48 protein-coding genes and 2 pseudogenes (1 of these 50 running past the window's edge) are annotated in these 57671 nt (G+C 58.3%); 16 read left to right on the top strand and 34 right to left on the bottom strand.

Features of this window, described 5'->3' with window-relative positions; genetic code table 11:
- The 4 genes in view from ACXAIC_RS06970 to ACXAIC_RS06955 are tightly spaced (at most 4 nt apart) and all read left to right on the top strand, a layout consistent with a single transcriptional unit that may run on beyond the window.
- On the top strand, nt 1–492 hold the 3' portion of the coding sequence (locus ACXAIC_RS06970) for an FAD-dependent oxidoreductase (protein ID WP_475175075.1). 486 nt of this gene lie to the left of the window's left edge; the window shows 492 of its 978 coding nt (coding positions 487–978); its start codon lies beyond the left edge, outside the window; its stop codon occupies nt 490–492.
- Complete coding sequence (gene thiS / locus ACXAIC_RS06965; protein ID WP_475175073.1) at nt 476–673, top strand: sulfur carrier protein ThiS; 198 nt, start codon at nt 476–478, stop codon at nt 671–673. Before ACXAIC_RS06970 ends, thiS begins: the two co-directional genes overlap by 17 nt.
- Before the next feature lie 4 nt (nt 674–677).
- Nucleotides 678–1451: a thiazole synthase gene (locus ACXAIC_RS06960; protein ID WP_475175071.1), complete on the top strand. Its 774-nt coding sequence runs from the start codon at nt 678–680 to the stop codon at nt 1449–1451.
- A complete protein-coding gene (locus ACXAIC_RS06955; RefSeq protein WP_475175069.1) occupies nt 1448–2053 on the top strand; it encodes a thiamine phosphate synthase in 606 nt (201 codons plus the stop codon). Before ACXAIC_RS06960 ends, ACXAIC_RS06955 begins: the two co-directional genes overlap by 4 nt.
- 26 nt (nt 2054–2079) lie before the next feature.
- Here ACXAIC_RS06955 and ACXAIC_RS06950 read toward each other — a convergent pair whose 3' ends face one another.
- Entirely contained in the window at nt 2080–2958 is an 879-nt protein-coding gene (locus tag ACXAIC_RS06950; protein ID WP_475175068.1) for a LysR family transcriptional regulator, read from the bottom strand.
- 215 nt (nt 2959–3173) lie between these two features.
- Between ACXAIC_RS06950 and ACXAIC_RS06945 the strand changes: the two genes are divergently transcribed.
- On the top strand, nt 3174–4673 hold the full coding sequence (locus ACXAIC_RS06945) for a CoA-acylating methylmalonate-semialdehyde dehydrogenase (protein ID WP_475175067.1): 1500 nt from the start codon (nt 3174–3176) through the stop codon (nt 4671–4673).
- A 52-nt stretch (nt 4674–4725) separates the two neighbouring features.
- Here ACXAIC_RS06945 and ACXAIC_RS06940 read toward each other — a convergent pair whose 3' ends face one another.
- The gene (locus ACXAIC_RS06940) at nt 4726–5043 is read right to left on the bottom strand and encodes a hypothetical protein (protein WP_475175064.1); all 318 of its coding nucleotides are present in this window, start codon (nt 5041–5043) and stop codon (nt 4726–4728) included.
- Between the two features lie 281 nt (nt 5044–5324).
- On the opposite strand from ACXAIC_RS06940, the gene cydD reads away from it, so the two are divergent.
- From cydD to cydX, 5 genes are all read left to right on the top strand, one after another.
- The gene (gene cydD / locus ACXAIC_RS06935) at nt 5325–7103 is read left to right on the top strand and encodes a thiol reductant ABC exporter subunit CydD (RefSeq protein ID WP_475175062.1); all 1779 of its coding nucleotides are present in this window, start codon (nt 5325–5327) and stop codon (nt 7101–7103) included.
- The gene (locus ACXAIC_RS06930; RefSeq protein ID WP_475175061.1) at nt 7100–8818 is read left to right on the top strand and encodes an amino acid ABC transporter ATP-binding/permease protein; all 1719 of its coding nucleotides are present in this window, start codon (nt 7100–7102) and stop codon (nt 8816–8818) included. The genes cydD and ACXAIC_RS06930 overlap by 4 nt, the downstream gene beginning before the upstream one ends.
- A gap of 235 nt (nt 8819–9053) precedes the next feature.
- Complete coding sequence (locus ACXAIC_RS06925; RefSeq protein ID WP_475175059.1) at nt 9054–10658, top strand: cytochrome ubiquinol oxidase subunit I; 1605 nt, start codon at nt 9054–9056, stop codon at nt 10656–10658.
- Nucleotides 10659–10664: 6 nt separating this feature from the next.
- Nucleotides 10665–11822 carry a cytochrome d ubiquinol oxidase subunit II gene (cydB, locus tag ACXAIC_RS06920; protein ID WP_475175058.1) on the top strand — a complete coding sequence of 386 codons (1158 nt, stop codon included), beginning with the start codon at nt 10665–10667 and terminating at the stop codon, nt 11820–11822.
- 13 nt (nt 11823–11835) lie between these two features.
- A complete protein-coding gene (gene cydX, locus ACXAIC_RS06915) occupies nt 11836–11958 on the top strand; it encodes a cytochrome bd-I oxidase subunit CydX (RefSeq protein WP_475175056.1) in 123 nt (40 codons plus the stop codon).
- Between the two features lie 262 nt (nt 11959–12220).
- Here cydX and ACXAIC_RS06910 read toward each other — a convergent pair whose 3' ends face one another.
- Nucleotides 12221–12763: a redoxin family protein gene (locus ACXAIC_RS06910; RefSeq protein ID WP_475175055.1), complete on the bottom strand. Its 543-nt coding sequence runs from the start codon at nt 12761–12763 to the stop codon at nt 12221–12223.
- 557 nt (nt 12764–13320) lie between these two features.
- Here ACXAIC_RS06910 and ACXAIC_RS06905 point away from each other — a divergent pair.
- From ACXAIC_RS06905 to ACXAIC_RS06890, 4 genes are all read left to right on the top strand, one after another.
- On the top strand, nt 13321–13758 hold the full coding sequence (locus tag ACXAIC_RS06905; protein WP_475175054.1) for a TRAP transporter small permease subunit: 438 nt from the start codon (nt 13321–13323) through the stop codon (nt 13756–13758).
- On the top strand, nt 13755–15320 hold the full coding sequence (locus ACXAIC_RS06900) for a TRAP transporter large permease (protein WP_475175053.1): 1566 nt from the start codon (nt 13755–13757) through the stop codon (nt 15318–15320). Before ACXAIC_RS06905 ends, ACXAIC_RS06900 begins: the two co-directional genes overlap by 4 nt.
- A 37-nt stretch (nt 15321–15357) precedes the next feature.
- Nucleotides 15358–16422 (top strand): TRAP transporter substrate-binding protein, encoded by a 1065-nt coding sequence (locus tag ACXAIC_RS06895; protein ID WP_475175051.1) that lies wholly within the window; start codon nt 15358–15360, stop codon nt 16420–16422.
- A gap of 1193 nt (nt 16423–17615) precedes the next feature.
- Nucleotides 17616–18431 (top strand): M15 family metallopeptidase, encoded by an 816-nt coding sequence (locus ACXAIC_RS06890; protein ID WP_475175050.1) that lies wholly within the window; start codon nt 17616–17618, stop codon nt 18429–18431.
- Between the two features lie 83 nt (nt 18432–18514).
- Here the strand turns inward: ACXAIC_RS06890 and ACXAIC_RS06885 are convergent, their stop codons facing one another.
- The 31 genes and pseudogenes from ACXAIC_RS06885 to ACXAIC_RS06735 all read right to left on the bottom strand — a co-directional run bounded on the left by ACXAIC_RS06885 (nt 18515) and on the right by ACXAIC_RS06735 (nt 55073).
- Complete coding sequence (locus ACXAIC_RS06885) at nt 18515–19543, bottom strand: hypothetical protein (RefSeq protein ID WP_475175049.1); 1029 nt, start codon at nt 19541–19543, stop codon at nt 18515–18517.
- Nucleotides 19544–19548: 5 nt separating this feature from the next.
- Entirely contained in the window at nt 19549–20265 is a 717-nt protein-coding gene (locus tag ACXAIC_RS06880) for a PP2C family protein-serine/threonine phosphatase (protein WP_475175047.1), read from the bottom strand.
- Complete coding sequence (gene tagF, locus ACXAIC_RS06875; protein WP_475175046.1) at nt 20262–20975, bottom strand: type VI secretion system-associated protein TagF; 714 nt, start codon at nt 20973–20975, stop codon at nt 20262–20264. Before tagF ends, ACXAIC_RS06880 begins: the two co-directional genes overlap by 4 nt.
- Nucleotides 20972–24568, bottom strand: a complete 3597-nt coding sequence (tssM, locus tag ACXAIC_RS06870; protein ID WP_475175045.1) for a type VI secretion system membrane subunit TssM — start codon at nt 24566–24568, stop codon at nt 20972–20974. The genes tagF and tssM overlap by 4 nt, the downstream gene beginning before the upstream one ends.
- 2 nt (nt 24569–24570) lie before the next feature.
- Entirely contained in the window at nt 24571–26007 is a 1437-nt protein-coding gene (gene tssL / locus ACXAIC_RS06865; RefSeq protein WP_475175043.1) for a type VI secretion system protein TssL, long form, read from the bottom strand.
- Between the two features lie 25 nt (nt 26008–26032).
- Nucleotides 26033–27364: a type VI secretion system baseplate subunit TssK gene (gene tssK, locus ACXAIC_RS06860; RefSeq protein WP_475175042.1), complete on the bottom strand. Its 1332-nt coding sequence runs from the start codon at nt 27362–27364 to the stop codon at nt 26033–26035.
- Nucleotides 27365–27394: 30 nt separating this feature from the next.
- The gene (tssJ, locus tag ACXAIC_RS06855; RefSeq protein ID WP_475175041.1) at nt 27395–27832 is read right to left on the bottom strand and encodes a type VI secretion system lipoprotein TssJ; all 438 of its coding nucleotides are present in this window, start codon (nt 27830–27832) and stop codon (nt 27395–27397) included.
- 11 nt (nt 27833–27843) lie between these two features.
- Nucleotides 27844–29499, bottom strand: a complete 1656-nt coding sequence (gene tagH, locus ACXAIC_RS06850; protein ID WP_475175039.1) for a type VI secretion system-associated FHA domain protein TagH — start codon at nt 29497–29499, stop codon at nt 27844–27846.
- Between the two features lie 16 nt (nt 29500–29515).
- Nucleotides 29516–29806 (bottom strand): PAAR domain-containing protein, encoded by a 291-nt coding sequence (locus ACXAIC_RS06845; protein WP_475175038.1) that lies wholly within the window; start codon nt 29804–29806, stop codon nt 29516–29518.
- The gene (locus ACXAIC_RS06840; RefSeq protein ID WP_475175037.1) at nt 29803–30444 is read right to left on the bottom strand and encodes a DUF6931 family protein; all 642 of its coding nucleotides are present in this window, start codon (nt 30442–30444) and stop codon (nt 29803–29805) included. Before ACXAIC_RS06840 ends, ACXAIC_RS06845 begins: the two co-directional genes overlap by 4 nt.
- Before the next feature lie 10 nt (nt 30445–30454).
- Nucleotides 30455–32581: a type VI secretion system Vgr family protein gene (locus ACXAIC_RS06835; RefSeq protein ID WP_475175035.1), complete on the bottom strand. Its 2127-nt coding sequence runs from the start codon at nt 32579–32581 to the stop codon at nt 30455–30457.
- 25 nt (nt 32582–32606) lie between these two features.
- On the bottom strand, nt 32607–32903 hold the full coding sequence (locus ACXAIC_RS06830) for a hypothetical protein (protein ID WP_475175034.1): 297 nt from the start codon (nt 32901–32903) through the stop codon (nt 32607–32609).
- A complete protein-coding gene (gene tssB / locus ACXAIC_RS06825) occupies nt 32900–36223 on the bottom strand; it encodes a type VI secretion system contractile sheath small subunit (protein WP_475175033.1) in 3324 nt (1107 codons plus the stop codon). The genes ACXAIC_RS06830 and tssB (ACXAIC_RS06825) overlap by 4 nt, the downstream gene beginning before the upstream one ends.
- 138 nt (nt 36224–36361) lie before the next feature.
- Complete coding sequence (gene tssH / locus ACXAIC_RS06820; RefSeq protein WP_475175031.1) at nt 36362–39058, bottom strand: type VI secretion system ATPase TssH; 2697 nt, start codon at nt 39056–39058, stop codon at nt 36362–36364.
- 18 nt (nt 39059–39076) lie between these two features.
- The gene (gene tssG / locus ACXAIC_RS06815; protein WP_475175030.1) at nt 39077–40099 is read right to left on the bottom strand and encodes a type VI secretion system baseplate subunit TssG; all 1023 of its coding nucleotides are present in this window, start codon (nt 40097–40099) and stop codon (nt 39077–39079) included.
- Complete coding sequence (tssF, locus tag ACXAIC_RS06810; protein WP_475175029.1) at nt 40063–41937, bottom strand: type VI secretion system baseplate subunit TssF; 1875 nt, start codon at nt 41935–41937, stop codon at nt 40063–40065. The genes tssG and tssF overlap by 37 nt, the downstream gene beginning before the upstream one ends.
- Before the next feature lie 10 nt (nt 41938–41947).
- On the bottom strand, nt 41948–42439 hold the full coding sequence (tssE, locus tag ACXAIC_RS06805; protein WP_475175027.1) for a type VI secretion system baseplate subunit TssE: 492 nt from the start codon (nt 42437–42439) through the stop codon (nt 41948–41950).
- Nucleotides 42432–43250, bottom strand: coding sequence for a type VI secretion system accessory protein TagJ (locus ACXAIC_RS06800; protein WP_475175026.1), 819 nt, complete (start codon nt 43248–43250; stop codon nt 42432–42434). Before ACXAIC_RS06800 ends, tssE begins: the two co-directional genes overlap by 8 nt.
- A gap of 99 nt (nt 43251–43349) precedes the next feature.
- The gene (locus ACXAIC_RS06795; protein WP_475175025.1) at nt 43350–43892 is read right to left on the bottom strand and encodes an Hcp family type VI secretion system effector; all 543 of its coding nucleotides are present in this window, start codon (nt 43890–43892) and stop codon (nt 43350–43352) included.
- Nucleotides 43893–43962: 70 nt separating this feature from the next.
- Complete coding sequence (gene tssC, locus ACXAIC_RS06790) at nt 43963–45465, bottom strand: type VI secretion system contractile sheath large subunit (RefSeq protein WP_475175023.1); 1503 nt, start codon at nt 45463–45465, stop codon at nt 43963–43965.
- 3 nt (nt 45466–45468) lie between these two features.
- Nucleotides 45469–45984, bottom strand: coding sequence for a type VI secretion system contractile sheath small subunit (gene tssB / locus ACXAIC_RS06785; RefSeq protein ID WP_475175022.1), 516 nt, complete (start codon nt 45982–45984; stop codon nt 45469–45471).
- 65 nt (nt 45985–46049) lie between these two features.
- Nucleotides 46050–47090, bottom strand: a complete 1041-nt coding sequence (gene tssA, locus ACXAIC_RS06780) for a type VI secretion system protein TssA (RefSeq protein WP_475175021.1) — start codon at nt 47088–47090, stop codon at nt 46050–46052.
- Nucleotides 47091–47130: 40 nt separating this feature from the next.
- Nucleotides 47131–48492, bottom strand: a complete 1362-nt coding sequence (locus ACXAIC_RS06775) for a serine/threonine protein kinase (RefSeq protein ID WP_475175020.1) — start codon at nt 48490–48492, stop codon at nt 47131–47133.
- Nucleotides 48485–49357 carry a Tll0287-like domain-containing protein gene (locus tag ACXAIC_RS06770; protein WP_475175018.1) on the bottom strand — a complete coding sequence of 291 codons (873 nt, stop codon included), beginning with the start codon at nt 49355–49357 and terminating at the stop codon, nt 48485–48487. The genes ACXAIC_RS06775 and ACXAIC_RS06770 overlap by 8 nt, the downstream gene beginning before the upstream one ends.
- 61 nt (nt 49358–49418) lie before the next feature.
- Nucleotides 49419–50414 (bottom strand): peptidoglycan-binding domain-containing protein, encoded by a 996-nt coding sequence (locus ACXAIC_RS06765; RefSeq protein WP_475175017.1) that lies wholly within the window; start codon nt 50412–50414, stop codon nt 49419–49421.
- Between the two features lie 136 nt (nt 50415–50550).
- Nucleotides 50551–51711 carry a S8 family peptidase gene (locus ACXAIC_RS06760; protein ID WP_475175016.1) on the bottom strand — a complete coding sequence of 387 codons (1161 nt, stop codon included), beginning with the start codon at nt 51709–51711 and terminating at the stop codon, nt 50551–50553.
- A gap of 59 nt (nt 51712–51770) precedes the next feature.
- Nucleotides 51771–52427: a hypothetical protein gene (locus ACXAIC_RS06755; protein ID WP_475175015.1), complete on the bottom strand. Its 657-nt coding sequence runs from the start codon at nt 52425–52427 to the stop codon at nt 51771–51773.
- The gene (locus ACXAIC_RS06750; RefSeq protein ID WP_475175013.1) at nt 52420–52953 is read right to left on the bottom strand and encodes an RNA polymerase sigma factor; all 534 of its coding nucleotides are present in this window, start codon (nt 52951–52953) and stop codon (nt 52420–52422) included. The genes ACXAIC_RS06755 and ACXAIC_RS06750 overlap by 8 nt, the downstream gene beginning before the upstream one ends.
- Before the next feature lie 406 nt (nt 52954–53359).
- Nucleotides 53360–54025: a hypothetical protein gene (locus tag ACXAIC_RS06745; protein WP_475175012.1), complete on the bottom strand. Its 666-nt coding sequence runs from the start codon at nt 54023–54025 to the stop codon at nt 53360–53362.
- A gap of 297 nt (nt 54026–54322) precedes the next feature.
- A pseudogene (locus ACXAIC_RS06740) lies at nt 54323–54880 on the bottom strand (IS3 family transposase); the annotation flags it as partial.
- On the bottom strand, nt 54810–55073 hold the full coding sequence (locus ACXAIC_RS06735; protein WP_475175010.1) for a transposase: 264 nt from the start codon (nt 55071–55073) through the stop codon (nt 54810–54812). The pseudogene ACXAIC_RS06740 and the gene ACXAIC_RS06735, both read right to left, overlap by 71 nt.
- Before the next feature lie 60 nt (nt 55074–55133).
- Between ACXAIC_RS06735 and ACXAIC_RS06730 the strand changes: the two are divergent.
- Both ACXAIC_RS06730 and ACXAIC_RS06725 read left to right on the top strand, forming a co-directional pair.
- Nucleotides 55134–55346, top strand: a pseudogene (locus ACXAIC_RS06730) (transposase domain-containing protein); the annotation flags it as partial.
- Nucleotides 55347–55528: 182 nt separating this feature from the next.
- Nucleotides 55529–57671 (top strand): regulator of G-protein signaling domain-containing protein (locus tag ACXAIC_RS06725; RefSeq protein ID WP_475175007.1); only part of this gene is annotated, 2143 nt, incomplete at its 3' end.

Genomic DNA, 57671 nt, shown 5'->3' with positions numbered 1-57671 from the left:
GACTTCTCTGCCGGAATGGGCTTGAGCGTCGAGTGCACGGGCATGGCGGCGCCAGACCCCGCGCTGCGTGCGGTGCGCGGGGAAATGCTGATACTGCATGCGCCTGAAGTCACGTTCTCCCGCCCGGTCCGCTTTCTGCATCCGCGCATCCCTGTCTATGTGGTGCCGAGGGAGAACGGGCATTTCATGGTCGGGGCAACGATGATTGAAAGCGATGACCATGGCCCGGTCTCCGTGCGCTCAGCCATGGAACTGCTTAACGCTGCCTACAGCCTTCATCCGGGTTTTGCCGAGGCCAAGATCGTTGAGACCGGGGCCGGCCTGCGCCCGGCCTATGCTGACAATCTGCCGCGCCTTGTCTTTAGCGGCAATAGCGTCTCCCTGAATGGGTTTTACCGGCACGGTTTTTTGCTTGCCCCCCATTTTGCCGTTTCGGCGGCAGACAGGATCCTTTCCCTTTTGCAGGAGACCTCCCTTGAAGCTCATCATTAACGGCGAAGCGCAGGACCGGGCCAGTGCAACACTGGCCGCCCTGCTTGAGGAACTGGCCTATGACCATGACTTTCTGGCCACTGCCAGAAACGGGGACCTTGTGGCCGCCGAAGAACGGGCCGGCTGTGTTCTCCAGGACGGGGACCGGATCGAGATCCTGTCGCCGATGCAGGGAGGGTAAGCCTATGCTGACCTTTTATGGCGAAACGGTCGGGTCGCGCTTTCTGCTCGGCACAGCGCAATATCCGTCCCCGCAGATCCTGGCGGAGGCTGTTTCGGCCTCAGGCGCGCAGATCCTGACCGTCTCCTTGCGCAGGGAAACGGCTGGCAGCGGCTCCGGCGGGCGGTTCTGGGCCATGATCCGGGAGCTGAAAGTCAAGATTCTACCCAACACCGCCGGGTGCCACTCGGTTCAGGAGGCGGTCACCACCGCCCGAATGGCTCGGGACCTGTTCCAGACCGACTGGATCAAGCTGGAAGTCATCGGCCACCACGACAGTCTCCAGCCCGATGTCTTCGCGCTGGTGGAGGCGGCCCGTATATTAAGCGGGGACGGCTTCAAGGTGTTTCCCTATACAACCGACGATGTGGTGGTCGGGGAACGGCTTTTGGAGGCGGGGTGCGAGGTCTTGATGCCCTGGTGCGCGCCAATCGGGTCGGCCAAAGGACCGGTCAATCCGGATGCCTTGCGCGCGTATCGCAGCCATTTCAGCGGCATTCCACTGGTGGTGGATGCCGGGCTTGGCCGTCCGTCCCATGCTGCGCAGGTTCTGGAACTCGGGTTTGATGCGGTGCTGTTGAACACGGCCGTTGCCAGGGCCGGGGATCCCGTTGCCATGGCGCGGGCCTTTTCGCTGGCGATTGAGGCTGGCCGGAGCGCTTATCAAGCCCACCCCTTGGAGCCGCGCGATGTTGCGGTTCCCTCGACCCCGGTTCTTGGAATGGCGGTATTTGAATGAAACTCGATCCCTTCTATCTCATCGTTGACAGTTCCGCTTGGATAGAGCGGCTGATCCCGCTTGGTGTCAAACTGGTGCAGCTGCGCATCAAGGACATGTCCGAGGAGGAGCTTCGGGTCGAAATCGCGGCCTCCAGGACGGTTTGCGAAAAGCATGGCTGCCAGCTGGTGGTCAATGACTATTGGCAGCTGGCCATCGAGGAAGGCTGTGACTTTGTCCATCTCGGCCAGGAGGATCTGGCGGAGGCCGATGCCCGTGCAATCCGCAAGGCGGGCCTGAAGCTGGGCGTATCGACTCATGACGGGGATGAGCTGGCAACGGCCCTGTCCGCCAATCCCGACTATGTCGCGCTCGGTCCTGTCTATCCGACCATTTTGAAGACGATGAAATGGGCGCCGCAAGGTGTCGAGAAGATCGGTCGCTGGAAGCAGGAAATCGGTGGTCTTCCGCTGGTGGCCATTGGCGGGCTCAATCCGGAGCGGCTGCCGGGCGTCTTTGAAAACGGGGCAGACATCGCGGCGGTGGTCACTGACATCACCCGTAGCGCCGATCCGGAAGCGCGGACGCTGGAATGGATCGCGGCAACGCAGCGCTGGCGCTAGAAGCTGAGCAAGGCGGCTGCAGCCGGTCAGAAGATTGATTTATCGCGGGCGACAAGGTCGCGCAAAAACTCCTGAACCGCAGCCACGTGGCGCAGCGGTCGGGAGCTTTCATGGGTGACCATCCAATAGGCCCGCCGCAGTTTGACCTCCGGCAGAACAGGTATAAGACTTCTGTCTCCACGCGCGATAAAGTCGTGCAGGATGCCGATCCCGGCGCCGCCGCGGACGGCTTCTGTCTGGCCAAGCGCGGAGGCGATTTCAAACCGAGCCGTCCAGTCCTTGAAGAACTCGGTGCCGTAGTTCAACTGCGGGGAATACAGCAGATCTTCCACGTAGCCGATCAGATCGTGTCCGCCGAGATCGCTGGCGGTATCCGGTGCGCCATGTTGCGCCAGATACTGTTTTGACGCGTAGAGACCGAGCGCATAATCCACGAGCTTGCCGGCGACCAGCCGTCCGGTTTCCGGACGATCAATGGTCACGGCGATGTCGGCCTCCCTGCGGGAGAGGGAAAAGGACCGGGAGACTGGCACCAGCTGCACGGTCAGGCCAGGATGCTTTTCGGTAAGCTCTCCGAGCCTTGGCGCCAGATAGGCAACGCCGAACCCGTCCGGTGCGCCGATGCGCACAGTGCCGGAAATCTCGGGCGTGTCGCCGCCCAGATCCGCTTCGGCGGCAAGCGCTTCGGCCTCCATCCGCTCAGCACGGTCAAAAAAACGGCTGCCCGTCTCGGTCAAAAGACAACCCGAGGTGGACCGGTCGAACAGCCGGGCCCCCAGGCTTTCCTCCAAAGCGGTGAGACGCCGTGCAACGGTGGCATGATTCAGGCCAAGGCGTTTTCCCGCTGCAAGAATCTGCCCTGTGCGGGCAATGGTCAGGAATATGCGAATATCGTCCCAGTTCATATCGTGTGCGATTCTCCTGGCCTATTGATCGGCCCTTACGGCCGTGTCCGTCACAGCCCATACGTGATCAAGTGAAGATTACTATAAAAAATGCACAACAGATCCGAGAATCTGGATCTTGTATATGACAAAAATAAAAGCGAAAAAGACAGGAACACATGTACGGGCCATGTGCCTTTTGGCAAAGAAGCCCGGTTTCAAGGGAGATCTGGAACATGCAGACAATTGGTCATTTCATTGATGGCAAGCGCGTGGACGGCACGTCCGGCCGCTTCGCGGACGTCTATAACCCGGCAACCGGCGAAATCCAGGCGCAGGTCGCCCTGGCCAGCCAGGACGAAATGGACAAGGCGATTGCCAGCGCCGCAGCCGCGCAGCCGGCCTGGGCCGCGACCAATCCGCAGCGCCGCGCCCGCGTGATGATGAAATTCGTTGACCTCCTGAACCGGGACATGGACAAGCTGGCAGAAGCGCTGTCGCGCGAACATGGCAAGACCCTGCCGGATGCGAAGGGCGACGTGATCCGCGGCCTTGAGGTTGCCGAATTCTGCATTGGCGCACCGCATCTTCTCAAAGGCGAGTTCACCGAGGGCGCTGGCCCGGGCATTGACATGTATTCCATGCGCCAGCCGCTGGGGGTGGTTGCGGGTATTACGCCGTTCAACTTTCCGGCGATGATCCCCATGTGGAAATTTTGCCCGGCCATTGCCTGCGGCAACGCCTTCATTCTGAAGCCTTCCGAACGCGATCCGTCCGTGCCGATCATGCTGGCCGAGCTGATGATTGAGGCAGGCCTTCCTGCCGGTGTTCTGAACGTCGTCAATGGCGACAAGAGCTCCGTGGATGCGATCTGTGACGATGACACGATCCAGGCCGTGGGCTTTGTCGGTTCCACGCCGATTGCGCAATATGTCTATGCAAGGGCAACGGCCAACGGCAAGCGGGCCCAGTGCTTCGGCGGCGCCAAGAACCACATGATCATCATGCCGGACGCGGATCTGGATCAAGCCGCAGACGCCCTGATCGGCGCAGGCTATGGCGCTGCCGGTGAACGCTGCATGGCTGTCTCCGTGGCCGTGCCGGTGGGAGAATCCACTGCAAACGCCCTGATCGAGAAGCTGGCGCCGAAAGTCGAAGCCCTGAAGATCGGGCCGTATACCGCTGGCAATGATGTCGATTTCGGCCCACTCGTCACCAAGGAAGCGCTGACCCGCGTTAAGGGATTGGTCGACCAGGGTGTCAAGGAAGGTGCCAAGCTGGTCGTTGATGGCCGCAATTTCTCCATGCAGGGCTATGAAAATGGCTACTTCATGGGCGGCTGCCTGTTCGACAATGTCACCAGAGACATGGACATCTACAAGACCGAGATCTTCGGACCTGTGCTGTCCGTTGTCCGCGCTGAAACCTACGAGGAAGCTCTGGAACTGCCGCTCAGCCACGAATATGGCAACGGCACGGCCATCTTCACCCGCGATGGCGACACGGCCCGCGACTTTGCGTCCCGGATCAATATCGGCATGGTTGGCATCAATGTGCCGATCCCCGTGCCGCTCGCCTACCACACTTTTGGCGGTTGGAAAAAGTCCGGCTTTGGCGATCTGAACCAGCATGGCCCGGATGGGATCAAGTTCTACACCCGCACCAAGACCGTGACGTCCCGCTGGCCGTCCGGCCTGAAGGATGGGGCGGAATTCGTCATTCCGACCATGAAATAACCGGCCCTGAGCAGGACTATGAACGGGCGGCCAAAGGGCCGCCTGTTTTGATTCAGGCCGCAAGGGCTCGGGCTGTTACGCTCCGGTCCGGGCGATAATGGGACAGGGAAATGATCCCGTCGATTTGCGCCAGCAGGGCTGCAAACACAGGATCTTTGAGGACTTTCTCAGAGGCCGCCTTGGCCGAGGCCAGATCCTTCCACAGGACCAAATCGGCAAGCAATCCTTCATCTTCCAGCGCTTCATAGGCCGTCCAGGACAGGAACCCGTCATACTGGCACACAAGGTCCTGCGCCGCACGCCGGGCTTTGCGGGCATCTTCAGGGTCTTTGATCTTGAAAACGACGAGCTCAAGGCAATGATCCGTCATCTCTGTCTCCATTTTTGAAATATGCGTTTTATTGCGGATAGACAATGGCACACTCCTCCTGACAGCATCCTGTCAGCACTCTTGATGTGGTCAGGGGTCATGTGGACGGCATGGCTGCCTGCGGCTTTTACGCGCGCGTTCTGGTGCGAGGATTGGCAAGGCTGTATGTCGTGTCTGCGCGGTCTAGGTCCGTGCCGGACGCGTTTGCTGCGGATCTTGCAAAATAAATGGACGGAAGATGCGGGACAACCGTATCCCTCTTCAAGCATGGTGGGGAAGGCTTGAACACTGACACGCAGACAGAAGGTTTCATCGGGACGCCGGACAGGGCTGAGGCGTGGGCGCTCGGCCGGGCCGGGCGTTTGCTGGCCCTGGCTGACCTTATCTGGATTGTGCAGGCCGGTTTGATTGCCTGGGCGCTTGGGCATGTCTTGTCCGGCCTTGCCGGGCCCTCTGACGGCGGCGGCCCTCAGGCGGTCTTGATGCCGTTGCTGGCATGCACCGCCGGTATCGTGCTGACCGCCCTTTTGCGGGTCGCCCTGCAGATGCGCGGGCTGGCGCAGGCCCGCAAAGTGGCAGGGGATATCCAGACCCGGACCCGTCAGGCGCTTTTGACGGCGGCGGTTGCCCGCTCTCCCGCCGATTCGTTCCCGTCGTCCGGTGCGTTCTCCGCCCATGTGACGGATCAGATCGATCTTTTGGGTCCTTATTACCGAACTTATATTCCGCAACTGACGCGCCTCAAGACCGTGCCACTCGCAATTGTGCTGGTGACGGCCTGCTTCAGCTGGCTGGCGGCCCTGATCCTGCTTGTGACCGGACCCGTCATTCCCGTGTTCATGGCGCTGATCGGCAGCCGGGCGAAAGCGGCAAGCGAAGGCCAGCAAGAGGAACTGACCCGGTTGAGCGGCGTGCTTCTGGACCGGATCAAGGGTCTTGAGACCCTGACCCTGTTCGGAGCCGTGGACTTCACCAGATCAGAGATCGCAAGTGCAGGAGAGCGGTTCCGCCTTGGCACCATGCGGGTGCTGAAGGTGGCGTTTCTGTCCTCGACCGTTCTGGAACTGTTTTCCGCGCTCGGCATTGCCTTTGCGGCCGTCTATATCGGCTTTTCGCTCTTGGGCGACATCAGGACCGGCACCTGGGGCGGGCCTCTTGGATATTCAGCAGGTCTTTTCATGCTTTTACTGGCGCCGGAGTTTTTTGCGCCCTTGCGGGCTTTTTCCGCCGCCTATCACGATCGGGCAGCGGGCCTGGCCGCCTGCCAGAAACTGTCAGAACTGGCGGTTGAGCTTGGCGGCATCCAGACCGTTGCCGGAGACGCTACCGCAGCCCCCGTTTCTTCCGGGCAGCCGCTACAGGTCTTCAGGTCCGGCCGGGCGCCGCGTCTGGCCTTTGAAAACATGTCCTTGGCCCATGGAGATCAAACGGTGTTCCGCAATTTTCACCTTCAGATCGCATCCGGCGAAACCGTGTTTTTGACCGGCAGAAGCGGCAGCGGCAAGACCACTCTGATTGACTGTGTGCTTGGCTTCCGCAAGCCGCAACAGGGCAGAGTGCTGGTTGAGGGCATGGACGCAGGCGCGCTCTCAAAGGGGCTGCGGCAAAAGGTGATGTGGCTTGGGCAGGCCCCGCAGCTCTTCCATGGCAGTTTGAAGGCCAATCTTCTCAAAGCCGCCGTCGATCCGGAAACAGTCTCCGAGGCGGACCTCTGGCAGGCCTTGCACCTTGCCGGGGCGCAGTCCCTGGTGGAAGGCCTGCCGAACGGTCTGGCGACCCGGCTCGGGGAGAACGGGTTTGGCCTGTCGGTCGGCGAAATCCGACGGATCGCTCTTGCCCGTGCGGCGTTGCGCCAGGACGCTCTGATCCTTCTGGCCGATGAACCGACCGCAGGTCTTGATGCGCAGACGGCGGCAGATGTGATTGCCGGGCTGAAGATCCTGGCCAAGGGCCGCACAGCACTGATTGCAACCCACAATCCGGCTGTTCTGGATCTGCCCGGACGGGTGCTGGATCTGGACAGTCTGGACGGGACCGCCGCCCGGGAGGCCGCGTCATGAAAGCGATCTGGTATTTGATCCGAAGCCAGCAGCGGTTCGACCGGTTTTATTTCTGGATCGGCCTTCTGGTGGCGCTGGTGCCTGCAGCAGCCGGGCTGCTGCTTCTGGGCGTTTCCGGCTGGTTCATCACTGCTGCGGCCATAGCCGGTCTGACCGGAACCTTTTTGAATATTTTTGCGCCGAGTGCGGTCATCCGGGCCTTGGCCATTTTCCGCACTGCCGGGCGCTACGGCGAGCGGATGCTGACCCATGACGCCACTTTCCGCTTTCTGGGGGATCTCAGAAACAGGCTCTTTGCCAGACAGGCTGCGAAACTGCGCCACGGCCAGCGCTCTGCTCTGGCGCTCAACCGGCTGACCGCAGACATTGCGGCTCTGGACACGGTCTATTTGCGTCTCGTCGTGCCCCTGTGCCTGTGCGCCGTTGTGGCCTGCGGTCTGCTGCTGATCTGGTCAACGGTCTCGCTTGTGGTACTTGGCATCGGCTGTGTCTGCCTGAGCGCCTGGGCGCTTCTGGCAGCGCGGTCGGTTACGGCCGCAGACCGCAACAGCGCAAGACGGGCCGAAGCCGCGTCCGATGCCATGCGCCTGCGCGCCGCCGACCTTGCCAGCGCGCGCATGGATCTGGCGATCTACGGCGGGCTGGACGCGGAAGGCGAGCGGGTCCTGGCAGCGGGCAACCGTCTGCGGGACGCGCAAGACCGTCTGGAGCTGCGGGCTACCCGGCTCACCGGGGTGTCAAATCTGATTGGGCAGCTCTTTCTGGCCTTGATGCTGTGCGTGTGTGCCTATGGCGCAGCCAGCGGGACACTCGGCTTGCCCCAGGCGGTGGGGCTGGTGCTGGTTGTCATTGCTTTGCCGGAACTGATTTCCATGACCTTGCCGGGGCTGGCGAATCTGCCGCGTACGGTGCTGGCGGCCCAGAGGGCTTATGCCGGTGGAGCGCTTGCGGACCGGCCGGCTCTTGCGCCGCGAACCGCCTCCGGGCAGGCGCTCCAGCTTGACGCCTTCGCGCGATCCCAAACGGCCGCAGCCGCCACTGACGCCCTGACGTTCGATCATGTGTCCTTTGCCTATCCGGGCGCGGGTCGGCCTGTTCTGGACGATCTGTCGTTTCAGATCCGGCCCGGAGAGCTCGTGGCCCTGTCCGGGCGCAGCGGCTGTGGCAAAAGCACGGTCGCAGCACTGGCGGCGCGGATGCGCCGGCCGGACCAGGGCTCCATCCGCCTGATGGGGCAGGATGTGGCACATCTGGAGGAAGCGCTGCTGCGGGAAAAGGTCACGGTCGTGAGCCAGCGGGCATATCTTTTCAACGAGACGATCGCTGCGAATCTCAAGATTGCAGCCCCAAATGCTTCGGATACCGACTTGTGGCAAGCGCTTGAAAAGGCCGCCCTTGCGGCGCGTGTCGCCGGAAGTCCGCTTGGTCTGGCCACGGTTCTGGGTGAAGGCGGGTTGGGGTTTTCCGGCGGTGAACAGCGCAGACTTGCGCTCGCCCGCGCGTTTCTCACCTATCCGGACCTCTTCATACTGGACGAGATGACCGAAGGTCTGGACGAGGACACTGCACAGGACGTGCTAGCCTGTTTTCTTGCACACAGAAACGGGGCGGCCGTGCTCCTGATCGCACACAAGGCGCGTGAGCTGGAAATCGCGGACCGCGTTATTGCCTTGGAGGCGCAGGGCTCTGCAGTCAGGTCGCCGCGTTTGTCTTAGTGTTTCTGGTACGGGATGCGACGGGTTTGGTGCGGGCGTACGATGTGTCGCATTGACCCGAGCCGCGAAAACAGGGATCGGTGAACCTGTTCTCACGTCTCGCTTCGACCAGTCAGGACTGAATTCACAAAAACTGCCATTTCTATTGGAAGCAATTGATTTGGCTCAAGGAATTTGGTCGTAGCCCGGTTTTATTAAACGCTCAAGCCACTACCGGCTTTAAAGGGGAAACACGATGGAACTCAACGTCGTTGACCTGTCACGGCTGCAGTTTGCTATGACAGCGCTCTATCACTTCCTGTTTGTGCCCTTGACCCTCGGTCTGTCCATTTTGCTCGCGACCATGGAAACGGTTTATGTGATGACCGGCCGCGAAATCTGGAAACGGATGGTCAAATTCTGGGGCACCTTGTTCGGGATCAATTTTGTTCTCGGCGTCGCAACAGGACTCACTATGGAATTCCAGTTCGGCATGAACTGGGCCTATTTCAGCCAATATGTGGGCGATGTCTTCGGTGCGCCGCTGGCGATCGAGGGTCTGATGGCCTTCTTCCTGGAGGCAACCTTTGTCGGGCTGTTCTTCTTCGGCTGGGACAAGTTGTCGAAACGGCAGCATCTGGCCGCAACCTGGGCGGTGGCCATTGGCACGAACCTCTCAGCGCTCTGGATTTTGATCGCCAATGGCTGGATGCAGCATCCCGTTGGTGCGGCGTTCAATGTCGATACCATGCGCATGGAAGTGTCCAGCTTCTTCGATGTGTTGTTCAATCCGGTCGCGCAGGCCAAGTTCGTGCATACGGTCTCGGCCGGGTATGTCACGGCTGCCATGTTCATGATCGGTATTTCCGCCTGGTACATGCTGAAAGGGCGGCATATCGAAATCGCCAAACGCTCCATTACCATCGCCTCGGCCTTCGGTTTTGCCGCAGCCCTGTCGGTGGTCGTTCTTGGCGACGAGAGTGGCTATGAAGCCAACCTGAACCAGAAGATGAAGCTCGCCACCATCGAGGCCATGTGGCACACCGAACCGGCTCCGGCCGCGTTCAATGTGATTGCCCTGCCGGATATGGAAAAGCGGGAAAACATCTTTGCCATCGAGGTCCCCTATGTCATGGGCCTGATTGCAACACGGTCTCTCGATAAGGTCATACCCGGCATCAACGAGCTGGTGGATGCTTCCAAGGAACGTATCCGTGAGGGCGTGCTTGCCTGGGATGCGTTGCAGAAGGTCAGGGCCAACCCGGACGCCGTTTCCGATGAGGTCCGTCAAACCTTCTCCGAGAATGCCCATTCGCTCGGCTATGCCTATCTGCTGCTGCCCTATACAGACAATCCGTTGACAGCGACGGAAGAGCAGGTGGATGCGGCAGCGTGGTCCACCGTGCCGAATGTCTGGCCGATGTTCTATTCCTTCCGCATCATGGTTGCCTGCGGCTTCTTCTTCATCTTGTTCACCGGGGTTCTGTTCTTCTATTCCTCGGCGGGGCGGCTGGACAAATTGCGGAACAACCGGCGCTGGCTGCTGCATGTGGCGGTCTGGTCGATCCCGCTGCCGTGGATTGCCTGCGAAATGGGCTGGTTCGTGGCCGAATATGGCCGTCAGCCCTGGATCATCGAAAGCATGCTGCCGACATCGGCGGGCGTGTCCAATCTGACGGTGACCGAGGTGCTGCTCACCCTTGCCGGCTTTGTCGCGCTCTACAGCACGTTGCTGGTGATCGAGGTCTCCTTGATGATCAAATACATCAAGATCGGCCCGGAAGACGGTGACCTTGGCCAGCCTGATACCCCTGTTGCGGCCCAGCCCCATTCGGGTCGAACACCTGTCCCAGCGGAGTAAACAGTCATGATTCTCTATGAATTGATCGATTACTCGATCCTGAAAGTGATCTGGTGGGTGCTGCTTGGCGTGCTCTTGATCGGGTTTGCGGTCATGGACGGCTTTGATATGGGGGTCGGTGCCTTGCTGCCCTTCGTCGCCGAGACCGATATTGAGCGGCGTGTTGCAATCAACACGATCGGGCCGACCTGGGAAGGCAATCAGGTCTGGTTCATTCTGGGCGGCGGCGCGATTTTCGCCGCCTGGCCAGCGCTTTATGCGATCAGCTTTTCCGGCTTCTACCTGGCTATGTTTGTGGTCCTGGCGGCCCTGATCCTGCGGCCGGTCGCGTTTAAGTACCGGTCAAAGAAACCCGACCCGTCCTGGCGCACCGCCTGGGACTGGGCGCTGTTCACCGGGTCCTTTGTTCCGGCGCTGGTCTTCGGGGTTGCGGTCGGCAACGTCCTGCTTGGCGTGCCGTTCACGCTCGATAACGAACTGCGCATGACCTATGAAGGCAACTTCTTCGGTCTGTTCTCGGTCTTCTCGCTGGTCTGCGGACTTTTGTCTGTGTGCATGCTGGTCACGCATGGCGCTGTCTGGCTGGTCATGCGGGCAACGGGGGAGGTGGCCGCACGGGCCCGCCGGTTTGGAACCATCGCGGCGCTGGCAAGCATCGTTCTGTTTGCGCTTGGCGGCTATATGATTGCCAGCGGTTTCGTGGAAGGCTTCCGCATCACCTCCGAGATTGACCCGAACATGCCGGCCAATCCGCTCGCCAAGCAGGCGATTGTCGAAGGTGGCGCCTGGATGGCCAATTACGCAGCGTATCCCGCGCTGTGGGCCGTTCCGGGGCTCGGGTTTCTGGGGCTGTTTGCAACGCTGATCCTGCTGCAGACCCGGCTGGAAGGCCTGATCTTCCTGTTCTCGAAACTGGCAATTGTCGGGATTATCTCGACAGTGGGGATCTCCATGTTCCCCTTCATCCTGCCGTCCTCGATCCAGCCGGATGCGAGTCTGACGGTCTGGGATGCGCCTTCAAGTCATCCGACCCTTTTCAACATGCTGGTGGTTACCATCATCTTCCTGCCGATTGTGTTGGCCTACACGGCTTGGGTTTACAAAGTCCTGTGGGGCAAGGTCGATGCGGAAAGCATCGAACGCGACAGCCATACGGCCTACTGAGGAGAGACGAACGATGTGGTATTTTGCCTGGATGCTCGGAATGCCGCTGGCCTGTTGCCTGGCGATCCTGAACGCCATGTGGCTGGAGCTGCGCGCGGAAGACGAACGGCGCGAAGAGAGCATGCGGCGTTCGTGACGGGAGCGGTCAACCGGGTGTTCCTTTCTGTGTCTGCTATCAGGGATTTCAACACAAGAGTCTCCCAGACTGACCGTTAACAAACGCGGCCCGGCTCGATCCGATCAGGCCCGGCCGGCAGGCTGGCCTGTTTCCGTAAGGACAAGGGCTCGTACGATCAAGCGTCAAAAGACAAAAAAGGCCCCGGATCAGCATCCGGGGCCTTTTTTGTTTCAGGGTTTTATCGCGTGCTGCGCTCATGAAACGCGATATGCGTCAGGCCTCAGGCGGCTTCGATCTTGGCAGCGCGCAGCTTTTCAAGAATGTTCTGCGGCGAGGACACGCCGTAAGGATCGCTTTCGCAGTTGTCGGAGAAGCCTTCTTCTTCGAACCACTGTTCAACTGTGCCGTCGGTGACAACCGCGCCATAGCGCCAGGAGCGCATGCCAAACCCAAGATTATCCTTGGCGACCAGCATGCCCATCTTGCGGGTGAATTCGCCGGACCCGTCCGGGATCACCTTCACATTTTCAACGCCTTGCGCCTTGGCCCAGGCGTTCATGACGAAGGCGTCATTGACAGAGATACAGTAAATCTCGTCAACGCCCTCTGCCTTGAACTCTTCGTAGAGCTTCTCGAAATCCGGCAGCTGGAAGGTGGAGCAGGTCGGCGTGAAGGCACCTGGCAGGGAGAACAGGACAACTTTCTTGCCCTTGAAATAGTCGTCGCTGGTCTTGTCTTCCCAGCGGAACGGGTTGGGGCCGTCAACGCTCTCGTCGCGGACACGGGTGCGGAAGGTAACGGAAGGAACTTTTTTGCCGAGCATCATTGAACTCCAGGTGTGTCAAGATCTGATGGACGCTGAGAGGAGAGACAGCCGGAACGGCCGATGGGAGGGCGAGGTCCGGTCACGGCGTCTGCAGAAACGTCCAGACCCTTCCGGTAGCGCAAATGCTGCGCTGCCACAAGGCGCTCTTCAAACCCGACCCATAGTTCAGCTGACAATTCACAGCTCGTTTGGCTATTGTGAACTGGCAGAAAACCGTTGAGTTTGCCGCTGCTGAGCTGCCAAGAGGTTCGACTTTGAGGGGCCTGCCAAAGGGGACGCTTTGGTGCGTCGCAGCAGGTGCGGTCCTTACGTTCAGGCCTTTCAAGACGCGAAGGGGCATGGTCTGGATCTGCCAGGGGCGAAAAAGTAGGCCTTGCGCCAAAGAAGTGTCAAAAGCCGCTATACAGACCGGCGATTGCCCAATAGTGTTTTTCCCAGATTCAGGCCAGATCAAGGGGACTTGCTCTTGGCCTATACGAGGCGGACACGGCGCCAAGCGCGCGGGAAGTGGGAATTTGACAGGACGAGTCTTTGGGGCGGTGCGGCGCCTGTGTATGGGATTGGCCATTGTGGTCTTTCTCGGGCAGCTGGCCATGGTGCTGATGCGCTATCTGCTCGGGTTCGGGCTTCTGGAACTTCAAGATGCGGTCAATTACGCCTTTGCGGCGTTGGTGGCCTTGTCAGTCGCCGTCTCCTTTGAAGGCGATAAACATGTACGGGTCGATGTCTTCCGCCAGCGTTTCAGCGTCCGCACCAACCGGCGTATTGACCTAGCGGGAGATCTGCTCTTCGCCCTGCCTGTCTTTGGCCTGATGCTCTGGAGCGGATTTCCCCTGGTGCGCAGTTCCTGGGAAATCCTGGAAGGCTCGCCTGAAACCGGCGGGCTGCCGGGTCTGTTTGTGGTCAAGACCTGTCTGCTTGTGCTGCCTGCTCTGGTGCTTTTGCTGATCCTGACCCGGCTGGCCGGCCTTGTGAGGCGCCCGGCCTCATGAGTATCGATATTGTCTGGCTTTTGCTGATGGCCTTTGCCGTCTTTGCCGCGATCCTGTCCGGCGTGCCGGTGCTTCTGGCAATTGCCGGGGCGCCGACACTTGTGGCGCTGCTGGCGGCGGCCGCTGGGGATTTTGATCTGGTGTTCTTTCAGGCGGTGCCCCAGCGTCTGTTCGGCATTATGTCCAATCCGCTTCTTTTGGCCGTGCCGCTGTTTGTCTTCATGGGGCTGCTTCTGGAAAAATCCAATCAGGCCGAGCGCATGCTCAAGAGCCTGTCGGCGGCCCTTGGCGGCAATCAGTCGGCTCTGGCGCTCGCTGTGGTTCTGGTCAGCGCGCTGATTGCTGCCTCCACCGGCATTATCGGAGCAACCATCGTCATGCTTGGCACGATCATGCTGCCTGCGCTGCTGGGGGCGGGGGTCGACAAACGCATGAGCAGCGGCCTGATCTGTGCCAGCGGCACCCTCGGCCAGATCATTCCGCCGTCCATCGTGCTGATCCTTCTGGGGGATCAGGTGTCGAACGCCTATTTCGAGGCCCAGCAGGAGGCCGGGAATTTTGCGCCCGATCCGGTGACAGTGGGCGATCTGTTTGCAGGCGCCTTGCTGCCCGGTCTGTTGCTGGTGGCCCTTTATGCGGCCTATGTGCTGATCCGGCTGCGCGGGAAGGGGGCGGCGGCTGCCGGGGAAAGGGCAGCGCCCGTGGAAAGGCCGGGCGCTAGTGAACTGATCCGCAGCATTGCCCCAACGCTTGGTCTCATTGTCGCAGTCCTCGGCAGCATTCTGGTCGGCATTGCAACGCCAACGGAAGCGGCCAGTGTCGGTGTTGCCGGGGCCTTGCTGATCGCCGCATCCGGGCAGGGCGGGTCTGTCAGCTGGGCGGCCCTTGGCTGCGCGATGCTGGCGCTTTTACTTCTGGGACTGCGTCAGGCCGGCCTGCTCGGGCTTGGCTTTTATGAAGGCCAGATCAACTGGACGGCGGGATCGGTCGTCTCCAGTGTCCTCACGGCTGCTGTTCTTGCCTTGATGCTGGCGGTGTCGGCACCCTTGCTGCGCTCCGGCGTTCTGGCGGCGGCATTGCGGGAGACGGTCACGATTACCGGCATGATCTTCGGCATTGTCATGGCCGCCAGCATCCTGTCGCTGGTGTTCCGGGGCTTTGACGGCGACGGACATGTGGCCGAATTGCTGGAGGCGCTGCCCGGCGGGGTCTATGGCATGCTGTTCCTGACCCTCCTGGTGATCTTCCTGCTCGGCTTCATTCTGGAATTTGTCGAGATCATCTTCATTGTGGTACCGATTGTCGGGCCGATCATTCTGCAGAGCGATATCAGCCCGGTCTGGTTCGCGGTTCTGATCGCGCTCAACCTGCAAACCTCGTTCTTGACGCCGCCGTTCGGATTTGCGTTGTTTTATTTCCGCTCCGTGGCCCCGGCCTCCATCCGCACCGGTCAGATCTATCTGGCCGTGATCCCCTTTGTGGTCATCCAGCTTCTGGCCCTTGGCCTTGTTGCCGCCTTTCCGGTGCTGGCGACCTGGCTGCCGGAGATCCTGTTCCGATGACCTGGTGTTCTATTATTGCTTGAAAAGGAGACACATCATGAAAAGACGCGATTTCCTGAAAGCGGGGGCGGCTGCAGCCCCTGCCAGCCTGCTGGCGGCCCCGGCCGTTGCCAAGGGCAAGATCGAGTGGAAATTGCCGACCTCGTTTCCGGCCAAGGCCCCGGGTGTCGGCACCAATGTCACCACCTTCGCCAAGCGGGTGGAGGTCATGTCCGGCGGGGAGCTGACTTTCAAGATCTTCTCCAGCGGGGAGCTGGTGCCTCCCTTCGGCGTGGAAGACGCGGTTCAGCAGGGCACTACGGAAATCGGCCATTCAACGCCCTATTATTCGGCGTCCAAGAACTCAGCCCTGCATTTCTTCTCCGCCGTTCCCTTTGGCATGACCGCGCTGGAAATGACCGCCTGGCTGCGCTATGGCGGCGGGCAGGATCTGTGGGACAGCATCTATGAAGAGCGCGGCCTCAAGCCGTTTTACTGCGGCAGTTCCGGGGTTCAGGCCGCTGGCTGGTTCAAGACGCCGGTGAAAAGCCTTGAGGATCTGGCGGGCCTCAATATGCGCATTGCCGGGCTTGGTGGCGAGGCCATGCGCAAGCTCGGTGTCAATGCGGTTCTGCTGCCGCCTCCGGAAATCTTCCCGGCCTTCCAGTCCGGCGCGATTGATGCGGCCGAATGGGCTGGTCCCATGCTAGATATGGCCTTCGGCCTGCAGAAAGTCGCCAAATACTGCTATGTGCCAGCGTTCCACGAGCCATCCGCTTCCCTTGAGATTGTCGTCAACAAGGACGCCTTTGACAGTCTGCCCGCCCATCTTCAGGCCATCATCGCCAATGCGGCAGAGGCAGCCTCCGTCGAAACCACTTCCCAATTCGACTATTACAACGCGGTCGCCATGCAGAAGCTGATCGCCGACGGCATCACCTTTGGTCCATTCCCGGACGATGTGATTGCCGCGCTGCGCAAGGCGGTCACCGAGGTGATGGCCGAAAACGCGGCCGCCAACCCGGTCTTTGCGGACGTCCAGAAAAGCTATGATGCGTTCCTGGATCTGGCCAAGGACTACGCGGCGCTTGTCAAGGCGGCCACCTTCACCCAGCGGCTCTGACAACGTCTTCCTGGCCCTGAGCGCCTTGCGCGCACTCTTCTGGCGGCGCCTTGAGGTCAGGCGCTGCCCTGTCATTTGGGGACAGGGCAGGTCCCGGTTTTGCGTCGGTGCACCGCTGATGATATCTAGGCGGCCATGACAGCCGAACACCGCCTTTACACAGCCCACCAGCCCCGACTGGCCGTCGCGCCCATGATGGATTGGATGGACGTCGCGAAAAACGGCGCAAAATCAATCGCTAAAGGTTCCGATATTAGCGAAGTTGTACCCTCGTTGTACTTCTTGGCGCTGGTATCGCCGATTCCGATGGAACTGGGGGTAGGACGGGCGAATAGCCATTGCGTGACCAAGCCTGGTGGTTATGCCGGGATCAGGGGGCAACCAGCGCGAAGCCGACGCCGAGGAATTATTTGGTGCGAAAGGCGCGAGCCTCGGACAATGCGATCTCGCGGCGGTTGTCTAGGTACAAGGCTAAGTCCTGCAGGTGCACACCCTTCGCGCTTTTCTGGAGGACAAGCTCAAACTGACGCTGAATATGGGCAAAACCCATAATACCCACGTCAATCATGGCTTTGTTTTTTTGGGACACGGTCTCATTCGTAAGCGGGATAGATGGGGACCATGCGTGTCTCAACCACAATACCCAAGGAAAAGGCTAAGGCGTTCACCCATAAACTCGTCAAAGCTTTATCCGGCAACCATGATGTCAGGACCGTCGCTATGATTGACCGCCTTAACCGTCAGCTGACGGACTGGGCGGGAAATTACAAGTTCGCGGGCTTTGCAGCCTATTAAATCCAACGCATCGACACTGGTGTGTTTTGGAAGTTTGCCCGAAACTGACCAGGCCGATGATAGGCTTCAAGGCGTTCCATTCGGCAAGCGCGATGCTGGACGGAATTGAAACAGCGCACATGATCCGAAAGGGACTATTGAACCAGCCGGGTGTCCCTGCTTACCGCCAGTTCATGGAACTCGCAGGATAAACGTGTCAAGACAGAGCCGCCACTCTGACCTCGAAAAAAATTGCGACACTACCAATATTTCAGCAAACTTCTGCGTTGACCGGAACAGCACGAAAAGACCTCTTTTTTCAAAACTCTGAACCTTTTTTCCTTTTGCTGGGACATACCTTTGAACCCTTCGGCTGCTTTGGGACCGAAGTTAATTTCATTCGGTTCCGGATTGACCAAATGCGGTATGTTATCGGCATTCTTCTCGCGCTCTCAATTGCCTCGACACCTTTTGCCTGGCATTGGGCAAGCCGGTATTTCGCTCCGCCACCTGTTGCGGTGGTTGATACCAGCAAGCTGGAATCCGAATTGGAAACCTTGCGGCGGGAGTTGACCCAACTTCAAAGCCGTGTGGATGGGCTCGATATTCGGATGTCATTGGGTCTTTCCCGGCAAACGGAAGAACCGGAGGCGGCCAAAGAAAACCCGGCTGCCTCGGACAGCTTGAAAGATTCTTTTGCCCAGGTGGTTCTGATTGCCGACCGAAGGTCTGTAAATAAAGGACTCACTGTAGCCTCCCCGTCCTTCCTGCGGGACCTTATTGGACTGCCTAGGGAAGGCCTTACGGACGATTGCCAATCGGCAACCAATCCGAAACTGAAAGGTCTTTTGAAGACCGAGGATGTCGGGCCGATCAAGGCGCGCATGCTGGAACCGGCACTGGTGTCGATCCGCCAGGTATTCGCCAATGTTCAGGTTTTTGAACCGGAACTTTACGACCGGATCAAAAGCGCCGGCTCCTTGTGCGTGCGCCGTATCCGCGGGTCCATAACTTCGGCGTCCTCTCACGCCTACGGTTTGGCGGTGGATATCAACATTGACGGCGTGCTCGACAACTTGGCCGATGGCAAGACACAGCTTGGATTGATCCTTCTGGCCGATTTCTTCAAGAAGGAAGGCTGGATCTGGGGAGCGGGCTTCAGTCGTGAGGATTCCATGCATTTCGAGGTCAGCCGGGAAAAACTGCTGCAGTGGCGCCGGCTCGGTGAAATCTAAGAACTTGCTCGCGGACTCAGCGACTTACCGTTGTGCACGTGAGAAACGGGTTTCGCTGACCCGAGGCGCGCGCTTCGGGGACCTCAGGAGCAAGGACACATGCTGCACATGTCGAAAGGCTCCATGTCGATTGCGAATTGCAGCGAACCCTGAAGCGCCAGCATGACATTCAGAAACGGTGAAATTGCCAGACGCGGCGGGCTGAAATGAAAGGACGGTGCGGCGAAGTTTGACGACCCGGCAATTCGCTCGCCCAGTTTAATGTCCTCCATCGGCGGCAATGTTTGTAGCATCTGGTTCAAACGGAGTGCCGGCAATGGGATCGGGATATTGAAGAACGACCAATTCTGAAGCATCAGGCGCACCCGCCTTACGGTCGCCGGGGCGAAGCCGGCATCACCGAAGGCCTCGTTGATAGTCGCCAAGGATTCCAACACCAGGGCCAGCTTTGTCAGGGTAGGAAACGGAATGGATAAGTGCGGCGGGCGCAAATTCGCCATCGCCCCGAAGAAGTTACTCAAGCCGGAATAGCTCTCCGGGCTACCCAGGGGCGGCAAATTGAGCGTTTCACTCAGCATTGCCAAAGCGGGGAGCCCCCCCATGAATTTGACCATTTCAAAATGGGGGCGGGAGAGGGCAAAACTGTAGCTGTGAGAAAACGGGACGGGCGGCTCGCTTGCCATTTCGAAGGGATCAAGTCCGAATCCCTGGAGGTCGAGCACCAGCCGGGCAACCAGGGCGTAATTTAACAATGGCTGGATTTTCAAGCTGGCGAGATAGCCCAGGCGCGGCCAGACATTGGACTCGATACTGGCGGCGGCCTGCTGCATCTGCATTTCGAACATCGGCAGGTCGTCGAGTTTGAAATTCCCCACCATGAGATTGAACATGGCCGACAGTTGAAAGGCCGCGCCACCGCCGAAGTCGATCCGAGGCATGCGCGCCAGGTCAAATCCGGCGGCAATTTGCATGTCGAGCCGGTTTGCAGGATCCAGCGCTGGGAGCGCGGCCGCCAGCCGGAGGGACAGCGGCAGTGTCGGCAGTAGCGGGGTAACTCCCCAGTCATAATAATTGCGGACATGCTCGGCCGGGACGGTGCAAAAACAGGGCATGGGTGTCAGACCTCCACCGCAATGACAGAGACATTGTCCGATGCCCCGGCGCTGAGAGCGACGGCCAGGAGGTCGTCGGCTAGAGTATCAATGGGTTTTTCCATCAGATACTGGCGCAGGAGCTGGTCGTTCGCATATTGCGACAGGCCGTCAGAACACAGCAGAAAGCGATCGCCCGGGAGGATGTTGCCCCGGCGCTTGTCGATTTCCAATACGTCGCCAACACCAACAGCCCGTGTGATCTGGTTGCTGATATCGGATTTATCAGCCTCTTCCCAGGTCATTTGCCCTTGTTCGACCAGTTCGCCGACAACGGAATGATCAAAGCTGACCATGCTCAGTACGCCTTCCCGGAGACGATATAGCCGGCTGTCTCCGACCCAAAGGCACAAAAAGTGTTCGTGCGATAGAGCGAGCAACACGACTGTAGCTCCGATGGTACCCTGCGCGCGCCGGCCAGCTTCGTCTTTTATCCTGGCATGAGCCTGATGGAGGGCCGTGCGTGCCTCCGTCATGACGTCGGCTGGCTGGAGGTCCGATGGAAGCTCGTTCAGGGCTTCCACGATTGCCTGGCTGGCAAACTCACCACCAATGTGCCCCCCCATGCCATCGCTGACGACCCAAAGTGCGATATCCGGGCGCAAGAGGATCGAATCCTCGTTTACCTTGCGAACCCGGCCGACATGGGTGCGGGCGCTGTGGGCTCGGATACGATCCGTCATTCATTGCCTTCAAGTTGATTGGAGCCCTGATGGCCGGGGTTCCAGACCGGAGCGTTGAAATCGAAAAATACCGCGGCCAGATTCCGGCTTTCAGGCATTCCCCGGCACACCATGGTCCGATGGATGTCCTCAATTGCGGAGACCCAAAGGGTCGCGCCACTTCGGGCCGCGAGGTTGGTCAATTGGCGTTCGACGGTGTCATCGCAAGCAATCAGATCTGCGTTTCCCAGGTGCGTTGCAGTGACGGACACAGTTGTCTCCTGGCGTTCCGGCAAGGTGCTCAATGCTCCCTGGAGTGCATCAATTGTCGCGCCGTCGTCGAGCATGGAAAGGGCTATATTTTCCAAGTTCTCGTAGATCGGGGAGAGACCCTGATAGAGATCCCAGGCGGATGCCTGCCCATCTTCGGATTGATCTTCGACACAAAGGCAAAACGGAAATTGCCTTCCCACCCGGTCAACGCTTGGCATGAAGATACCGGCAGCCGCATTGGGGCCACAGACATCCCGTGGCAGGGCAAAGCGCCATATGGGTGCTGTCATGTAACTGCCCAGCCAGTTCTCCTGGAGTGCTTCGCTGCCGGCGGCCACCATGGTTTGCATCCAGCTATCCCAGGCCGAAATGAATTGTGGCGACAAACCTGCGCGGATGAAATCACCCACGCAAGGAAGCTTTCCGAACCAGCCGACCGTCCATTCATTCTGGGTCATAGGGAACTCGGGCAGGCGAAATTCTCGAGAGCGGTGACAGTGAACGGGTTCAAGGCGGATCCTGCGCGCAGCTGAAAGATCGCGATGCGTCCTCCAAGATTGAAGATCACCCGGTTACGGTCTGACACATTGGTTCGGCGCACCTCTGCGGTATCGAGCAGGCGGAACCAGGCCCAGGGTCCATCCATCTGAATCGTGTTCTTCAGGTCCGGACGGGACGGAGAGACTGTGACACGCGTGCGGCCACCGCTGCCTTGCCCAGGCCATACGAGAGGCGTGACTTCGGGTGGTCCGTGGGCATAAGTCACCGGTTGTCCGTCAATTTCGACCACGACCTGTTCAACGTTCGGATCAAGAGCGACCGGTTTGATGTCGAACCTGATAGAGGGCGGACCGGCTGTCAAAAAGAAGCTGTCGCGGATTTCGCGTGCCTTCTGAAACTGGGCAATGACAGCGTTGGAAATCCCGATATCGACACCGTTCACCCGCCGAAGCCGCCAAGGATCGGTGGTGGTGTCGACGAAGGGGACAAGGTTCTCCTTGAAAAAACCGTCGATCAGTCCGTCGGGGGCAAACAGCTTGCCGAAGTCCGCGATTGTGATGTCCGCCTTTGCTTGCGGATCGATTGGATACCGCCCATTGATTGCCTGTTGGCAAAAGGGAAGAACATCAGCTTGCCATTTGCCGTTGAGTTCGGTTCTGGCTCCGCCAACAGCCGCGCCGGAGGACACTGCGACCACCTGGTTGGCCCAACGCTGCAACGGATTGGGAAGGAGCGTCGCGGTTGCCTGAAGTTCGTCAGAAGGGGTTGCCCGGTTGCTGACGATCGCTGTGCCGGAGTTTTGGCCAAGGGACAAACGATTGAGCTGGTCAAAAATGGCGACCATCTGCTGCATCACCTCGTCGAGACGGGATGGTACACCTTCGGAAGAATTCACCAGTTCATGCAGTGGGCGGAACCGTTCTTCAACAAAGAATCCTGGAGGAATTTCCTTTGCACCGCCACTTGCGGCTTCTACGCTGGAGACCAATGCGCCAACAACGGAAAGCCGGGTTGCGTCGATCGATGAGATTGCTTCGTCTTTGGCAAAGCCTGCTGCCGCCGACACAGCGGAGCTTTTGGCAGCTACGCCGCCGGGGAGACGGGTCAGCCGGGTTTCTCTTGCGACAGAGTTCAGGATGTTGCGGATTGGGGACGTCGGGCCGGACAGAATGTTGACGACCTGGGTTGCTTGTCCGACGCTTTCCATCGGGATGATGTCGACGTCTGAAAGAAGCTCGTCATAGCGGGAGACGAAGTCGTTTTCATAAAGGGCCAAAACATCCCGGTCGAGACGGTCGAGTGTTTCCGGCGTGACTTCTTCTGCCTTTGAACCGAGCACAAGGCTCTGGAATTTCACCCGTGTCTCGACGGTGGCGAGTTGGGGGAGAAAGTACTCGTAGAACCCCGCGTGGGTGTAGACTCCTTCTACGCCCGCGCTCAGCGGCTTGCCTGATGTTCTGAGAAAGACGCGCGACACGGCCGGGCCACCCGCATCCGTGATACGGAACGGAGGCAGGGCCTTGGCCACCGGAGACGTGACAATGCTCTGATAGATACGTTCCGCCAGCGGGGTTTCAGCCAGAAGGGACTGGATTTGCTCCACGAGAGGGCCGTTCAGGCCAATGCGGCGCATGGGCTGGCTCAGCAGCTCATCCAGGTGGTCGGCGAGATCCGCCTGCAATTCGGTCTGGCCAGGAAATTCCAGCGCCCAGTCCGCGGTCATCCAGCTTCTGACTGTTGGAGCATCCATGGCGCCTTGCAGGCCGAGCATCAGGTAGACTTTCAATCCTTCAAACAAAAAATCGGGATTGTTGATGTTGGCCTGCAACTGTTCTTCCAGGCGGAATAAAAGGCGCGGAAGCAGGAGGGCATTGAGGGCACCCCGATAGGTCTGTGCGGACACGGTGCCGATCGTGTCACCTTGATAGAGACCGAAGGTCAGCTCCAAGGGCGGCTCGGGGTCAGTCGCCGCCGGGTTGCCGGGGAGGTCTCTTAGTTTGTTCAGGGCTGGAACAACAGGTACCAGGTTTGCATCGGCAATCGGATTGCCTGGTATCTCGCGGCGGATTTCCTGAAACTCTTCGATCTGCGCGCGGGCACCATCAACCAAAGTAACGTTTCCAAGATAACTGTTGGTCCAGACACCACCTGTAGCGAAAAGGGCAACCACTCCTGTGGCAATGATGCCGCGCTTGAGCCACCGATACCGGCGTTCAACAACGTCGTCGGCCGAGACAAGTCCGGATTCGGGAAAAATAACTTGGTTCAGCAACCGGGTCAGGAAATAGCTTCTCCCTTGCCCGCGCCCGGTTCCGATTGCCTGGCGACCGATGCCGAACGTCTGGGACATGCCCATCATCATCCGGTCGATCGGCGTACCTTCCTGGGTGCCGGAAGTGAAATAGACACCGCGCAGGAACTGGCTGTCCTCGTATCGGCTGTCCTGAAGGATTTCACCGAGAAAGCCCTCGGCGGTCGAACGCAGCGACGCGAACTGGTCCGGAAAACCTGCAATCAGGCTGCGACGCTGATAGTCTGTTTCGGCCTGCATACGCTCCAGGCTGAGATTGGAGATTTGGCCAACGAGAGCCGTAAATTCCGTATCAAAAGCAGAGATCGGGTTGGTCGAACGGTCATTTTTGTCGTGGGTCAGAGTAAAGCCCCAAACCTGCTCGCGGTCTTGTGCTCCCAGATTGTCGAAAAATTCCTGGAAGCCGGCGATCAGATCGACCTTCGTGAAGAGAATATAGACCGGGAACCGCACGCCAAGCTTTTGGCGCAGCTCATGCAGACGAGTCCGTATGGCCTGGGCGTGCTCCTGCCGTTCTTGTTCATTCGACAGGGATAGATCAGACAGGCTGATTGCGATCATCACGCCATTGATGGGCTGACGGCGGCGATACTTCTTGAGCATATCGAGAAAACCGGTCCAGGCCTTGGCGTCCACATCCCGCTGACTATCCTGGGTCGTGTAACGGCCAGCGGTGTCAATCAGAACGGCTTCGTTGGTGAACCACCAATCACAGTTCCGCGTTCCGCCAATTCCGCTGATCGCCGTCTTGCCCATGCGTTCGGCCAAGGGAAAGCGGAGCCCGGAATTGACGATTGCGGTCGTCTTTCCCGCACCAGGAGGGCCGATGATGATGTACCAGGGGAGCTGGTAGAGATAGCGTGTTCTGAATCGCCCACCGAGCTTGGATTTGCGCAGGAAAGCCATGGCTTCGGTAAAGCGCTTGCGCAGCTCGTCCAGTTCCGCCTGAACAGTTTCATCCTCGGTATTCCGGGGCGCTTGAGCACCGCCGCTTGTTATGGCATCGGCCATTTTCCGGTCGCGGGAGCGCCGCACAAGCAATATGGCTAGGATCGCAATCGCGTTGATTGCGGCAATCGCAGCCAGGGCGACAAGACGCTGGCTGATGCTGTCAAGGGGGCGGAAATTGCCGATGGCGAGCAGGGGCCCCAGATACCAGATGCTGATGGCCAGGATCAGGCTGAAGATGATCAGAAGGCCGATGGTGCTGAAGACGCGGGCAATGATTTTGTTCAACATGGTCAACCTGCCTTCACGAGGATGATTTCGATGCGACGGTTCTTGGCTCGGCCGTCAGCCGTGTCGTTGGAAGCAACTGGGTTCCGATCCGCGCGGCCTTCGGCGCTGATGCGGCCCTTGTCTTCCAGTGAAGTCGAAATGCGCTGCATGACGGACTTGGCACGGGCGAGGGAGAGTTCCAGATTGGATGGAAACCGTGCCGTTCGGATTGGAATGTTGTCGGAGTGACCAACCACGCTAATGCGGCCTTCCTCGTCTCCGAGGGCTTTTGCCACCCGATCCATGATTTCTTGGAAACGCGGATCGAGCTGGTCGGAGGCAGACGCAAACATGCCCTTTCCGGCAATGTTGATGGTCAGGGAGTTGCCTTCACCGGTGACGGTAACCAGGCCTTCGTCGATCTCCGGCTGAAGGAAGGCCGAAACGTTTTCGATCGTCTTCACTTCTTCGGATTCAGGCGGCGGTGGCGGCGGTGGTGGTGGCGGTGGCGCCGGTCGGTCCAGTTCGATCGGTCCATTGAAATCGAGCGCTGCGATTTGTGCGCCGAGGGCTTGAGTGTCTCCTCTCAGCAAAAAGGAGAAAATGAAGAAGGTCAGACAGATAGCTGCAAGAGCCGCTCCGCTGGTGATGAATAGGGGTGTCCAGACTGACAAAAGCCGGTGCGGCGAATGCTGGCCCCTCCAGTGCGGAGACAGGGACGGATCGGCCGAGCCCCGATGGGTGCGGATAAGGCGTGCCAGACCGTCGCGGATGGACAGGTGTTTTTCGTTTCCGCGGTCTGCGACACGAAGCCGGCCCTCGAAGCCCAGGCTGAGGCAGACATAAAAGAACTCCAGCAGGACCAGGTTTTGCGAGGGAGCCTTTTCCAAACGAGTTAGAAGATCGAAAAAGCGGTCACCGCCATAGGTTTCCTTGTGGAAGGTGCCGACAATGCTCTGCTGGGTCCAAATGCTCTGTCCGCCCCACGGCGTATTGAGGACGACATCATCGATAGTCGCGCAAATGGCATAGCGGGCGAGACGCACGGTTTCGGCAGCGATGCCCGCTTCCAACGCTCTGTTGCCAAAGGCGCGGACCTCGGCGATCACGCTTTCGCGCAGGTCAGCGGGATTGGAGTGCTGCGCGCGGTTGCGGATACGGGCGGCGAGTGCAAAGAGAGGTGACGCAGCGGCATTGAGCGGGTTCATGCCGGCATAGGCCTGGTTCAGCGGAATTGCCGGCGAAGGACCGGAAGGCTGAGTGGATGGTGCTTGTGGTTGAGGAGAGCGTCCGCTGACATTTTGCGATGCTTCCTGACGTTCAGCTTGCGTTCCGGAATTCCCGCTGGCGCTGGGCGGCGGCATTGGGGTTGGCGCAGCCGGCCGGCGTCCGGCCGGGTTGGGACGGATCACCGTTTTGTCCGTGTCGAATGGTTCGGCAAAAGGATCGTCGCGATTCATCGGTCTTTCCTCAAAGTTCAGCGGGTTAGCGGATAGCCCAGAGTTGCAGGTCCAGGTCTGGGAAATCGCCAGCCACGTGGATGGCGAGGCCGCCGGATGTGGTCATTTGTTTCCAGTAGGTGCTGTCGGAATCGAGCTCGAAATAGACAACACCGGAGTGATAGGGGACTTGCCGGGGGGCAACCGGAAGAGGCCGCATGGCAATCCCGGGCAACGCGGAATTGACGAGTTGCCGGATTTGTTCGACCGGGCCGAGCTTGGCTTGTGTGGGAAAATACCGCCGGACACTTTCCGCCGGGACGGACGCTTTCGCGGCAAGGACGAATGTTGCCGATGCCAAAAGGCGCTTGTCCGTGATCATTGCCACCGACACGCCGTATTTGCGCGGTTCGATCGGAATGGACACAGCTCCCTGTTCCAGAACCGAACTGAGGTGCTGGCGCAAGATGCGGAAGACGGGCTGAAAGACATTGGTCAGATCATTGTGCTGGTAAGCCGGAAACTGGCCAGACAGCTTTTCAGCAGTCATGAAGGTCGCCACCTCGCCGGTGAGGCTGACCAGCATCTGATAGATCATCTGAGGATGTGCGTTTTCGATCGCGAGAATATGCCGGACGAGGGGAAGTGCGCGGTTGATGGAAACCAGCAGCATGAAGTCGGCAACCTCTGCAACGCCCTTTCCGCCGCCCTCGCCCAGACGGCCTGCAAGGGCTTCGGCCCGGTGGCTCAACAGACCTTCGAGTTCGCTTAAAAACCCGTGAAGCGGCGGGGCAGCGCGGGCATCCAGGCATGTGGGTATGAAGGAACGGTCGAGGATGATTTCCCCGTCCTGCCGGACTTCTATGATCCGGGCTATCGGAATGACCATCTGGTCCGACAGGTCGTCGAGATCAAGGGCCAGTTGCAGGCGCAATTTGCCGACGGCCACCGGGACAGTGCGGCGCTCATGACCCATGCTGTCAGAAATCTCCACCTCTTCGACCAGATAGCGGGTCATCGTGGTTTCGGCGCCCGTCGTGTCGACTTCTACGGCACCCTGACGCCGTATCGGGATCGCAAGATAGACCACCGCGTTCTTGACAGTGTTCGGAACGTCGAGAGCAGTAGGATGGTCCTCTGTCTGAGGGACCCGGAAGGTCACCCCGTCAGGGGTCAGGCCCTTGCACGACTTTATGGCAATCTTTCCCAGTTTCAGGAGTTCCTCATCCAGCGTCAGCTCCCGCAGGCCCCAAAGATAGGGGGCGGAAGCGGAAGCGACACCGGACACGAGCGCCTCGACATAGCGATCATTTTGTTGGAAGTGGTGAGGCTGAAGGAAGAGACCCTCCTGCCAGACAACCTTGTTTTCCCAGGACACGCTCAGGGTCCTCCTTTGGCCGTGCCGTTGTTATCGAACCGAGACTGTGGTGCCGGAAATAGTCACGCGGACACGGTTTTCAGAGTTTGGAGTAAGCCGTTTGACGGCCTTGAAACGGGCGCCATCTATGTCGCGGAAGGCGGCTACAACACCAACGGCAACCGGGGTGCCGGCGACAGATCTTGCATCGGTCTTCGTGCGGCCCGGTGCGAGTTGGAATTCATCAACGGCAATGAGGTCCGTCCCGAGCGTTGCCTGGGCGGAATTGAACAGGGAGAAGAAATCCGAGGACCGGAAGGTCGCGGGCGACGCCAGGTAGTAGACCTTGACCTTCGCCGGTGCTCCGCCATTCATGTTTGCCGCGCCGGAAATCGCAAGATCAACCGTGGTCGGCGCCGGGCCGCTGGAGACGCAACCTGCCAGAAGGAAAAGGCTGAAAACGGCTATGATTGCTGATTTGATATGCATGATTGGTCCTGTCAAAGCTTCTTGAGTTGATCTTCGTAGGCGCGGATGAATTCACGCCCGAACGTGGACTGAAAGTCGTCTTCGGTTTCTCTTGAGATCTGGGAGTACATCTTCTCGTAGGCCTCCCAGTATTTGGCCTTTTTGCCGCCCAGCAGTCCTCCGAGAGAGGAACCGGTTTCAATTCGCGTCGAGAGTTGTGCCGGGTCGAGGCGGACGAGCAGATCCTTGAGCGCGGCCTCCATACCCGACATCATTGCAAGCTCATGGGCCCGAATGTCGCCAAAGGCCTGGATCGTAGCTGTTTCAGCGTCGAGATAGCCTCGTACGGACGGGCGGATCATGGCTTCCACGGCCTGTTCCGGACTGATCGAGAACTTCAGCGGATTATTTTCGCCGCTTCCGACCATAGTCCGGTTCATCCGCATCTCGCTTTTGATGGACGCCCGCGCCATCAGGATCTCGCGCATGCCGGTGACCATCGCCGCGAAGACGCTCCCCATGCGCTCCATGGTTTCCAGAATTTCATCTTCGGGAATCTTGAGATGATCGGCACCGGAACCGGTCAGAAAGGCACGCATTGCCGCATCTTGCGCAGATGCTGGTGTTGCTGCCGGTGCTGGCGCTGGCGGTGGCGCAGATGCAGGAATTTGTGCCGGTGTTGGCACATCTTGCATTGATTGCTCGTGCTGAGGGACCGGCGATGCGCGTGGCGGGACATGCTGGGCTTCGGCAGCCGGAGCAGGGGGCGTTGAAGAGGCTGGCTCCTGGGTGTCGAATGGACCGGATATCCCGCCAGACAGGTCGTCAGGTTCTGATTTCAAAAAATCGTCCAGCGGATCGGATTCCGGAAAACCTGATATCGCATCGGGCGCTGAAGATTGTGCCGGGGGGATCTGTGTTTCCGGTTCGGGTGCTTGGGCCGAAACACCATGCGAGGTCAACGGGCTGTCCCAGTCGTCGGGGATCATCGAGGACTGGACAGAGGGTGCCGGGAAATAGTCCTGTTCGGAGCGGCTATGGTCCGCGGCACTTGAACCGCTGTACTGGGCGGGCGGTGCGAAATCGCCCAGCAGCGATGATCCACGAGAGGGTCCAAGTAGATCGTCCGCACCGATGGGAGCGCCCGCATCAAGAGGGTCTTTCCAGTCGAGCGGGTCGCTTTGGTTGCTGCTTCGCGCAAGGGCAGATGGCGTTGCATCCGGACTAGGACCGTCCAGAGGTTCGTCAAAGTAGGAATCCCAGGGTTCCGAGCCGTTGTCGAGCGGATCATCCAGGTCGGTCGGAGTGGCTTCTTGCAGCCGGGCGTTGGGAAGGGCGAGGCTGTCTTCGGCGGGTGGAAGCGGTTCCTGTGAAGGCGCCGCATCCGAATAGATTTCCACAATAAGCTCGAAGCCGCCCAGTTGCAGCACATCGCCATGGCTGATCGGCGTCGGAATGTTTCCGATCCTCTCCGTTCCATAGTTGAGGTACGTGCCGTTTGTACTCGTGTCGATGATGACATAGTCGCCGTTGCGTTCTTCCAGGACGCAGTGGCGCTTCGAAAGCAGGCGATCCGGATCGGGCAAGGACAGGTCGTTTTCCTCGCCGCGGCCGATGGTCAGGACACCATCCTTCATGGCCACTTCGTTCTGGTTGTTTGGCAAGGTGCCGGAATTCAACGCGCGCAAGACCAAGTTCATCGCTTTAGCCACCGATCAGAACGGTTGGGCAGCCCATGACAATCATGCCGCCATGGCTGCAGGTGTCGCTGAGGCGTGCCTGGGGTTTCTTGCCGGTAAGTACCTTTGTCGATCCCTTGGCGATCAAGTCCGGAGGGCCGATGCAGACAGCCATGGCGGTGGCTGTTGCTGCAGGCATCTTTCCGATCAGGACGGTCGGGCAGGGGACAACGATTGGACCGCCAACATGCGGGATAACGCCGGTGATCATTGGACAAACGTGATTGTCGCCGACCCGGGCAGCGGGCAAGGTCATGGATGAGACTCCTCTTCGGAGGTCCGGGCAGAGCGGTCGGCCTGTTTGGTGGATTGGGGAACGTTGCCATTGCCGCCGCGGGCGATGTCGAGCGCGCGGGCAAGCAGGCGCTGACCACGTTCTTCCACCCCGTTTTCGTGGTGATAAAGCGCGGTCAGGGCCATGCCGAAGGCCGCTGCGCCGACGGCGCCTGGCGGTGCGTCATAGTCTTCAAGTTCCCCGGGGCCGAGTGTGCCCGCGGCGAACGCCGCCGCCATTGCGCAAAGAACGGTTTCATCTTCGTTCGAAGCGGTGTCGAGAGCGTCGCGGGCCGCGGCCCTTGTGTCCTCGCCGGGCTGAAAGACCCAGGCTTCTGCAGCTCTCAACGGCGGCGGAAGAGCTGCGCCTTCTGCTACAGTCTCACGGGCCGAAAGGCAGGCCCACCAAATAGCTTCCCGTGCAGGTAGCGCATGGGCCAGAAGCTGAAGCATGTCGAGCAAAGCGTCTTTGGACTCGAGTTCCGCCAGAACCTCGGCAACCGATGCGTTTGCTGGCGCGTCGATCGAAGTTTGCAGAACGGCGTTGCCCTCGGACAGCAATTTTGCAGCCGGTGCGCCGGACAGTTTCTTCAGGGCGGAAAAGGACGTACGTGCGGTCATCAAAGCCTCCTCAATTGATCATCGTGAGGGAGCCTTTGGCGATCAGAAGACCCGAAGATTTTACCTGGGTCATTCCACCGCCTTCGACCTTCAACATGCCGCCGCCCTTCAGTTCCGCTTGGCCTTTCCCTTCCATTTTCAATTGTCCGCCTGCAGTCAGTTTAGCGACGGCACTGGCCTCTATTTCCAGCTGCGGCGAGGAGATCGTGACTTTACTCGGTGTGAGTTCTAGCGTGGACGCCCCGCATTTCAGGGTGATCTTGGTGTTCGCCGAGATCGAGAGGGCGGCTCCGACGTCGATGACATAATTCTGGGAAATGTTGTCGGTCTTCTTGCCCTTGATCCCCACGATCTGGTCGCTTGCGACAGCCAGCGTGTCATCGGCACCGATGGCCGTCTTGCGGGACTTGGCGATCGAAACTGTTTCCTCGCCCTTGGCGACCGTGAAGGCGTGGTTGCCTTCACGAATTGTTTCGGTCTTGTTTCCGTGGATGGTCTGGGTGTAGGTGCCGCCCTTCTTATGCTCCAGACCGACCGTGATCTCAGCGTTGTTCTTGATGATCTGCTTGTAATCGCGCTCGGACTGAAAGCGGACGAATTCCGCGTCCTTCTTGTCTTCAAAGACAAGTTCGTTGAATCCGCCGCCGCCCTTGGAACTGTGGGTCTTTACGCCACTCTGTGTCTGATTGGCCGGAAGGGCGTAGGGCACTTTGGTGTCGCCGTTGTAGACCATGCCGGTGATGATCGGACGGTCGAGGTCTCCATCCTCGAATTGGACGATAACTTCCTGGCCAATCCTAGGGACACTGACAGCCCCCCAGCTCTTGCCGCTCCAGGGCACAGCAGTTCGGATCCAGCAGGAAGACCGGTCATCCCGTTTTCCGTCTCGGTCCCAGTGGAACTGGACTTTTACCCGGCCGTATTCGTCGGTCCAGATTTCCTCACCCTTTTTTCCGACCACAATGGCTGTCTGAACACCGGGGTGTTGCGGGCGCGGGGTGAGCTGTGGTGCCCGGAAGGGCGCATCGGCCGGCTGGGTTTCGAACAGACAGCGGTACATGTCGCGGCTGTTGGTGTTGTCGAAATCGAGCTCTGTTCCCAGGATCGCCTCGATGAATTCGCTGTCTTTGATATCCGCATCGATCTGAATCTGATGCCGTGCCGAGGTGACCAGATATTCCGCGTTTTCGGCCTTGCGCGGATGCTTCTTCAGCTTGAATTTCGAGCCGACCGTCATTTGCCGGACATTGGACACACCCTGCCAGCGCTGAACTTCCGAAGCGAAGCCTTCTACCTTGACCCGTGCCAGGTGTTCTCCGGTTTTGGCATCCCGGTGACGGCCCGGGTATTCGTAGACTTCATAGGACTTATAGGCGTGCTTGCCCTTGGGCAGGGCCTTGACCGACTTGAGGTCCGACTTTGGTTTTTCAAAGTCAAAATCCTGAAGGGTGACCTTGCCGGTGCGAATACGCTCGCTTCCCCGCCATTCGAAGATGTGGTCGTTGGTCCGGCGGTAAACGTCCTCGCGAAAATAGAAGTCGATTTCTGCGTTGTCCTCGATGGCTTTATGGGCGCTCGGGTCGTCAGCGAGAACCAGGGTTTCCTTCGACTTTTCATGTGTGTGGAAATAGTAAATCCCTTCCTCTTCCAACAGGCGGGAGACGAAGGAGAAGTCGGATTCCTGATATTGGACGCAGTAAGTCCGTTTCCGGTACTTCTGCTTGGTCATGTCCTTGAAGTCGGAGAAGCCGTATTGGGCGAAGATCTCCTTGATCACATCAATGACCGTCTTTTCCTGGAAAATGCGGCAGTTGGATGAACGGGTGAGAAACCATAGCCAGGGGCGTACGCTGGCCCGGTAGTAGCCGCGGCCCGCATGAGAGCCGAGGTATTCGGCCGCTACGCAATGCCCCTGGAAGTAGCGGACCTTGTATTCCGGAGCATCGACCTCCAGACGCAACCGCTCTCCAACGACCTGCTGCAGGTCAATATCGATGTCGCTGGACATGAACTCGATCGTCGTCTCCGGAATTCGGCTGAGCCCGTCGTCGATCTGCGCGCGCACAAGCCAACCCTTGAGCTTGCCGGGCAGCTCAAGCCGGGATTTGCGTCCCTTGTGTTCGATTTCCTGCGCCATCCTGGGTCCTTTTGCGCTCAGCTCGTCATTCAAGTTCGGTTGCGTTGGTGAGCACGAGCTCGTTCCGCCGCTTCAGACGGCCAATGATGCCGGGATGAATGCTCCACAGGTCACTCGTGGCCTGGTCCTCAGCCAGCATGTCTTCCAGATCGCTCTCAGAGCGGAAGCAAAGGCAGCGGACCGGAGTGGGGTAGGCGCCTTCTCCAGACAGGAGGTTGTCCATATGATCGGTGCCGGACAGCATCCAGTAACTCGGGCCGACCTGGGCGAGGACGATGCCGTGTTCGTCGGCGGTTTGGGGGGAGGCAAGGCTTGTCATCATAGATTTTCCAGAAGGGCGGCCAACTCGGGGTCCATTTCTTCGTCGTCATCGCTGTCGCTGTCTTCAGACAAGCCAGCGAGCAGCGCGTCGAGGTCGTCATCGGCGCTGTCACCATCGGTGTCGTCAGAGCCGAGGTCCAAATCGAGATCCAGATCTGGATCGCCGTCGTTGTCGCCTGCTGGGGTTTCCGCGCTCGCGTCGTCTGCTTCCTGATCGTCTGCGAAACTGTCTGTTTCTGTCGCCTCGGGCGCTTTGCCGAGGGCAACCTCAGTGCCAAAACTCGGTCGGCCTTGGCCGGGGGTGAGTTCCCAAGGGCCATGCAATTCGCCCGCACCCAGCGCCTGGAAGGAGCCCTGACGGATTTCGGCGCGTCCCTTGATGGAAAGGACTGGCATGAAGCCACGGGCGACCACTTCTGCGGTGGTTCGCGTGTTCAAAAGGCGCTCTGTACAAGGCAGGGCGACCTGATCGCCGTAGCTGTCCACCATTGTGTGGACGGGGATGTCGCCCAGAGACAGGATCTCGCCGAGGCGCATAGCTTTGCCGGACTTATAGGCTGTGGCGGCAAGCAGCGTTGCGCTCAAGATCACCGGATTTGCCCAGAGCATTCCCTTTAGGCCGCTGCGCAGGGTGAATTCCTCGAAATCAAACGGGTCAACCGGCTCGGTTTTGGCGCCATATGGAAGGCGCAGAAGGAAGCGCGGCGCCGCCAACCCGACATAGGCGGCTTCAGGCAGGGCGCGCAGGTCATCCCAGGCCTTTGCGACGAGAGGATGCCGGTCCTTTTTAGGCGTATCGAGGAAGTGCGCCGAGATAGCAGTAACGAAAGGCGCGTTCATCCACTCGGAGATCTTGGACATTCTGGCAAGAAGCTCGGCGTGGGGAGGCGTTTCCTCTAGGGTATAGAGGGCGAAGACTGCGGAGAGCGGTCCTTGTGCCTCATCAAGTCGAGGCTGTTCTCCCAGCATCTTGAACAGGCCGCTGTCGGCCAGATCGTCCTGAGTAGCCAGATCCGCAGCCCATTCTTCTGCAGAAACGTCATAAAGGACGATTTCGAAGGAGGCGTTGGTTTCAACCCGCCGTGCCAGGAACTCAAGAGAGCGCCAGACAGATTCGACGGCCTGGAAATCCGGGTGATGAAGGACCGTGCGCATGGCGCCGGACAACGCTTCGTCGACAGCTGCGAGCAGCTCATCTTGTTGTTGATCGGCTGCTGTGACCACATAGGGCCCGACAATGTGACCGATCAGATCTTCGGCAGCGCTTGGGCTCGCCAGCTTGCCTTGCATGTCACCAATCAGGGACTGGAAGTCGCTGAGCTTGCGGTCTGCCGGGACGGCGTTGCCTTTTGCACGGCCGCGGCTTTGGTGTGACCGTGCTCCGCTTTCGGAACCCCAGGTTTTCAGTTCCTCGATCGCAGCTGCATCATCGCGGGCAACGCGTTGACGCAAGGCGGAGAGTTCTTCAAACAGCTCGACATTTTCGTAGAGTTCATCGGGGTGCAGGTCATCAAGGCTGTTCAGGGGCACTTCAATGCCAGTGCCATCCTCGCCAATCGGCAGCACCAGGGTCGTGGCAAAGCGCGCGATGACATCCTCGAAATTGTCGATGTCAAACTTCATTGGCTTGCGGCGCGCCAGAGCCTCTCCGATCTCAAGATCGCCGCGGCTGGCCCGGCCAGTGAAATCGCCTAGAAGAGCAATTCGGAACTTGGTTCTGGGCTGGTCTCGGTCCGCGGGATGCTGCGCGGACAGCGTGCCAAAGGGAGATAGGAGCTCGTTTTCCTTAGCATCGCTCTCTTCGTCATCGCCGTCGTCTTCGCCAAGGTCAGCCAGCAATGAGGCGAAGTCATCATCATCTTCTTCGGAATAGGATCCCGAAAGCGCATCGTCAGTGCCTGCTGGCTCTTCATCGAGGGAATTTAGCAGGGCGTCGAGATCACGATCGTCTGACGCATCATCTTCGGCTGCCTCCTCATCACCATCCGGACGTGCGTTGAGATCGAAGTCTTCATCTGAGCTGCTGTCGCTCTCAGGGTCTGAAGGCAGGTCATCCAGTTCTGCCAGCATGGCGGCGAGGTCATCGGACGGTTCTTCCTCGATCGCATCGTCAAGATCGCTCAGCTGTGGCTCTTCATCGGCGTCAGCGCTAGCGCTAAGGTCGATGTCAGTCTCTATCTCAATCTCAGCTTCTGCTTCAGATGCGCCCTCTTCTGCAGGGGCATCGTCGATCCCTGTTAGCAGTGCGTTCAGATCGAAGTCATCATCTTCATCATTGGCGTTGGCAGTGTCGACGCTCGAAGCGGTCTCGCGCAGGCTTTCAAGAACGGCAGCTGCCTCGTCAGTCTCAGAATCGTCTGGCTGATCTTCGTCAAGCGTGGACAGAAGGCTTTGAAGTGCGACCTCCTGATCGTCTTCTTCGTCGGCGGTTTCTACCGGCGCAGAGCGCAAGGCGTTGAGAACATCAGCGTGGCTGTCATCTTCAGAAGGGGAAGGCTCTTCACCTTCGTCAACGGCAAGGAGGGCTGCGAGATCGGCTTCTGGACTTGTCTCTGCTTCTGCCCGTTCGATCTCGTTTCCGCTGCGCTGCAGCTCCGCCAGGGCATTTGAGACCGAGGCGTTGGCGTCTTTATTTTTATCCGGAGTTGCTTCTCCCTTGGAGCGCAGGGCAGCCAGGGTCTTTTCCGCGTGGTCGTCTTCGAGATCTGGCGCAGCCGGTTTGTTGCGCAGGGCCTCAAGAACATCCGCTGAATGATCGTCTGCAATCTCTTGAACTGATGCGGCGGCTTCACGCAGTCCGGCCAGGGCCGCATCGGCATCGGCAGTGGCACTGTCTGGCGCCGCAGCGGTCAGGGCGGAGAGCGCGGCCGGGTCGGCGATCAACCGGGCGATCAGGTCCTCGGCACCGGTCTTTCCGTCCATATAGGTCGAGAGATGGGCGAGCTGGGTGCGCGCCTCCAGCAGCTTTCGCAGAGGCTCGACCTTCTTCGCAATCGCTGCTGGAGAAAAATCCTCCAGGCTTTCGAAGGTGATGTCGACGGATAAATTGCCTTCGCCGGACAGCGTATTCGGCACGGTGAACGCCGCGCGGGGTTTCATGGATTTCAGGCGTTCATCGAAGTTGTCGACATCTATCTCAAGAAACTTGCGATCGCTGACAGATGGCAGCGCTTCGGCTGATTTTCCGGTCAGATCCGCCATAACTCCCATGACAAAGGGAAGCTGGACCTTTTTCTCGGCACCGTAGAGTTCGACGTCATACTCGATCTGGACTCGTGGCGCGCGGTTTCGCGCAACGAATTTCTGACCGCTGGTCGACATCTGAGGCTCTCCGCAAGCTCGTTAAAGAGGTGATCCGGGCCGCAATTTTCGACCGTGATCCTCTGTAAGTGCTCGCAGAACCGCCGGAGGTTCGCTCCGGCGGTAAAAAAACTTTAATTTCCTGTTCAGGCCGGTCGTTCAGCCAAAAGCGTAGGTGAAATCGCCGTCGGCCACGTCGATCTGGATCTTCTCGACAGTCCCTCCGTCCAGCATCCGGGTGAGGAATTCGGTCGAGACGGTAGGAAGCATTGTGTTGGTGACGATCGCATCGATCATGCGGCCACCGCTTTCAAGGTCCTGACAACGCGAGACGATCGTATCGACCACGGCATCAGAGTAAGTGAACGGCACTTCGTAGGTTTCCCGGACCCGCTTGGCTATTTTTTCAAGCTGCAATCGGGTGATGCTGCCGATCATCTCCGGAGACAGCGGATAATAGGGGATGGCGACCATGCGACCGAGAAGGGCAGGCGGGAACACCTTCAGGAGAGGATCGCGTAGGGCCTTTGCCATGCCTTCCGGGTCCGGCATGAGGTCCGGATCTGAGCACAAATCCATGATGACATCAGAGCCTGCGTTGGACGTCAGCAGGATCAGCGTGTTGCGGAAATCGATCATCCGGCCTTCGCCATCCTCCATCATGCCCTTATCGAAAACCTGGAAAAACACCTCGTGCACATCCGGATGTGCCTTTTCAACCTCATCGAGCAGAACGACAGAATAGGGTTTACGGCGGACCGCTTCCGTCAGCACACCGCCTTCGCCATAGCCAACATATCCCGGAGGCGCGCCTTTCAGGCTCGAGACCGTATGGGCTTCCTGATATTCCGACATGTTGATGGTAATGATATTTTGCTCACCACCGTAGAGGGTTTCTGCAAGCGCAAGAGCCGTTTCGGTCTTGCCGACCCCAGACGTACCGGCCAGCAGAAAGACACCGATAGGCTTTGAGGGATTATCAAGCCCGGCTCTGGAGGCCTTGACCCGCTTGGCAATCATCTCCATCGCATGATCTTGACCGATGACCCTTTTTGACAGGTGTTCGGCGAGATTCAATACAGTCTTGATTTCATCCTTGACCATGCGGCCGACGGGAATACCGGTCCAGTCCGCGACCACAGAGGCGACGGCCTGCCCGTCTACGATGGGAAGAACAAGCGGGTTTTCCCCCTGGTGAGCTTCAAGCTCGGCCTGTTTCGCCCGCAGTTCGGCCAGCGCGGCCTCTCTGTCGACTTCTTGAGAGGTGTTGGCTGGACCATCCCTGTTGTCATCATCGACCTGCTTCCCGCCCTCGCGCAGTCTGGTCCTGAGGTCCAGGATCTGAGTGACCAGATCTTTCTCTGTGTCCCAGCGGTCTGTGAGTTCGGCGAGGCGACTGGTTTCCGCTTCCAGGTCTTCGGTCGTCCGCTGACGCCGGTCTGCAACCTCTGTCCCGGCAGTCTCATCGCGGTCGATGATTTCCAGTTCGGTTTTCAGGGCATCCATACAGCGCTGGCAGTCTTCAATGGACGCGGGGGTCGTATGAAGACTGATCGCCACCCGGGCGCAGGCCGTGTCGAGGACACTGACGGACTTGTCCGGAAGTTGCCGGCTCGGGATGTAGCGTGCGGACAGCTTGACTGCGGCTTCCAGGGCTTCATCGAGCACCTGCACCGTATGGTGATGTTCCAGCATGGAGGCAACACCGCGCATCATAAGGATTGCGCGGGCCTCGTCTGGCTCGGCAACCTGGATAACCTGGAAACGCCGGGTCAGGGCAGGATCCTTTTCGATGTGTTTCTTGTATTCGCTCCAGGTTGTCGCGCCGATGGTTCGCAAGGTACCCCGGGCGAGCGCGGGTTTCAAAAGATTTGCTGCATCGCCGGTTCCTGCTGCTCCACCGGCACCGACAAGCGTATGGGTTTCGTCGATGAACAAGACGATAGGCACCGGACTTGCCTGGACTTCTTCGATGACGGTTTTCAAACGGTTCTCAAACTCGCCCTTCATGGAAGCACCGGCCTGCAGAAGGCCAACATCCAGGGAGAGTAAGCGTGCCTGCTGTAGATTCGGTGGAACATCTCCGGCGGCAATGCGCAGGGCAAAGCCTTCAACTACGGCCGTCTTGCCGACACCGGCTTCTCCGGTGAGGATCGGATTGTTCTGCCGCCGCCGCATCAGCACGTCGACAACCTGGCGGATTTCTTCGTCACGGCCCATCACCGGGTCGATTTCACCCTGGCGGGCTTTTTCCGTCAGATCGATGCAGAATTGGTCAAGCGCGGCAGACCCGCCCAATTGCGGTGATGTTGCACCGGGCTCGCCCGCGCCGTCGGCATGAGTACTTACGCCGGACCCGTCCTGGGGTGGTAATCCTTCTTCTGGGGAGCCGCTCAGGATCGATTGAAAGTTTACCGCCAGATCATCCGCCTTGATCTTCTTGAATTCGGAAGACATGCCTTCAAGAAGATTGCGCAAGGCCGGTGTCTTGAGAATACCGAGAACAAGGTGACCGGTTCGAACCTGCCTTTCCTTGAACATGAGCGAGCCATAAACCCAGGCGCGCTCGACCGCTTCTTCCAGATGGGAGGACAGGTCGGAAATGGAGGATGCTCCCCGTGGCAGGCTATCCAGATTGGCAACCAGATCGCGGGCGACCCGCGCCGGGTCCAGCTCGTAGTGGCGAATGAGCCTGTGCAGGTCGCTGTCCTGCCCTTGAAGGATCTGGTGGATCCAGTGGGCAAGCTCGACATAGGGATTGCCCCGCATCTTGCAGAAAACGGTGGCACTTTCGATCGACTGGTAACCGAGCCGGTTGAGTTTTCCGAAAAGGGCAAGACGGCCTATTTCTGTCATGAGTGTTGTCCTATAAGCTCAAATAAGAGGGAGGCCGCGCGGGGGCGTGACACAAAGGTCGTCGGCGTCTCGGTCTTCCCGCTGCCCGATCCAGCTTGTCCGGCCGAGTTGTCCGCTTTCGCCAAGAAGCAGGGGCGGAACGTCGCTCTTCAGGAGAACGAGATTGGCCTCCCATTCCAGCGCATCACCGGCATAGTTTCGGATTATCGCCGCCAGCCGTTTCTGGCCTTCGCCATCCGGCAGGAGGCGCTCGTAATCGGCGAGCGACAAGGGGCCGATCCGCACCCGGAATTTGGCTTCCCGGGACCAGACCTTCTCACCGAGACTGGCCTGGCCGCCAAGCGCGGCAGCGCCGAGTTGTCCGCGATCGTGCGATTCCAGATGCAGCCAGCTGCCGATGAAGCTCTCGATGGTGACCTCGGAACGAAAGAACTCCTTGAGCACCGCTGCAAGACCCGCTTCGCTGCGGGGGGCTGCCGACATGAGCCCGGCAAAATGCCGTTTGGCCAGATCCGGCATGGCATCGCGGTCTTTGAAGGCTTCGCCGTCGATGCCGGCGATGGCATCAAGCTTTGCGCCGAAGGGATCGTCATCAGGGCGGTCGAAGGAGGGTGCCGGCTCGCCGGTCGCCCAGGCCCTGTAAAACAGGGAAATCATCCGGTGATGAAAGACATCGGCAAAGGCGGACAGCGTCTTGTCACGATGATTTCGAGACCGGTCTCGGGCGTAGTCGGTGAGGTTAAGTGGAAGGGCCCCGTGCGGACCGAATAGCCCGAAGACGTACTGGGACAGCTGGTGGCGGCCGCTTTCGGGATCCTTGTCGAAGGATGAGATTGTCGATGTCGGGAAAGCCATCGCGGGGGTCTGTCCCAAGCGGACAGGGTCTTGCGACGGGCTTTTCGACCGGCCAAGACGCGGATGATCATCATAGGCCGCCTCGATCAGCCGAAGCGCCTGGAAAATATGATATTTTTCCGGGGTCTGCCCAAGCGCGCGGAGGCGGCTCAGATCAGCGTCCGCTTCCCGCTCTTCGCCGGCCATCTTGCGATGTCTCCCCGCTGCTGTGAATGAATGCCGGTTTCGGTGAAGCTGTTCAGCGTCACGTATTTCGCGAAAAACGTTTCAAGGACCGCACCTAGGACATAACAGCCCGCTCCTTCGAAGAAACTTTCGTCAAAGCCTATCTTGACCTCCAGCCCACGGACTGCCGTCGATAGGGGACCTTCGGTTATGCGTCGCACGATGGGGCGCGAGTTTACCGAAACAAGCCCTTCCATCTGCTTGGCGATGGCGGTTTCACCCACCGGGGCATAAAGGCCGAGCAATTCTCTAAGTGCCGCAGCGCCGGATCCCCGGTCGGCGTTGACGAGAGAGAGGTAATTGAGGCTGAGGTGGCTTACCAACTGCCAGGATCGGCTACCTTCCGCCAGGCAATGCCGGGGACGGGTCGGCGGAACGATAGCACGGGCCTCTGCGACCGGGCCGCCGTCAGGAAGGACGAAATCGGTGTCCCCTTTGCCTATCGGGGTATAGAGGGGCAAATCGCGATTGGTGCAGAGTGCGCGCACGGCGAGCTGTTTGATGTTTCCGGAATACGGGGCCTGGCTGCGATCGCTCAAGGACAGGTAGAATTCGGTGCCGAGGTAGGAGGTCCGCCCGCCTTTGAGCCTTTGCTTTTCGGAACGTTGGCGCAACCTCCGGCGGACGCTGAAATACGCCCCATGAGAATCGCCAAACGGTGTGTAGTTTTTGGCGCTGTAGAACGGCTGGAATGGAGTATCGTCCGCGCCTTCCGCACCGATTCCGACGACCTCTTCCAGCTGGTAGATCTCGTAGTCCAAAGGCGCCATGCGATCCGCCGTGACATGGTGATCCACATCGGTACTGGCGACGGGAACGCGGTCACAGCGTTTGGAAAATAGATTGATCGCGGGAACCGCATGGAGCTCGAAACTTGCTGCAGATACGGATTTCAGCGACGGATAGTCGTCTTCAAGGAGAACATAGATGTCGAGGTCGTAGCCTTCGGTCCGCTTGATCGCAGGCTGAAGACCTGCAAGATCAACGAAGAAGAAGCGCTGCGGCATGGCAAAATATTCCTGCAACAGGCGGTACCCTTCAAAGGACTGGCCCGGAACCGGGAGAAGCGCCTCCTCCTGATCGAAACCGCGAGGGGTTATGTCCTTGCCGAGATCCTGGTTCCAGTCGTTTCTGCGATCCGTCGAGCGTCCGGCCAATCCGATACCCTTTGCCAAGACAGCTTCATAAAGCCGCCAAGGTTCTGCACCGGCACCCGCAAAGAAAAGGGTCAGGCGATCCACTGGCAAGTCCTGGAGCGGAAGGTTACCGACCCTGTGAATACGCAGGCGCAAGGCTGCCTTCGCCTTGTTGTTTTTTCCCAGCCCTGCGGCCACGAGTTCGCCGCGGCCTTCAACATATTCGGCTTCAGTGATTTCTAGCGGCCAAAGTGTCGTGTCTTGCGAGGTTGAGAACTGAGAGGCGGTCTGTTCGCCTTCAAGGATCTCGCTACGAAGAATCGTTCCCCGGGGCAGCATATATCCACGCTCAAACCCACCTTGCGCCATATCCGGTACCAGTCTTGCGACGGTCATTGACGGGGTCGGTGCAAGAAAATGAGGGTAGACGATTTCCAGAAGGTTCTGGGTGAAGACGGGGTATTGAAGATCAAGCTCGAGCTGAACCCGGGAGGCCATGAAGGCAAAACCTTCAAGCAACCTTTCGACGTACGGGTCGTTGACCTCCGTATGGTCCATGCCGAGACGGGATGCGATCTTCGGATAGGTTTCAGCGAACTCAGCTCCCATTTCGCGGATGAAACTGAGTTCTTCTTCGTAGCGTCTGAGCAGTCGGGTATCCATGGCGCTAACCCTAACTTGTCAAGGAAACCTGGCCGGTCGACACATCAAGTGCGGTGCGCAGGTAAATGTCGACTGGTACTGGTTCAGCCCAAAGTTCTCCACGGATGTCTAGAGAGAGCACGGATCCGGCCTGGTTACTTTGGCCCTGGATCGAGATGTCCAGCGTTTCGGGCAAAATCCGGGGCTCGAAAGTTTCGATGGCCCTCCGGATGGATTGCTGGATCTCGACGGCCCGATGGCTGGTGCGGACAGTGCCGGAAAGATCCGGGATGCCATAGTTGACGACCGACCGGGCAATTTGAGGGTACTGTTCCAAGTCGTGGGCAGCTTCGAGGTTTGACGTATTTAAAAGCCAGGCAAGATCACGCTGGATGATCGACCGCAGACGTGGAAGATCGATGAAGCGGTCTGCGCCAGCTTCTTTGGTCTCTTCCGGAGCCTCATCGGTAAGCCGGTCAAGCAGAGATGGTTGGAGACGTTCGGAAAGCCGCCGGTCAACCATCGTCTAATACCGCTGTTTCGAGTGAAGTTGCGCTGCTTGGGGCTTCGCCAAGAATTAACTCGCGCAGTTGCATGAGTGCGATGTCCTCGGCATCTGTCACGAGAAGACGCTGCCCTTCACCTTTCAGGACCTGTTCCCCTTCGGTGATCCAGCTTGTCTTGCGCGCAAGACAAATTGCAGTGTCTGTAGAAGCGTGGGAGCCATCATAGCGGGTCGGTATGAGTGCGACGGTGGTCCCGCCGCTGCGCCAGGTGATGCTGGCCGGCATCCAGACGTAATCTCGCAGGTCTTCGGGAGCCTCCATCTGAAGCTTGTAGATATTTGAAAAAGGCACCCAGAAATAGCGGCCGTTGACGATCACTTCCAGGATGGGGCCCAGACGGGGGTCCGCATCCGCAATCCAGGAAAAGGGCGACCCATCAACCACCCCGGCTATCGCCGGGGCGGCTTCGAAGGAGGATTGGCGCAAATCCTCACAGGCATTGACTTCGCCCTGTGCTTCAAGCTTCAGGGCTTCGATCAAGCCTGCTGTCCAGACTTCCGGCTCGCCGAAAACGGTTGGCGGCTTGTTGCCGACAAAAACCTGTTCGCGCAGGATTTCGCAGAGGATTGCGGAGCGATAGGTCTGCGCCATGTTCTCGCATGACGGATCAAGGGTGGCACAAGTCTTCAACTGTGCAACCGCCCGCTGCCAGTTACCCATGATACATAAAAGTTGAAAAAGAAAGACGCGAAGACGCGGATCCTCCGGCGATTTGCGGATGGCCATTTGCAAGGATGAGAGCGCTCCATCCAGGTCGCCCTTTTTCAAAAGGTGCTCCGCGTCCATGCCAAATTGCCTTTGATGCGTGTGCCGGGGGACGGGCGCGGCCTGGGCCGCGCCCGAATAGGTATGCTTTTAGTGAGATCTTTAGTTGACCTGATAGTCGGCGGTGTTGAGGACGCGGCTCCACTTCGCCTCGCCCTGGTTGCCGTCTGCTTTCTTCAGAGAGCCGTCCTTGGACTGCTTGGAGTATTCGATCTTGATGGCGCCGTACTCGAAGATGATCGTTTCTTCCAGGACATCGTCGCCTTCCGAACCGCTCCAGGACATGTCCTTCACCATGACCATCTTGAAGTGAATTGTCATGAAGGTCTTTCCGGTCCGGCCAGCTTCACCGCCGGAACGGCGCAACTCGATAATCGCCTCCGAAAAGTGCTTTCCGCTGCAAAGCGCATTGAACAGGGCGCAGGACGCCGTATCGGTCCGCTTGGTGATCTGGAAGTCCTTGAATGTGGTCTTGCCGGCTGCACCGGCACCGCTGGTATCCGATCCGATATTGACGTTGGTTTCCGCACCGAACTCGAAGGAGCGGAGTTCAAAGGCATTGTTGCTGCCCATTTCCTTGTCGGTCGTTTCACCGACCACTTTGTTCTTGGAGTCTTTGAAGTAAAGAAATGCGTCAAAAGCCATGAGAATGTCCTTTCACAGTGTCTGTTCTGAAATTGAGGGGGAGCTGGAGGACTACCTCCAGCTGGAGGTCTTACTCACCTTTTTGAGACGGCAGTTTGGACACCAGGCGGAGGGAAACCGAGAGCCCTTCCAGCTGGTAGTGCGGCCTCAGGAAGAATTTTGAGGAGTAGTAGCCAGGGTTGCCTTCGACCTCTTCGATCTGCACTTCGGCAGCCGCGAGGGGGTGGCGGGCCTTGACTTCCTCGGGGGAGTTGTCTGCGTTGTAGTCAACGTATTTGTTGATCCAGTCCTGCAGCCAGTTCTGCATGTCTTCCCGTTCGCGGAAGGACCCAACCTTGTCGCGGACAATGCATTTCAGGTAGTGGGCAAAGCGGCAGGTGGCGAAGAGATATGGAAGCCGTGCCGCCAGATTGGCGTTGGCGGTCGCGTCCGGATCATCATATTCGGTCGGTTTCTGCAGGGACTGGGCGCCTATGAAAGCCGCCATGTCGCTGTTCTTGCGGTGGATCAGCGGCATCATGCCGTTCTTTGCAAGTTCCGCTTCCCGGCGATCGGAAATGGCAATTTCGGTTGGGCACTTCATGTCCACCCCACCATCATCGGTCGGGAACGTGTGGGTGGGGAGGTTCTCGACGACACCACCCGATTCAACACCGCGAATTCGGGTGCACCAGCCATATTCCTTGAACGATCGGGTGATGTTGCGGGCCATACCGTAGGCGGCATTCACCCAGCAATAGCTCTCCGATGATGCGCTTTCCGTATCCTCCTCGAAGGCGAACTCTTCGATCGGGTCGGTCTTGTCACCATAAGGATAGCGGCCAAGGAAACGCGGCATCGCCAGACCCAGATACCGGCTGTCTTCGCTCTCGCGCAGGGAGCGCCAGGCAGCATATTCCGGGGTCTGGAAGATCTTGGTCAGATCGCGCGGATTGGCGAGTTCCGACCAGGAATCCATCTGAAACAGGCTTGGATCAGCGCCAGTCAGGAACGGAGCGTGAGCGGCCGCAGCGACTTTCGACATTTCACTCAGGATCTCAACGTCCCGGGGGCTGTGGTCGAAATGATAATCGCCGACAAGGCAGCCATATGGCTCGCCGCCAAACTGTCCGTACTCTTCTTCATAGAGCTTCTTGAAGATTGGAGACTGATCCCAGGCCGTTCCCTTGAACTTGCGCAGTGTCTTCGACAGGTCCTTCTTGGAAATGTTCAGGACCCGGATCTTCAGCATCTCGTCGGTTTCGGTGTTGTTGACGAGGAAATGAAGGCCGCGCCAGGCACTTTCCAACTGCTGAAAATCAGCATGATGAAGGATCAGATTGATCTGCTCGGTCAGCTTCTTGTCGATCTCGGCAATAATGCCTTCGATGGAGCGAAGCGCATCATCCGAAACAAGTGCCTGATTCTGCAAAACCTGTTCCGCGAGGGTCCGGACGGCTTCCTCAACCGCGCTTTTTGCCTGGTCGGACTTGGGCCGGAATTCCTTTTGGAGGAGCGAAGCGAATTCGCTGGATCCAAAGGTCGTTTCAGTTTGGGGTTCGGCGCCGGCTGCCTCTTGCGTGGTCTCGCTCATAGCTTATTCCTCGTTTTCGTCAGACGCAGGGGAGGAGGCTGGTGCACTGGCCAGGGCCTTTAGCAGGGCAGGGTCTTGAATGATCTGCGCCATCAGATTTTCCGCGCCGGTCTTCCCGTCCATGTAAGTGGTCAGATTCGAGAGCTGGGTTCGCGCATCGAGCAATTTTTTCAGGGGCTCGACCTTTTTCGCGATAGCCGCCGGCGAGAAGTCCTCGAGGCTTTCAAACGTGATATCCACCGCAAGGTTGCCGGTCCCGGTCAATGTGTTCGGAATCGTGAATCCTGCACGCGGCTTCATCGATTTCATGCGATCATCGAAATTGTCGACGTCGATCTCGAGGAACTTGCGGTCCGCAACGGATGGAAGCGGTTCCTCGGACTTGCCAGAAAGATCCGACATGACGCCCATCACGAAGGGCAGTTGGACCTCTTTTTCCGCACCGTAGAGCTCGACGTCATATTCGATCTGAACGCGAGGTGCCCGATTGCGGGCGATAAATTTCTGACTGCTGGCCATGATAATGGTTCCCGTGGTTGTCTGCAGGTAAGTGCCTGCCTGCGGCCAAAGGGTTCATCCGGGGATCAATCATTTTCTTCCGCCTCGAATCCGCCGATGAGCGCGACGTTTTCGACGCCGAGCGGGGCCATGTCCCGCATGATGGTTACGAAGTCGGCGGACACGAGCCGATGCGCCCGCTTAAGCAAGAGCGGCAGGGGGCTGGAAGGTTCGCACCTTGCGTAGTATTCGATGATCCGGTCGATCGCCTTTTTCACGTCTTCCGGAGAGTTGATGGCGCCGAGTGGTGCACTTGCTGACGCGTTCCGGGTTGCTTCTGCTGTAGGTTCTGCATCATCCTCGTCGGATGTTTCGGACATGCCGGCGCTGTCGATTTGCGCATAATTGGCCAATCGGCGGTTGATTTCGAAAAGCGCTTTTTGAAGAGGTGCCAGATCCGGACCGAGGGCACCGGCCTTTTCGTCAAAAACTGCATCAATCGCTTTGACGTGCTCCAGGCTATTGGCAACGGCCTCTGCCAGCGATGCAAGGTATTCCGGATCAGTATCCTTGAAAGCAGCGGATACCTCTTGATCGGTCGGAATATTTTCCAGGTCCGGTGGAGACAGCATCTCTCCTTCGGCGGTCAGGATATCGCGCATCGAGAACTGGCCAAAAGTCCGGCTATTCGTCAAATGCGCAAGTCTTAGTGAAGAGAGTATGGTTTCTCGGTCAGTCAGGCCAAGGACTGCGTTGACCCGCATGGTCGGGTCGTCATCGTCTTCCTCATCAAGCTGCGGATGGACACTCTTCCAATGTTGTTCCAGGCAACCGCGGACATAGGACAGGACCTCTTCAAAAGCAGGCAGACCGCCGGTACGAAGAGCTGCATTGGCAAGGATGGCCGCGACACGAAGATCTTTGGTTCGAGCAAGCAGTGTTCTGGCCTTGTCAACAACGTCAACATAGTCCGGTTCTTCCGCTGCGATGACGGCATCTCCAACCACCTTCTCCTCGCCTTGCTGGCTGGCCAATTCCAACTCTGTATAGGCGCTGTCGTAGGTCAGGTCTTCGCCGCTTGGGGCGTCCTCGCCAAAGCTTTGAAGGAGTTCGTCCAGTTCGAGCATGTCTTGTCTTCCAATGGTTTGAGACTTTTAGCGAAGTGCTTCAGGCTTGCCCCGTGTTGACGGCGTTCAGGAACTGCCGGCGTTCCTTTTCATCATCCAGGTGGAGTGCAACTTTCTGGGCGAGGTCCTCCAGGGAGGTCGCTTCACCAGCGGCCTTGGCGACCAGAATCTTGGCGATCGGACCAAGATGCGCCTTCAATTGGGTAACAACGGTTTGCACGGTTTCTTCGGGAAGACCCGCAAGGGAGGCTTTAAGCACCAGGTTTGAAGTGTCGGATTCAATGATGGTTTCGATGACTGCCTTGACCTGATTGCGTTCGTCGACATCGGAAAACTCTCCAAGCACGGTTTCGATCATTTCCCGGGGACTGCTGGAGCGTTCGGCTGCGCGTCGGACTATGACCCGGCCCATCGGCCCGAGGCCGGAGGTCAGGTGTTTCTCCACCTCAAGTAGTGTTTGTGAACTCAGGCGGTTCGCCATGGAGGAGGATTCCGACCCCCGCGGGCTTCGCTTACCGGCTGGGGGCGTCATGTTGATCAGGCCGGTTCGATCTGCCCTCGGCATGACATTGGCGAGGGCCTCCCGCATGGCATCAGCATTTTCGAACCGGTTTTGCGGCTCAATGCTCATGGCTTTGAGGGTGATCTGGTCGAGATCGGGCGGAAGTGTATCTATGAGGTTGCTCGGCAGTGTAATCTGGCCGTCCTTTAGCGCATTGAAGAGCGCTTCGACCCCACCGCCTTGATAAGGCTTGCGGCCGGTCAGCATTTCATAAAAGACAACGCCGGCGGCGTAGATATCTGCGCGGGCATCGACATCGGTGCCCATCATTTGTTCGGGAGCCATGTAGGCCGGTGTCCCGATCATGCCGGCGCCTGTTGCATCCATCGAGGTCAGGCGGGCGATGCCGAAGTCCGTCAACTTGATGCTGCCGTCATCGGTGAGCATCACGTTGGCAGGCTTCAGGTCACGGTGGACGATACCCGCCGCGTGAATGCAGGAAAGGCCCGCAAGAACCTGCGACATGATCGCATGGACTTCTTCAAGCGGGATTGTTTTGTTGTCTGAATGGCGGTCTTCGAGCGTTGTGGAGCGAACCCGCTCCATCACGATGTAGGGAACCTTGTTTGCCTGGAAGAAGTCGAAGATTGTGACCAGGTTTGGATGGAGCACCCGTCCTGCGGCCCTTGCTTCGCGGGCAAATCTATCCAGCCAATCCTGGCTTCCGTCGGCATCGATCAGGTGCTGGTGAATGGTCTTGATGGCAACAGGCCGCTCGATGTCGGGATCTATTCCGGCATAGACGCGTCCCATCGCTCCTTCACCCAGAAGGCCTTCAATTCGATACTTGCCAATGAAACGCTCGCCATTTCCCGGGGCAATGATTGTGCGATCAGTCATCGATCATGCTCATGGCGCGTTCGAGACTGCGGCGAACCCGGTTAAAGGAAAGGGAAAGAGAGCTGATCTCGTCCTTGCCTTTTTTGCGGTATTCCGGAATGGAGAAATCTCCAAGACTGACCTTCTCGGCCACATCCGACATGCGGCGAACCGGGCGCAGAACGATGCCACCCAACATAATGTTGGTGATGATGAAGATCAGGACGAAGAGCAGGGTGAATCCTGCAATCAGGATAATCCCCGTTTCCTGGGCGCGCCGGTCGGCAATCGACATGGGTGCGGATATGATCTGCGCACCCACAGTTTCACCAAGCTCCCACCCAAAGCCGTTTTCTTCACCATAGAGGTCAACCATTGCAGGAGGGGCCACTTCGGGGGTCGAGTGGCATAGAAGGCAACCCTCCTGCTTGATGGTCAGCGGGAAGGCGACTGTCAGGAACTTGCCTTCCCCGTTTTCCACTACCCGGGAAATCTGCGTGAGGGACGGGTCATCGCGAAGCCGGTTGATCAGCTCTTCTTCGAGTTCATTGGGCAGGTCATCTGGGTTGGTCGGGTTGAGAGCGGCTTCCTTGTAGCTGAATTCGGGAAACATCTTTTTGAAACGTGCGAAGACCGATTGAGCCGAAAACGCTGCAACCGTTTCCGGATAAAAAAGAATCTCGCTGTCGTCGGACAAGGCCGGCGTGATCTGGTTGACCGTATAGCCTCGGACGGCAATTGCATTGGCCCGTACAAGATCGATCGAGTGGTGAATTTCTTCGACGGCTGACTTCTGGACAATAGAAAAGGCGATGCCCGACGTGGCGGCGATGCCCAGGACGCATGTCAGGAACAGGACAATGTTGAATTTAAAGCGAAGGCCCATGGGGATTGTCCTCGGTTTCGAAGTAGAGGCAACGGGAAGGCGGTCCGGGTGATTGCCGTCGTCAGGAACTGAGTTCGATGAGTTGGCGTCGGGTCAGAAGGCCGGTAGGTTCTTCCTCCCGGTCTGCCTGGAACGCTTCGATCGCGGCACGGGTTTGCGGGCCGAAGATTCCGTCGACCAATCCCTTGTAATGCCCCTGGTTGCGAAGCCGGTTCTGCACCAGTCGCTTTGTTGCGCGAGAGAGGGCTTCTTCGAGCAAAGCCAGTTCTTCCAGCGTTTCTGGCGGAGCCGCAGATGCCGGCTCCTCTGTTTTAGCAGGCGTGATTTCCGGGCTCTCTTCGGTATCTTCGGTTTGAGGGACTGCAACCGGGATTGTTTCCGGCTCTTCTTTGCCGGATTTCGTGCGCAGAAAAATGGGCTGTTTCGGAAATTCCGAGATCGTGACCCCATTGAGCACGGACATGCGACGCAGCAATGTGCTGACTTCCACTTCTTCGGCTTGAAGCGCGTTTTCAAAAGCTGCGATCATCTCGGGGAAGACGTTTTCCGGGCCTACCAGAACCGGAGAAAATTGAGAGATTGGTCCAGGTGCGCTTGTTGATGGTTCGGTGCCGTCGGGTAGCTCGAAAGGAACTGCGCCAAGAGTGGCAATTGTTGCTCCACCTTGTCCTGCCTGGCCGGCAGACCGGGAAAAGGCCTGGATTGGCAGGGCCTGGGTGAAAAGGTCCGTTCCCCGGTTGAGCGTGGCGCCCGCCGGGAGAACGAAGCTTTGCTTCTGGAAATCCACGACAGGGGTGTGGAGATAGACGAAAGCTGCGCGGGAAATGGCTGCTTCGCGGGAAAATCGGATCAGAATTGAGCGTAGTTCGGCATTGTTCGGATTGTCGGCTCGCAGCGTTTCCACGCCGATGGTTTGGAGTAAAGCCTGCATGACATCCGCACGCTCGGTCACCTTACCGACTGTGATCACCAGTGCCACAACTCGATTTTCCTGCGCAGCGGCTGGGAGAGCCGTTAGCAACAAAAAGAAAAGGACGAAAACTGGGCGCATGTTCATCTGCGGTCTCCGCATTCCGGTTAGGCTTAGACGCGGAGCCGGTCGTAAGAATGACTTATGCGCAGGCTCCTTTTCCTAATAAGTGCCTGCGGAGCCTTCGCGGGTTCACGAGGGCGTTAAAAAAGTTCGGAGCGTTTCAGTTATTGTGCGAAGTGGAGGGCCGGATGGCGTGAGCACTGCAGTCTATGCTTGTCATGCTGACGGTCTGAAGGGCCTTGCAGGCATCCAGCATCCTGCCGCGGCCTTGGGGAATGACAGACGCGCGGAGCGCATTTTCGATCACGGTATTGGTCAAATCCGGGGTTTTGGACACCATGAGCGCTATGACGCCGCTAACGTTAGCTGCGGCCACAGAGGATCCCGAGACATAATGATAGTCACCGTCAGCCGACGTCGTCAGAACATCGACAGAAGGGGCCGGGATAGAGTCATTGGCATTGCTGCTCCCGGCGGCCAGAACCCCAGGCAAAGAAGCGGGAAAAGTCAGCTCGGGTCCTTCGCCGCGCGCTGCGACAATAATGAACCCGCCGTCGACCGCCGTGCGGATGAGCTCCTCCAGCAAAGGATCAGCAGGCCCGCCGAGGCTCATGTTGATCACCCGGATATTGTTCAAAATGGCATAATTAAGCGCTCTGGCCAGTGAAAAGCTGTTGCAATGTCCGGAAGACGCGTTTTTCTGCCAGCATGCGCGCAGGTCAACCAAATCCGCTTCGGGCGCGATGCCGGCAATTCCAAGCTCGTTATTGGCATTGGAGGCAATGATTCCGGCCATGGCCGTTCCATGCGCCTCTCCATGGCTGGTTTGGGGCGAGCCAACAAAATCACGCGCGTCCAGGACACGATGAGCCAAATCCGGATGGCTGCGGTTGATGCGGCTATCAATGATGCCTACGGTGACGCCGTCACCCATGGAAATTCTTTGCGCCGCGATCGCGTTGAGTTGGATCAGGGCCGTCTGGGCCGGGAGGAGGGGGTCGGAATATGCTCCTTGAAGGGTATCGAACACCTGCAACCGCTGAACTGTCCGGATCTGGGGATCTGCGCGCATGCGGGCGATCAACCCATCGATATCCGGGCTGCCGTTCGTATCTATGACAAGACAATGGACCGAGATGGACCGCAGGGGCCACTCGGCTGAAAGCGTAACACCGTAGCGATTCTGAATTGCCGCGCTGACCGCCGGAAGAAGCGAAGTGTTTTCAAGTGGAACCGTCAGGATCAATTGGTTGTCCTGAGAAAGAGTGTCGGCTGGGACCAGTTGAAATTGGGTCGATAGGCTTTGCGCCTGGGCAGACATCGGGGCGAGCGAAAGCAGAATGCTCGCAAGTACGATCCGGATTGTCAGGGCAGAACGCGTCACGGCTTGCTGTCCGGTGCGGCAAACAGGATCTCGGGGGCAGTCATGAGATCATGGGCTGCGGTGGCCGGATCGGATTGACCAGACAGACTCGCCGTGTAAACACCGGATTCCGAAGGGCCGGAAACAAGCGCCAATCCGTGACGCGTAAGCAGGGTTTTGAGAGCTTCATCTCCCAATTCTCCGTGCGTTTGGAACTTGATGGTTCCAGTTTCAACAGCACGACCCTCGGTCAGCGTTGTGTATTCGGAGGTGCGATCCGGCAGAATAACGACAATTGCGACGGCACAGGCGGCCAGAGCAGCGCCTGATACCATAATCGCGCCCCTGAAATCTTTAAGCCAGCGCGTAACGGGGTTCCCCCTTGCAACATGGGCCGGGGCGGGCGTTGCGCTCGTACGCTGCTCTGCACGAATTTGCGCTTGCAAGCTCTCCCAGTTCTTTGCAAGGGGCACTTCAAAAGTGTCTTCGGTTGCCACTCTTTTTTTTAGGACATGCTGTCTTGCAACCTCTGCTGCAAAGTCAGGACATGTTTCGATGTAGTGAGAAACGCGATCTCTTTCTGCGTCCGAAAGCGTGCCGTTTACGAACCACGGGATCAGTTCCCAAGCTTCGTCCCAATGTCCATTTGCTTCCTTGTTGGAGGTGTCAAGCAACTGCGTTCTCCGGCTTGGTTTGCTCTTCGTCACTCATGATGACACGGAGCCTCCTGCGGGCGGTCATCATCCGCGTTTTCACTGTTCCAACAGGGCAACCGAGGATTTCGGCGATTTCCGTATAGTAATAGCCATTGTAGTAGGTCAGGTCAACGACAGCCCGCAATTCGGGAGTGAGCTGCTGCAGGGCTTTGCCGATGTCCTTTCGCCGGATAATATCCGCCGCTGTGTCATGATCATCGTCCACCAAATGTTCGTCGAGCATAATGTCGTCCTTGTGTCGATCGAGCTTCTGGCGTTTCTTCATGGCCTGCCGGTAGGCTATGCCAAAAATCCAGGAAGACGGCTTGGACCGTCCTTCGAAGTTCTTTGCCGAACGCCATACAACCATCAAGGTGTCATTGGCCGTTTCTTCGGACGCTTCGTGGCTGTCCGTAATGCGTCTTGAGAAGTGCATCAGTTTAGGCAAGTAGCGGCGGTGTAATTCTTCGAAGGCCGCCATTTCTCCTCGGGTGATGGCAGACAACAGTTGTTCATCTGTTGGTGGGCTTCCGCTAGACGGGTTGTTCCGGATGGATCTAAGCAGTTTCACTCTGAAGGTCCGCTTTTTTGTGGTCGGTGAGTAGGTGCTTTGAAGGCCGGGAAAAGGTTCAAGGCAGATGGAAAATTATTTTCGCTGTAGACATTGATCCGGCGGTGGATGGACGTAGAGGTCGGCTCGATTTCGGAACTTGGACATGTTTTTCCTCGTCATGAATTGCCAGGCGGCTGCCTGTTTGATGCAACCAGGATTGTGGTGAGAAAACACAGTTCGAGTTTGCAGAAACGGCGCTGCGCGCGCGCAGCTACCCAAACGCAGGCCGGTGACGGACCTGACATGATGACTCGCGCTGCCAACGTGCACGGCATGCAATGTGCTGATGAGCGTGCTTTTACGCGGACACGGGAGCGTTCGTGACCGGGGCATCCGGATCCGTTCCGCCGGGGGTATTGGCCTCGTCCAGCGTGCTGTCCACCGGCGTCCCGATGACCGGTACCGTGTCCACTTCGCCATCCAGGTCACCGCTAAAAACATCCTCAATGAGGAAGGAATTGTCGAGCGGCGGCTCTCCTTGCAGGAGATCCGTAATGCCAAGCCCGTCGCCGAGCCCTCCGATATCGGCCGCCTGGAAGTTCTGGCCAGAGCTCTGCGCACCGCCAAGGGCCGCACCCAGATTGCTGGTGGGGCCGGCGGCCGTTTGCAGGTCGTCCGCAGTCTGCAAGTTGGCAACGTCTTCAAAACCTTCAAGGGAGAGGGTCTGTTCCGGGCCAACAATGGCAACCGGGGCCTCCGCGTTCCCGTCAAAAAACCCTTTCACGACCACCGACCCGCCGTCGGAGAAGATCATCTGCAGATCGCCCTCGATCCGGAAAAAGGAAATGTCGTCGTCGAGGATCTGCCGGAAATCGACCTCCTGCCCAGCCTGCCGCTCCAGCACGATGGACTGGTCGGCTGCGGGCCCCTCAAGTCTTAGAGCAGAAGGTGCCGCAGGGGCGGAACCTTCACCTTGAGTTGTAGAGATCGTGGAGGCCTGCGCAATCCGGATAAATTCGTTCATATCTCAAACTCTATTTACTTACGACCAGTTTTCATAAAATAGGCTACCGAATATTTACATATTTTTCACCATACGAGAAAGCCCGAGAAACATTAACTTTAGAAAAGGTAAACGCAGAGCTCGGAATTTAAATGGAAATTAAATGTAAACAGCCGAACACGGCGGAATTTCGGCAAATTGTAATTACATTTATTAAAATTTTAGATTTTATCGTAATTTTTTAGTAGTTTGTGACCCTTCCGACACACAAGCCACAACCTGGACCTGTCACGGTTTGATTCCGCCCCGAGTTCTCATTTAAGCGATCCTGGCTTCGAATGCCAATAGGCTTTTCCATCCCAGAGCCGAGTGCCATCGGCGCGGATTGTAGAAGCCATTGATGTATTCGAATATGGCCAATTCGGCATCGCGGCGGCAGGTCCATGATTTCTGCCACAACAACTCAGCCTTGATCGTTTTGAAGAAGGTTTCCACGGCGGTGTTGTCAAAGCAGTTTCCTGTTCCGCTCATTGAGATCTGGAAGCCATGCTGGCGCAGAAGCTTCTGATAGTCGTGGGAGCAATATTGGCTGCCGCGATCCGTATGGTGAATGCAGCCCTTGGGCGGGCGGCGCAGGGCAATGGCCATGTTCAGGGCCCGGATAGCAAGATCCCGTTTCAACCGGTTGCTCACGGCCCAACCGATGACACGTCTGGAATGCAGGTCTAGGATGACAGCCAAGTAGAGCCAGCCTTCCCGGGTCCACACATAACTGATGTCACCAGCCCATTTCCGGTTCGGCCGGTCAGCAGAAAAGTCCCGCTTCAGCAGATTTGGCGCAATGTTGAACCTGTGATTGCTGTCGGTAGCCGCCTTGAACGTCTTGGTCCTTTTCAAGGTCAGAATGTGTGGACGGTTTCTCGGGATCGCGCCGGTCCTGCTGTATCCAACGGTTCAAGGTCGAGAAACCAACACCAAGATCTCTGGCGATCTGCTTACGCGACAAGCCGCTGGTCAGCGCTATCCGGACTGCTTCTGCGCGAAACTCCGCGCCGTGACGTGATGCCATGAACATTCTCCTTTGTGGCAAAATACCAAGTCAAAGGAGCGGTACAAATCCGGGACAGGTCCAATTGCCCTTGGACGAAAAAACTACCTCTTCATGGGTTCAAAAGGCGGCGGCAAATCCGCGGCTATAGCCTATACCCTGATCGAAACGGCCAAACTCAACGGCATCGACCCGCAAGCCTGGCTGACCTGGGTTCTGGCACAAATCGCCGACCACAAGATCAATCGCATCAACGAACTCATGCCTTGGTGTTACGCTGCAAAAGCAGCGTAACAGAGCACGTCGCCGCCATGAAGACCGGCTTCACCGGACGGACACATTTGAACTACGGTAGCAGTGAAAAGACATAACACTGTGAACCTGATCTCGCTCCCGCGGCACTTACCTTTGAAGCCACACAAGCAGTGGCCCTTTTGCGGTAACGAACTGCCGCTTGGCACAGATGAGTGAGACCCATGACGATTATTGGTACCAAACGTTATCCAGACTCTCCGCTTGAGTTGTATGATGGATTTCCGGAACTCTGGGACATCTTCGTCCGGTTTGCAGGCCCGCGCTTCATTCAGGAAAACATCGAATTCTTGATTGCTTACAAAACCAACAAACCAAATCAAACGATCTATGACACCTTCATTGACCCGGACGGCCCTCAACCCCTCAACTTGTCGCACGAAACCCGGCAAACCTTAATGGTGGCGGTTGGTGCGATAGAAGGTCCTACGGGACTCAAATCCTTTGACGATGCGGCATTCAAAGCCGGGCTTGAAGCCGCAGTCAATGTCGTTGATGGATTGCTTGAAGCCAATGGCGATGTCAGCGCATTTTACGACAGCGATGACTTCTGGCAATGGCACCTTGAAAATGGGGGCGAGCCGACGGATTTCAGATCGCACCATACGGTAACACAGTTCGTGCGCTATTTCTCGCAATTTGGTTGGGATCCGGCATCGCTCCGTATGGCAAATAGGATTATCTCCGAGGACAAGCTTAAGATCCGGCCCATAGAGGTTCTCGAAAGGCTCGAAAAGCAGGGCTGGATTGAGCGGAAAAAGCTTTACAATCCAGCAGCTGTTGCAGACGAGCTGGGGACGACGGACAACAAGCCGATACAGACCTTCATGGAAAAATATGCCTATGCGACAAACCCGGACTGGCAGAGCGCGACGGAGGCGGCAAAAACCTGCCTGCAAGACCTCGGACTGACGATAGCGCCGGCGAAATTCATGGAGGACCTGGTTAAGGGCGGGTTCATTCGCAACCGGTATCCGCAGGAGATCGTGCTCCCGGTTGAACTCACTTTGGAGGAATTCGTCCAACGCCTGCCGAATGGTGTGGTTAGCGAGGTCGATACGCGGTTGGCGGAGGTCGTGGCGGCTTATGTCGTCGATGATGAAGATACAGCAATAACAATTGCCAAAGATCTGGCTCTTGAACTCAATGGCTTGGTCCACCGCGACGAACATGAAACGTTCCACCTTTCCGACTTGAGTGACTATCTCCTTCAGCTGGCCCGAAACCGCGTCGAGCAGAGAGCCTGGGAGCAGGGCGAGGCCAATGCGGAGCAGGGTGGAAGCACCGACGATTTTTCCGAATTTCGTCCAGTTTCCCTGCGCACATTTGCACCGGATGATGAGGACTTCGAGCGCCAGTTGGAGGAGCTTCGCGAGCAGGACCGTCGCGAAAGCGGTTTTCTGAGCGAAGGTAGTGAGCCCGGTGACAGTGGCGGTGGTTCGGATCCCGGCAGCGCCGCCGGGAACGGGGATGACGTCCTCAGCCTGAGTGACTTCGTTCTACGTCTGCCTGACACGCTGGATGGGCACATTGAGGCCCGGATACAGGACATTCGCGGCAATATCCGCGACGGTCAAGATGGCCTTATCCGGCAGAACGCAGATGCTCTTGCCGATTATTTGCTCCAAGCCTCCAATCCTGAAGATGCACGCCGGGTCAGCCGCCGCGAGTTGCTGAATTATATCCTGCGCATCGCTCGCAACGGCCTTGCCGAAGGCGGTCCCGGTGCAAATGACGACGACAATGATGATGGCTCCGATGATGGTTCATCATTTGCGCAGCGCTTCCGAAGCGTGGACCTGGATACTTCCGCGGTCGATAGCACGATCGATGATGATACCGATGGCGGCAGATCCGAGTTGGCACGGCTGATCAAGAATGCACGGCACCTGCAAGGCAACCCGGTCGTTCCGAATCTAATGCGTGACGTTCGCAATGCCTTGATGGAAGGAGACAAAGATACGGCAACAGCGCGTGCACGGGAGCTTGCAGAGGCGCTTTTGGGTGGAATGCCCGAGGAAACGCATTTACGTACGATTTTCCAAGACGAGGTCAGGGAAGTTACCGATTTGATCTTGGGGGCGCTCGATGATGATACCGATGGCGGTGACAGCAATATCTCTGCTGAGCTGGATGAGTGGCTGGACCGCGATATTGGGGGTGCCGACCAGCAGGCAGGTGCCAATCAATCGGATCCCGGCAGCGCCGCCGGGAACGGGGATGACGTCCTCAGCCTGAGTGACTTCGTTCTACGTCTGCCTGACACGCTGGATGGGCACATTGAGGCCCGGATACAGGACATTCGCG

The organism is Roseibium sp. AWQ4_254 (assembly GCF_056161025.1).
This window is presented reverse-complemented; position numbering and strand designations above follow the sequence as displayed.

Bases quoted from the DNA above. Each gene is read 5' to 3' on its own strand.
- ACXAIC_RS06960 (WP_475175071.1), top strand. From the start codon at position 678: ATGCTGACCTTTTATGGCGAAACGGTCGGGTCGCGCTTTCTGCTCGGC.
- ACXAIC_RS06955 (WP_475175069.1), top strand. From the start codon at position 1,448: ATGAAACTCGATCCCTTCTATCTCATCGTTGACAGTTCCGCTTGGATA.
- ACXAIC_RS06950 (WP_475175068.1), bottom strand. From the start codon at position 2,958: ATGAACTGGGACGATATTCGCATATTCCTGACCATTGCCCGCACAGGG.
- ACXAIC_RS06945 (WP_475175067.1), top strand. From the start codon at position 3,174: ATGCAGACAATTGGTCATTTCATTGATGGCAAGCGCGTGGACGGCACG.
- ACXAIC_RS06940 (WP_475175064.1), bottom strand. From the start codon at position 5,043: ATGACGGATCATTGCCTTGAGCTCGTCGTTTTCAAGATCAAAGACCCT.
- ACXAIC_RS06930 (WP_475175061.1), top strand. From the start codon at position 7,100: ATGAAAGCGATCTGGTATTTGATCCGAAGCCAGCAGCGGTTCGACCGG.
- ACXAIC_RS06925 (WP_475175059.1), top strand. From the start codon at position 9,054: ATGGAACTCAACGTCGTTGACCTGTCACGGCTGCAGTTTGCTATGACA.
- cydB (WP_475175058.1), top strand. From the start codon at position 10,665: ATGATTCTCTATGAATTGATCGATTACTCGATCCTGAAAGTGATCTGG.
- cydX (WP_475175056.1), top strand. From the start codon at position 11,836: ATGTGGTATTTTGCCTGGATGCTCGGAATGCCGCTGGCCTGTTGCCTG.
- ACXAIC_RS06910 (WP_475175055.1), bottom strand. From the start codon at position 12,763: ATGCTCGGCAAAAAAGTTCCTTCCGTTACCTTCCGCACCCGTGTCCGC.
- ACXAIC_RS06905 (WP_475175054.1), top strand. From the start codon at position 13,321: ATGGGATTGGCCATTGTGGTCTTTCTCGGGCAGCTGGCCATGGTGCTG.
- ACXAIC_RS06900 (WP_475175053.1), top strand. From the start codon at position 13,755: ATGAGTATCGATATTGTCTGGCTTTTGCTGATGGCCTTTGCCGTCTTT.
- ACXAIC_RS06895 (WP_475175051.1), top strand. From the start codon at position 15,358: ATGAAAAGACGCGATTTCCTGAAAGCGGGGGCGGCTGCAGCCCCTGCC.
- ACXAIC_RS06890 (WP_475175050.1), top strand. From the start codon at position 17,616: ATGCGGTATGTTATCGGCATTCTTCTCGCGCTCTCAATTGCCTCGACA.
- ACXAIC_RS06885 (WP_475175049.1), bottom strand. From the start codon at position 19,543: ATGCCCTGTTTTTGCACCGTCCCGGCCGAGCATGTCCGCAATTATTAT.
- ACXAIC_RS06880 (WP_475175047.1), bottom strand. From the start codon at position 20,265: ATGACGGATCGTATCCGAGCCCACAGCGCCCGCACCCATGTCGGCCGG.
- tagF (WP_475175046.1), bottom strand. From the start codon at position 20,975: ATGACCCAGAATGAATGGACGGTCGGCTGGTTCGGAAAGCTTCCTTGC.
- tssM (WP_475175045.1), bottom strand. From the start codon at position 24,568: ATGTTGAACAAAATCATTGCCCGCGTCTTCAGCACCATCGGCCTTCTG.
- tssL (WP_475175043.1), bottom strand. From the start codon at position 26,007: ATGAATCGCGACGATCCTTTTGCCGAACCATTCGACACGGACAAAACG.
- tssJ (WP_475175041.1), bottom strand. From the start codon at position 27,832: ATGCATATCAAATCAGCAATCATAGCCGTTTTCAGCCTTTTCCTTCTG.
- ACXAIC_RS06845 (WP_475175038.1), bottom strand. From the start codon at position 29,806: ATGACCTTGCCCGCTGCCCGGGTCGGCGACAATCACGTTTGTCCAATG.
- ACXAIC_RS06840 (WP_475175037.1), bottom strand. From the start codon at position 30,444: ATGACCGCACGTACGTCCTTTTCCGCCCTGAAGAAACTGTCCGGCGCA.
- ACXAIC_RS06835 (WP_475175035.1), bottom strand. From the start codon at position 32,581: ATGGCGCAGGAAATCGAACACAAGGGACGCAAATCCCGGCTTGAGCTG.
- ACXAIC_RS06830 (WP_475175034.1), bottom strand. From the start codon at position 32,903: ATGATGACAAGCCTTGCCTCCCCCCAAACCGCCGACGAACACGGCATC.
- tssB (WP_475175033.1), bottom strand. From the start codon at position 36,223: ATGTCGACCAGCGGTCAGAAATTCGTTGCGCGAAACCGCGCGCCACGA.
- tssH (WP_475175031.1), bottom strand. From the start codon at position 39,058: ATGACAGAAATAGGCCGTCTTGCCCTTTTCGGAAAACTCAACCGGCTC.
- tssG (WP_475175030.1), bottom strand. From the start codon at position 40,099: ATGGCCGGCGAAGAGCGGGAAGCGGACGCTGATCTGAGCCGCCTCCGC.
- tssF (WP_475175029.1), bottom strand. From the start codon at position 41,937: ATGGATACCCGACTGCTCAGACGCTACGAAGAAGAACTCAGTTTCATC.
- tssE (WP_475175027.1), bottom strand. From the start codon at position 42,439: ATGGTTGACCGGCGGCTTTCCGAACGTCTCCAACCATCTCTGCTTGAC.
- ACXAIC_RS06795 (WP_475175025.1), bottom strand. From the start codon at position 43,892: ATGGCTTTTGACGCATTTCTTTACTTCAAAGACTCCAAGAACAAAGTG.
- tssC (WP_475175023.1), bottom strand. From the start codon at position 45,465: ATGAGCGAGACCACGCAAGAGGCAGCCGGCGCCGAACCCCAAACTGAA.
- tssB (WP_475175022.1), bottom strand. From the start codon at position 45,984: ATGGCCAGCAGTCAGAAATTTATCGCCCGCAATCGGGCACCTCGCGTT.
- tssA (WP_475175021.1), bottom strand. From the start codon at position 47,090: ATGCTCGAACTGGACGAACTCCTTCAAAGCTTTGGCGAGGACGCCCCA.
- ACXAIC_RS06775 (WP_475175020.1), bottom strand. From the start codon at position 48,492: ATGACTGATCGCACAATCATTGCCCCGGGAAATGGCGAGCGTTTCATT.
- ACXAIC_RS06770 (WP_475175018.1), bottom strand. From the start codon at position 49,357: ATGGGCCTTCGCTTTAAATTCAACATTGTCCTGTTCCTGACATGCGTC.
- ACXAIC_RS06765 (WP_475175017.1), bottom strand. From the start codon at position 50,414: ATGAACATGCGCCCAGTTTTCGTCCTTTTCTTTTTGTTGCTAACGGCT.
- ACXAIC_RS06760 (WP_475175016.1), bottom strand. From the start codon at position 51,711: ATGTCTGCCCAGGCGCAAAGCCTATCGACCCAATTTCAACTGGTCCCA.
- ACXAIC_RS06745 (WP_475175012.1), bottom strand. From the start codon at position 54,025: ATGAACGAATTTATCCGGATTGCGCAGGCCTCCACGATCTCTACAACT.
- ACXAIC_RS06735 (WP_475175010.1), bottom strand. From the start codon at position 55,073: ATGGCATCACGTCACGGCGCGGAGTTTCGCGCAGAAGCAGTCCGGATA.